Below are 57,671 nucleotides of genomic sequence, written 5' to 3' on the forward strand. Positions count from 1 at the left end.
GTGGTATTTTTTTTACGAGTTTAAGCATTCGCTGGCAAAGCTGACATTTATTACTTCCTCTATGTATCTTGCAAATATGTTAAAGTAATCTGGTAAGTTTAAAAACAAGAAGCGCAGGTGAATGGGAAAGTGAAACACAGTGCAAAGCATGTTTACGAAAAAATGGTCGATTTTAAAAGGTTCGGAACGATTCTGCTCTCTGTAGGCGCTTTTTTCTATTTAGGAGCAATTATCCCGTCAGCGGCAAATACGATCGGGGATTTATATATGATGATGGCTGCCTCAACAGGTTTCCTGGCCGGATCGATTTTTTTCTTTACCGTTTCAAAGCAGTATCGAAGCAAGCTGTCTGAAATGGACGAAGGCGAAGAATATTTAATGAAGAAGTAAACGTCCTTGGCGGGCGTTTTTTTATGCTTTTTTTTAATCGAGATACGGCTCCGGGCTTTTTAACTATTTTTAAGAAAAGGGTTTACAACAGGTTGAAGTGTGGATATAATTACCACTGTAAGCAAAAATTCGCAAAGGAGGTCGATTACAGTGATCAGAACAGGCAAAGGTATTCATAAAAACTTCATACAGAAAATCACACATTCGACCGCCGGGGATTGGACTGCTTAATTTATTCTATAATGTCTATCATGCCGCAGGGAGAATTGTGCCCTGCGGCATTTTTATGCCTGTTAAACATAGAAAAGGCCGCAGAGTCTGTACTTCTCTGCGGCTTTTTTGCGCGATTGGATAGATAAAGGAGGTGAACATCACTATGACTCTGAACATCCTTTTTTTAACGATAACAATCAAGAGACGAAAATTATCAGCCGAACAAATGCTTCAAGAAGAACTGGTTCAAAACCTTATGGAAAAAAACAAAGATCGCCAATATTCCATGTATCGTACGTTTTAATCCAATCATCAAAAATTTGAAAAGAAAGGTGGTTTTTTAGATGATATTTTTCATGCAAAATCGTCAAGCTTGCTTATGGGTGGAGAAGGATACCACCTAACAGAATAATTTGCAGGAGGTATTTTTATGTATCTCAACATTTTATTGCTGACGCTTATATTTCGGAAAAAGAAAAATCGCAAGTTAAACAGCTAGTCAATATTGGTAACAAAATGTTCACAACCCCGAACAGTATGCGCTATGAAAATATGGTACATTCTAAATAAATCATAAGCTTACTAAAGGGGCGGGGAACATGTTCATGATCGTTATCGCATTTTGTATTACCGGGGCAATTGGCTGTATTATTGCAGCCGAGGTAAGTGTGGAAGCTTAATTGTAAACGTAAAAAAACGAAGGCACCAGCCAATCTTATGGCCGGTGCCTGTATTATTATCAGGGATAAACTGAATTTACCGAGAATATATTGCTATTTTCACTGATATTTATTAATGATTGGCAAATCATTTGGTGCAGGAAACATTTTTAAGTCAAAATAAATATTCTGGACAGACACAAACATCCCGCTCTTTTCATAGGAATTAATTATAGGCAAAAGACTATAAGCGGGGGTGGAAAAAATGTCCGGAATTTTGACAGCGCTTGGTTATTTAGTCAAGGAAATTATTTTTCTGGTTTCCTATGTTAAAAACAACGCATTTCCCCAACCGTTATCGTCCGCTGAAGAACGAAAATACTTGAGATTAATGGCCAAAGGGGATGCACATGCCCGCAACATGCTGATTGAACATAATTTACGCTTAGTTGCCCATATCGTCAAAAAATTTGAAAATACCGGCGAAGATGCGGAGGATCTTATTTCCATCGGGACAATCGGTTTAATTAAAGCAATCGAGAGCTACTCAGAGGGAAAAGGGACGAAGCTGGCAACTTATGCGGCCCGCTGTATAGAGAATGAAATACTGATGCACTTACGCGCTTTGAAGAAGACGAAAAAGGATGTCTCGCTGCACGATCCGATTGGCCAGGATAAAGAAGGCAATGAAATATCCTTGATTGACGTTTTAAAATCCGAGTCCGAGGACGTTATTGATACGATTCAATTAAATATGGAGCTTGAAAAGGTAAAGGAATATATTGATGTCCTCGATGATCGTGAAAAAGAAGTGATTGTCGGCCGTTTTGGCCTTGATTTGCAAAAAGAAAAAACGCAGCGGGAAATCGCCAAAGAACTCGGTATTTCCCGGAGCTATGTATCAAGAATTGAAAAACGGGCCTTAATGAAGATGTTCCACGAATTTTACCGGGCAGAGAAAGAAAAGCGAAAAAACAGCAGCTAACATCGAATATAACTTTCGTGCGTACAATAAGCTTATCACTATAACGAAGCTTTCCATGCGAAAATGGGAGGCTTCTTATGGTTGATTTCATAGAATTTTTAAAAAAATAAGCCTATAATAGTTACGTATATATTTAAGGGGGTAACCGGATGACGACATCGAAGTATTCAGAAGTATGGGATTTGGATGTATTTTTTAAAGGCGGGAGCGACTCGGACGAATTTACAGCCCACCTCGGGAAGACTGCTGAACATATTAGCCATTTCCACGAGCGTGTGAAGCTGTGGAGCCCGGTAACGAGCTCAGCGGACAGCAAGGAGCTAACAGAATTAATTGGCGAGTTTGAGAATGTGGCAAAAATGATCCGCCAGGAAGGGGCTTTCGTCAGCTGTCTCCAGGCGCAAAATACGGAGGATCAAAAAGTAAACGCACTGCGTGTCAAGGTTACAGAATTGAGCGCCTCGTTCCAGACAGCTTTAACAGTGTTCGACCAGAAATTGACTTCGTATAATCAGGATACATGGGAAGAAATCGTGCAGAGCGAAGGTTTGCAGGACCTTGCCTTTGTGCTTTCAGAGCGCAGGGAAAGGGCAGCCGAAAAGCTGTCAAAGGAAGAGGAAACGATCATTAATCTTCTTGGTATCGACGGATATCACGGCTGGAGCCAGATGTATGATTTAATCGTCAGCAATACAAAGATTCCATATACGGAAAACGGTGAAGAAAAGCTTCTTTCAGTCGGACAGGCCGCCAATAAATTTTCAAATCCAGACCGTTCGATTAGAAAAGAAGTGTTCCGAAATTGGGAGAAAGCGTGGAATGCGAATTCCGATTATCTTGCGAAAACGCTTAACCATCTTGCCGGTTTCCGGTTAAATGTATATAAAGCGCGTGGCTGGGAAGACGTCCTGAAAGAACCGCTTGATTTAAACAGGATGAAAAAAGAAACACTTGAAACGATGTGGGCGGTTATTTCCGACAATAAAGAGCCGCTCGTTAAATTTCTAAACCGCAAAGCAAAGCTGCTCGGGCTTGAAAAACTAGGCTGGTATGACCTGGATGCCCCGCTTGGCAAAACCAAATCAAAAATGCCGTATCAGCAAGGTGCGGAGTTTATTACAGAACAATTTGGCCTGTTCGGAGCGGAAATGGCTGATTATGCAAAAATGGCATTTGAACAGCGCTGGATTGAAGCTGAAGACCGGGCCGGCAAAGCACCGGGAGGCTTTCATACCTTTTTCCCTGAAAGCAGCCAGTCACGGATTTTTATGACATACTCCGGAACACCTTCGAACGTTTCGACATTGGCCCACGAGCTTGGCCATGGATTCCATACGTATGCGATGCGGGACCAGCATTTATTAAACCGCAATTATGCGATGAATGTCGCTGAAACAGCTTCAACCTTTGCTGAAATGATCGTCTCGGATGCTTCTGTAAAAAATGCAAAAACAGCAGAAGAAAAGCTGGCGCTGCTTGAAGATAAAATCCAGCGTTCCGTCGCCCTGTTAATGAATATTCATGCACGATTCCTGTTTGAGACAAGATTTTACAAGGAAAGAAAGAACGGAATAGTCAGTGCGGAAAGGCTGAATGAATTAATGGTGCAGGCCCAAAAAGAAGCTTACGGGGATGTATTGGAAGAATATCATCCGTCTTTCTGGGGTTCGAAGCTGCATTTTTATATTACCGGGATTCCTTTTTACAATTTCCCGTATACATTTGGCTATTTATTCTCACTGGGAATATATGCGAGGGCGTTGGAAGAAGGAAGAGGCTATGAACAGAAATATATCGATTTGCTTAAAGATACTGCTTCAATGACGGTAGAAGAACTGGCGCAAAAGCATTTAAACGAGGATTTAACAAAAAGGGGCTTCTGGGAACAGGCTGTCAAACTGTGCATCGATGATGTCGAGGAATTCCTTGCGCTTACAGAAAATAAATAACACGTTTTAATCAGCGGCTATTGACAAAATGGGTAAGAAAGAATCATTTTTCTTACCCATTTATTTTCTATTGTATTTGGTGTGAACCGTTATCGAAAAGAGGCCAGTGTCCATTGTTTTTATGATGATCCTCTTAACGGTGGACCTTAACTATTAAGCTCTGCCCATTCCGGATGCATATGTTTTCCATCCGCCATCCAAATTCTTCACTGCAAAGCCGTTGGCTGCCAAAATCCTTGAGGCAAGATAGCCTCTCAGCCCAACCTGGCATGAAACATAAATCGTTTCATCTTTAGGAAACTCATTAAGATGTTGGCGAATATCTCCAAGCGGGATATTTACAGATCCGTTTACGTAACCCATTTTTCTTTCATGAGGTTCACGCACATCGATTAATATCCCGCCATTTGCGACGATCCCGTCGATTTCATGCCACTGGACAGTCTCAACGCTTCCTTCCATCATGTTGGATGCAATGTAACCAGCCATGTTTACGGGGTCCTTTGCAGATGAAAATGGCGGAGCATAGGAAAGCTCCAACTCAGCAAGGTCATTCACCGATAAATTCCCCTTAATCGCTGTTGCGATCACATCTATTCGCTTATCAACCCCATCGGTTCCAACCGCCTGTGCACCGTAAATTTGTCCGGTTTTTTTGTCAAAAACAAGCTTTAAGGCAATGGGTGAAGCATCTGGATAATATCCGGCGTGGGAGCTTGGGTGGATATGGACAACTGAATATTCGATACCCAGCTGCTTTAATCTTTTTTCGTTATTGCCTGTAACTGCAACGCTTAAATCAAACACCTTGGCTATCGAAGTGCCCAGCGTCCCTTTATAGGGTATTTTTTTTCCATAAATATTATCGGCGACAATCCGGCCTTGCCGATTTGCAGGTCCTGCAAGAGGAATCATGGCCGGATTTCGATTGATATAATCCGTAACCTCTATTACATCACCAATGGCATAAATATTTTCGTCATTGGTTTGCAGGTAATTGTTTACTTGAATCCCGCCCCGTTCCCCAATATTTAATCCTGCATCCAACGCCAGCTGATTTTCCGGTCTTACACCAATTGATAAGATTGTCATATCTGTTGCGACCTCGGTGCCACTGGTTAGTTCTATTGCGTTTCCTTTATCGTTAAAAGCTTTCACTCCGTCTCCTAAAACGAGTGTTACGCCCTTTTCCTTTAGATGACTATGAACGATGGCGGCCATTTCATAATCCAATGGTGCCATTACCTGGTTTGCCATCTCCACTATTGTTACTTTTATTCCTCGTTCAGCAAGATTTTCTGCCATTTCCAGGCCAATAAAACCACCGCCAACTACGACTGCCCGCTCAGGTTTTTGCCTGTCAACAAACTCCTTGATCTTGTCGGTATCCGGAATATTTCTCAACGTGAATACATTCCGGCTTTCGGATAAGCCGGGGATTTGAGGAATGATAGGCCTGGCACCGGGTGATAGAACAAGCACATCGTAACTTTCCTCGTAATGTTCATCAGTCTGAAGATTTCTGATTAAAATGGATTTCTCGTTCCGATTAATTTTTACTGCTTCACTTAATGTTCTTATATCCAAATTGAATCTCTTTCTCATTCCTTCAGGTGTTTGGACAAGGAGCTTTTGCCGGTCCTTGATCTTTTCACCGATGTAATATGGCAAGCCGCAATTCGCAAATGAGATATGTTCCCCGCGTTCAATCAGTATGATCGTTGATTCTTCATCCAATCTCCGCAATCTCGCTGCTGCCGAAGCACCCCCGGCAACGCCGCCTACAATAACAATTTTTTTAGACATGCTGAATCCCCCGAATAAATTATTTTAATACCTATAGGGGTATTGTAGCATGATTTGAGAAAAACATATATGACAGAAATCCAAACTTAATTTTAATTCATTTCTTTGCATGCAGAGATTGGCATACTTAAATAAATAGTAAAGAATTGTGACATTATTCATATAGCTCCATAAATGGCTGAAAATTGTGATATTGTTCATATGGATGGACTGGAAAAGTGATTTATATTGGATTTAAAAGAGCGGGCAGACTTTATACCGGCAAATATAGGAAAGAGGGAGTGGGATGAATTCAGGAGATTGGTTAAAACATAGATCCTATTATGTGTTTTTATTGAAAAATGGGTTTATTAGTGTGGCAGTTTCATTGATTATCGTCTATTCCTTAATATCGATGCTCCAAGTTGACCTCCATTATTTAGACACACTTCCATTGTTTTTTTTCGTATTAATTATCATCACTGTTTTTTTTATGGTTATTTTTATTCAGGAGAGAAAATTGCGGTCTCACCAAGAACAACTTGTAGCAGTCATCAAAACAAGTACCCAGAGTATTTTCGTTCTGGACAAAGATAAAAATATTATCGGTTTAAATGAAGCAGGGAGAAAGCTTCTCAGCTTACCTATTGGCGCTGTAGCCAATTTCTGTGATATTTGTTCCACCTACCCGGGGGCAAATAAAATTTGCGATGTCTCCAATTGTTTTTTGATGAATGACCAGGAAAACCCGGTTGAGTTATATATTAAAAATCATAATCATACACTTGTTCCTGTACTGGCCACAATTTCTTACTACATCACTCCTGAAAAAGAAAAAGGGACGGTCATAGGCCTGCAAAAAGTTAGCGAAAAGCGAAAAGAGGAGCATAAGAAGATTGAAAAAATGATCACTCATTCGATTTTTCAGGCCCAGGAAAAAGAAAGAAAACTTATTTCCAGAGAACTTCACGACGGAATTGGGCAATCTTTATTTGGAATTCTTCTGCAAACAGATGTCATCAAATCAATTCTTGAAAATGGAGAAGAGCACAAATTGCATCTGGAAAAACTGCAAGCGATGATCACCCAAACGATCGAAGATGTCCGAAACTTATCATCGGAATTGCGCCCCTCGACTCTCGACGATCACGGCCTGATTGCTACTTTAAAAAATTTTATCCTGGATTTTGGCAACCGGTTCGGCATTCAAATTAACTTCACCTATAAAGGCAACAATGAGCGGCTTCCGCCATCAATTGAAACAGCTTTGTACCGAATAGCACAGGAAGCATTGATTAACGCTGCAAAGTATGCCTGTACTGAGCGTATTGACATTGTTGTTGATAAGCTTAACGAAAGTGTATCTCTCTCAATTGTGGATTTTGGAAAAGGATTCGAACTCACCCCGTCTAACCGGCGGGGAGTAGGAATTTACAGCATGGAAGAACGGGCCTCAATATTAGGAGGGAATTTTTCTATAGTGTCAGAGATTGGGAAGGGTACACATATTCAAGTAAATATTCCTATTTAACAGGTGATGAAAATGAACAAAATTCGGATTTTTTTAGTGGATGACCATGCCGTGGTCCGGGACGGACTTCAAATGCTATTGAATGCTCAGTCCGATATGGTTGTAGTCGGAGAAGCAGCAGAAGGGAATGAAGCGTTATTGAAAATTTCCCATGTTCAGCCAGATGTGGTCATTATGGATTTGAGTATGCCTAATGGAAGAGACGGTTTGCCAACAACCAGTGAAATTATCCAAAATTTCCCTGATATTAAGGTTTTAATCCTGTCGATGCATGATGACCAGCAATCCTTGTTCAGAGCATTAAAAGTTGGCGCATCTGGTTTTTTGTTAAAATCCTCACTGGGACAAGAGCTTGTTACGGCTATACGGCAAGTGAACTCGGGACAGGCGTATCTTCATCCAAATGCCCAAAAGAAAGTCATTGAACATGTTTTTCATGATTCAGGAGAAGAGTACAATGATTCGTTTGATCTTCTATCAGAGCGTGAAAAAGAAATCTTTAGTCTCGTCGCAAAAGGTTATACAAATAAAGAAACTGGAGAGCTTCTCAAGATAAGTCCCAGAACCGTAGAAACGCATAAATCAAAAATAATGGAGAAGCTCCAGCTTTCGACAAGACGGGATTTAGTCCGTTTCGCATTAAAAAGAGGGCTCCTCGATAATTAGGTGTATACTATGACAAATCAAAAAGTAAGTTTAAAAGAATTATTAACCTTACAGCTTGAATCTTTAATTTCTGGACTCGGAGTTGATTTCTCTGCTATTGCTTTTTATGATCCTATTAATCTCGAGTTCCGCTGGCGTTTGGCAATTGGGTCATTAAATAACCGTTATACAAGCATTGTTGTGAGAAGCGGAAAAGGGATTTGCGGCCGGGCGTTAAAAACCAGGCGGGAAGTGATCATCACACATTTCCCGGAAGAGCTTCAGGATGAATTTCTTGAATTCCCAATCTTAATTGTCGAAGATTTAAAATCAGCAGCCGCAGTACCTTTGTTTTTCCAAACTCAGCTGATTGGCGTACTGCTAATCGGTCAGCGGACATGCAGACAGTTTGATTTTACAGAGATCGAGTATATGAAAAAAGTTTCTGACGAGATCGTCCAATCTTATACTCAAGAACGAAGAGCGGAAAGAACAAATCTTGAAGAAAAGAAGGAAATACAGAAGTCGGCCCTTTCCCTCTATTTTATCCAAGAAAAGGCAAACAGAGGAGAAAAGCTCGAGATCATCTTACTGGATCAGCGAATAACGCTGCTTTCAGAAGAAGCTCAACAAAAGCTTATTTCTATATTTGAATTTCTGCTTGATTGTGCTTTCTTAACGGAGAATGATGCAATTGTAAAAGTGATTATTGAACGAAAGTCTGAACAACAGTTCTCAATTGAAATCGAAACTGACACTCATCTTATACTGAGCAATGAATTGTTCTCCAAGCTTGCAGATGATGTTAGAGCACTAAAAGGGAGTATCGAAATGGTTTATGACCATGATAAAACGATTCTTACAATGAACTTCTTCTTAAGCATGTTAATAAGCGACCATCTGTGGACAATTTAGAAACCAAAAAGCGCTCAATTTGAGTGCTTTTTTATATGGTAATCAGTTTATCTTCATATTTTTTTGTGCCTTATCCCTGTTCGATACAAATTTGCTTGGTGATACAATTTGTGAACAATTGAGTAATCCCTTTATGACATTAGGTATTTTCTCAAGTGGCTTAGCGGTGTTTCCCTGATACTCGCGATTTCCGCAAACCCTTACAATTAAACCATCAAGAAGAAAGGGTGAAAGGAATTGGAAAGAATTACTGGTTGGGACCCGGAAAATATCGTTTTTTGGAAAACGGAAGGGAAGCGGCATGCCCAGCGCAACTTATGGATTTCAGTGCCATCTCTGTTCCTCGCTTTTGTGGTTTGGCAAATCTGGTCAGCGGTGGCCGTAAAACTGAATGAAATAGGCTTTAATTTTACCTCGAGTGAACTTTTTACGCTTGCCGCGCTTCCCGGACTTGTTGGGGCGACACTGAGGATATTTTTCACGTTTATGCCAGGCGTTTTTGGCGGGAAAAACTGGACGATTATTAGTACGGCAGCACTTCTTCTGCCCGCAATCGGAATTGGCCTGGCCGTTCAAAATCCAGAAACATCTTTTACCACAATGGCGATTTTGGCAGCGCTGTGCGGGATTGGCGGAGGGAATTTTTCCTCTTCAATGGCAAACATCAGTTTTTTCTTCCCAAAGAAGCTGAAAGGAACAGCAAATGGAATAAATGCCGGAATAGGAAATCTAGGGGTTAGCGCAGTTCAGTTTATAACTCCCATTATCATTTCTACGGGTACTTTTGCGGGTGTAGCTGGCGGTTCCCAATTAATGGCGAATGGTGGCGAGGTATGGTTACAAAATGCTGCATTTATTTGGGTCATTCCAATCGTGATCGTAACGGTTCTCGCTTTTTTTGGAATGGATAATCTGCCGAACGCAAAGCAATCAGTTAAAGAACAGGCGGTCATTTTTAAAAACAAGCATACATGGATCATGACATGGCTTTATACAATGTGCTTTGGTTCCTTTATAGGGTACGCTGCGGCATTTCCGCTCTTGATTAAATCGGAATTTCCTGAAGTGAATGCCCTGCAGTTTGCTTTCCTCGGACCGCTTGTAGGGGCGCTCGTCAGACCGTTCGGCGGCTGGATTTCCGATAAGGTTGGTGGAGCTAAAGTAACATTTTGGGATATTATCGTGATGATTTTCGCAACAATTGGCGTCATTTACTTTTTAAATGATAAAAATTTCACCGGCTTCTTAACGATGTTTATTATCCTTTTCTTCACAACTGGCATCGCCAATGGTTCTACCTTTAGAATGATTCCAATTATATTTCAGGAGAAACAGGCTGCGCCTGTTCTGGGCTTTACAGCGGCGATTGCCGCGTATGGAGCGTTTTTTATTCCAAAAGTGTTCAGCTGGTCGCTTTCGACTACAGGCACTGCAAATATGGCACTTTATCTTTTTATCGCTTACTACGTTATCAGTCTGGGGGTTTGCTGGTATTACTATTCCAGGAAAAACGCTGAAGTAAAATGCTAGTTTATGGATAGGAGTGGAAATTAATGGGGAATTTAAAAGGCTTTTTTAAAAGCGGCCACCTGCCTACTTTAATATCATCGTTTCTCTATTTTGATATCAGTTTTATGATCTGGGTTATGCTTGGAGCAACATCGACATTTATCGTACAGGACTTTGGGCTGTCACCTGCGGAAAAAGGATTAATGGTGGGAATTCCTATACTGGGTGGATCGCTGCTTCGGATCCCAATGGGACTGCTTGCGGATCGATATGGTGGAAAACGAATGGGAACGATCGGAATGATCTTGACAATGATTCCACTGTTCTGGGGTTGGCTTTACGGCAATTCTCTGACTGAAATCCAAGCATTTGGTTTTTTACTTGGTATAGCGGGAGCCAGTTTTGCGGTGGCTCTGCCACTGGCAAGCCGATGGTATCCTCCCGAACACCAGGGTTTAGCTATGGGTATCGCTGGAGCCGGTAATAGCGGGACGGTGCTTGCCTCCATGTTTGCACCGCGAATTGCCGAAGTATTTGGATGGCATGGTGTATTTGGTTTTGCCCTAATTCCGCTTGCTGCAGCCTTTATCGTCTTTATCATTTTTGCAAAAGACAGTCCTGACGCTCCAAAGCCGCAAAAGCTTTCGGAATATATGGGAATTGTAAAAACGAAAGAGACGTGGATATTTAGTTTTTTTTACAGCTTATCATTCGGCGGTTTTGTAGGCTTAACAGGATACTTGGCGATTTTTTTTGTTGACCAATATGGCATTAGCAAAGTAACCGCCGGCGATATTGTCACGATCATTGTGTTTGCAGGCAGTTTTATCAGGCCAATAGGTGGATATATGGCGGACAGGTTAGGAGGAATCAACCTGCTGGTCATACTTTTTGGCATGTCAGCAGCAGTGCTTGGCTTCATTGGGTTTCTTCCATCACTTTATGTCATGATAACGCTCTTTATAGCTGTCATGCTGGTTTTTGGCATTGCAAATGGTGCACTGTTTCAGGTCATACCGACACGGTTTCCAAAGGAAGTTGGGATTTTTACAGGATTTGTCGGAGCAGCTGGTGGTCTCGGTGGATTTTTCTTACCCAATATTCTCGGAACGTTTAAGGAAATAACGGGTTCCTATTCCTTTGGTTTCTGGTGGATTGGTATCACGTATGCCGTTGCTCTTACCGTTCTGATTTGGTTGCAGAGTTCCTGGAAGAAGGGTGAAAAGAAGGAACAGGTATCTACCATCAATGCCGTGTAAAGTTTCGCAGTTCAAAATCGTATTCACTTAAAAAATTGAAGCCGCAGAATTTGGAAAGGAGAACCAAATGAAAACAAAGGCCGGAAGCTTATTTAAAAGGCTCCGCTACTTTAGGCCCGTCGAAACTTATTCAGAAGGCTGGAGCCAACTATCTGCAGAGGATCGGGACTGGGAGAGAGTTTACCGCCAGCGCTGGCAGCATGATAAGGTTGTCCGCACAACACATGGAGTTAACTGTACCGGTTCTTGCAGTTGGAAGGTATTTGTGAAAGATGGAATCATTACATGGGAAAACCAGCAGACCGACTACCCGAGCTGTGGACCGGATATGCCAGAGTTTGAACCGCGGGGCTGTCCGCGCGGAGCGAGCTTCTCCTGGTATGTATACAGTCCGCTTCGAGTCAAATACCCGTATGTTCGTGGCGTTCTTTTAAAATCATATCGGGAAGCAGTTAAACAGCAAAATGATCCGGTCAAAGCATGGGAAAGTATTGTAGAGAATCCTGACAAAGCAAAACAGTATAAGGCTGCCCGGGGGAAGGGCGGGTTCGTCCGGTCGACCTGGGAGGAAGTCAATGAAATCATTTCAGCTTCCCTCCTATATACCATCAAAAAATACGGGCCCGATCGCATCGCCGGATTTACTCCCATTCCGGCAATGTCAATGGTCAGCTATGCAGCGGGAGCCAGATTTTTATCGATGATTGGGGCACCAATGCTTAGTTTTTACGACTGGTATGCCGATCTGCCCCCTGCCTCCCCGCAAATATGGGGAGAGCAAACGGATGTTCCGGAGAGCAGTGATTGGTATAACGCGGGTTACATTATGATGTGGGGCTCAAATGTACCGATGACGAGAACACCCGACGCTCATTTTATGACTGAAGTGCGCTACAAAGGAACAAAGGTGGTAACTGTCAGTCCTGATTATGCGGAAAATGTAAAATTTGCTGATGACTGGCTCGCTGTTAACCCCGGTGAAGATGCCGCCCTTGCCCAGGCGATGACCCATGTCATTTTAAAAGAGTTTTATGTCGACAATAAAACCGATTATTTTTATCAGTATGCCCAAAAGTACACAGATCTCCCATACCTGATCACGTTGAAGCGGAATGGGGAAGCTTACGTTTCCGATCGCTTTTTAACCGCAAGTGATCTGGGAATGCCCTTCACGCATGCAGAATGGAAAACGGCAGTTATCGATAAAAAGACGAATAAAATAGTCATTCCAAATGGAAGTATCGGACATCGCTGGGAAAATAAAGGACAATGGAACCTTCTGCAAAGCGATGAGGAAGGAAATTCATTTGAACCGGAGTTAACCATACATGGAATTGAAGACGGTACAGTTCCCATCGAGTTTCCTTACTTTGGCCGGGATGGAAAGCGCACGATCTCCCGTTCCGTTCCGGTACGGAAAGTGATAACGGCCTCTGGGGAACAAACATACGCCACAACAGTATTTGATCTCATGCTTGCCCACTACGGAGTGAACAGGGAGTTTGAGGGGGACTACCCGTCAGGCTACGATGATGACAAGCCTTATACGCCAGCCTGGCAGGAAAAATATACAGGTATTGACCGGAAGCTGGTTGTGAAAATTGCAAGAGAATTTGCGCAAAATGCGAGTGATACAAAAGGCCGCTCGATGATTATCATGGGCGCCGGTGTCAATCATTGGTTTAACGGCGATACCATCTATCGAAGTATTTTAAACCTCGTTTTGCTTACTGGTTCACAGGGAGTGAACGGCGGGGGCTGGGCCCATTATGTTGGACAGGAGAAATGCCGGGTTCCTGAAGGCTGGGGAACGATCGCTTTTGGCCGCGATTGGTCAATGCCTCCCCGCCTGCAAAATGCCACTTCTTTCTATTATTTTGCAACGGACCAGTGGCGTTATGAAGAAATCTCACTGAACGAACTTGCCTCGCCGCTTGTGAAAAAGGCAAGATACCAGCATTCAGCTGATTATAATGTTCTCGCTGCCCGTTTAGGCTGGCTGCCATCCTATCCGCAATTTAATCGCAATTCTCTTCAATTATATGAAGATGCGAAAAAAGCAGGGGCGCAAACAGCAGAAGAAGTGGTCGATTACACCGTAAATGAATTAAAAACAGGTCAAATGGAATTCGCCATTGAAGATCCCGACAATCCTGTTAATTTTCCAAGAAATCTGTTTGTCTGGCGTTCTAATTTAATCTCAAGCTCTGGTAAAGGGCATGAATATTTCTTGAAGCATCTTCTTGGTACATCGAATGGGTTATTGTCCGACGAAAACAATTCGATGAAGCCGGAAGAAATAAAGTGGAACGAAAAGGCAGCTGAGGGGAAGCTTGACCTTCTTGTAAGTGTCGATTTCCGGATGGCGGGTAACGCCTTGTATTCTGATATCGTTTTACCGGCAGCAACCTGGTATGAAAAACACGATATTAGCAGTACCGATATGCATCCTTTTATTCATCCGTTTAATCCGGCTATTAATCCGCCATGGGAAGCAAAGTCTGACTGGGACACTTTTAAAGGAATTGCGAAGACTTTTTCGGGAATGGCCAGGGATTACTTTCCATCAGCCGTAACGGATTTAGTGGCCACCCCGCTGCTCCATGATTCAACGGATGAGATTGCCCAACCTTTCGGCAAAGTACGGGACTGGAAAACGGGGGAAGTTGAGCCTTTACCAGGAATCACGATGCCGCGTTTCACTCTTGTGGAGCGCGACTATCAACAAATATACGAAAAATTCATTGCCCTCGGACCACTTGCCGAGAAAAATCCTGTCGGTGCTCACGGGATTTCTTTCCCGGTTACAGAACAATACGAGCAGCTAAAAAAAATGAACGGAATTATAGCTGAAAAAGGAGTTTCTTGCAGTAGACCAAAACTTGAAACAGGACGGCAAGCAGCGGAAGCGATGATGACTTTATCCAGTGCGACAAATGGAAAAGTCGCCATGAAGGCATGGGCTGCAGAGGAGGCAAAAACGGGTTTAAATCTAAAAGATATTGCGGAAGACCGGGCTTCCGAACATCACACCTTCCAGGATATAACCGTTCAGCCGCGTCAAGTGATCTCAACACCAATCTTTACTGGCTCAAATAAAGGAAGCAGACGATACTCTGCTTTTACCACAAATATTGAACGGTTTGTTCCATTTCGGACACTAACCGGAAGGCAGCATTTCTATCTTGACCATGAGATTATCATCGAATACGGAGAAAGCTTTCCTATCTATAAGCCAACTTTACCGGAAATGGTTTTTTCAGCGCGCGACAGATTGCCAAATCGGCAAGAGAAGGAAATCACGCTTCGTTATTTAACCCCTCATGGAAAATGGAATATGCACAGTACTTATCAGGATAACTTGATGATGTTGACCCTTTTTCGAGGTGGTCCACATGTATGGTTGAGTGATAAGGATGCCAAAAAGGCTGGAATAAATGATAATGACTGGGTTGAAGTATATAACAGGAATGGAGTAGTAGCCGCAAGAGCCGTTACAAGCCATAAGATGCCAACCGGGACACTGTATATGTACCATGCACAGGATAAACACATTAACACACCGGGTACAACGATTACCGGTGAACGCGGCGGATCTCATAACAGCCCAACGAAAATTCATGTGAAGCCGACACAAATAATCGGCGGCTACGCTCAGCTCAGCTATGGATTTAATTACTATGGGCCGATCGGAAACCAGCGTGACATTTACGTATCCGTTCGCAAGATGAAGGAGGTGCCTTGGCTTGAAGATTAAAGCACAGGTAGCGATGGTGATGAATCTGGACAAATGCATTGGCTGTCACACATGCAGTGTTACGTGCAAAAATACATGGACGAACCGTTCCGGCGCGGAGTATATGTGGTTTAATAATGTTGAAACAAAGCCTGGGGTCGGATATCCAATCCAGTGGGAAGATCAGGAAAAATATAAAGGCGGCTGGACAGTGAGTAATAACCAGCTGGAATTGAAATCCGGAAGCAAGCTGAATAAGCTTGCTCTTGGAAAAATTTTTTATAACCCCGATCTGCCAACGATTGATGAATATTATGAACCGTGGACATACGATTATGAAAAGCTGACAAATAGTCCCGAGAAGAAGCACCAGCCTGTTGCCCGGCCAAAATCACTTTTAACCGGTGAACGAATCGAGCTTGAATGGGGGCCGAATTGGGAAGACGATTTGGCCGGAGCCCCCGTTACAGGACCGAAGGATCCCAATCTCGGCACATTGGAGAAATTGGTAAAGTTTGAATTTGAGCAAGCGTTTATGATGTATTTGCCCCGAATTTGTGAACACTGCTTAAACCCTGGCTGCGTTGCATCGTGTCCATCGGGTGCAATTTATAAAAGGGATGAAGACGGAATTGTATTAGTAGACCAGGAGCAGTGCCGCGGCTGGCGCTATTGTATGACCGGCTGTCCTTATAAGAAAGTTTATTTCAATTGGGAGACGCAAAAAGCAGAGAAATGCACATTCTGTTTCCCAAGAATTGAAGCTGGACTCCCAACTGTTTGCTCAGAAACCTGCACGGGGCGTCTTCGTTATATCGGTGTTCTGCTTTATGACGCAGATCGGGTTAAAGAAGCTGCCTCGGTTCATGATGAGAAAGAGCTATACAGACAGCAGTTAAGTTTATTCCTTAATCCTGATGATCCAAAAGTGGTTGAACAGGCAAAGAAGGACGGAATTTCTGATGATTGGTTAGACGCAGCACGTATCTCGCCGATTTATAAATTGGCGATCAAATATAAGATCGCATTACCACTCCATCCTGAATATCGGACGCTGCCGATGGTTTGGTACGTACCGCCACTTAGTCCGTTTACAAACCTTTTTGAAGGGAAAGATAGCAACGGTTCATTGGAAGCGATGTTCCCGGAAATTAGCCAAATGAGAATCCCGCTTGAATACCTGGCAAACTTATTGAGTGCCGGGGATACAGAAGTGATAAAAAAAGTGTTCGAAAAAATGGTTGTTATGCGTCACTATATGAGAGCCAAAACAGTCGGTAAGGTTCCAAACGATACGCTTGTAAAAAATATTGGCATGACAGCGGATATAGTGGAAGAAATGTATCGATTGCTTGCAGTTGCCAAGTATGAAGACAGGTTTGTTATTCCTACTGCCCATAAAGAACATTTTTCAAATCTTTACAAAGAGCAAGGTTCAACTGGTTATGACTTTGACTGTAATACTTGTAAAGAAGGTGGCTATGTTGGAGAAAACGAGGAACTCCATATCTTCAAGTGACGAAACAGAAGTTCGCGAGGCATTTCGAATGATTTCTTATTTGTTGCAGTATCCGGTAAAAAGATGGCTGCAATGGATGGAATTAATGGAAGTAGCTAATTTGTATGAAAACCTTAAAATAAAAGAGCCTTTAATCGCTTTTCTTAACATGATTGGTGAATCATCATTAGATGATTTAAAGGAACAATATGTCAGCCTGTTTGATTTTAATTCAGCTTGCAGCCTTTATTTAACCTACTTAAAAATAGGTGATCAGCGAGAGCGGGGGCAGATTCTCGCTGAGCTAAAGGAATTGTACCGGAATCATGGGTTTTTGATGACGGATGAAGAGCTCTCTGATTATCTTCCTCTGGTGTTAGAGTTTTCTGCCGTCGCTCCTTTGCAAGTATCCGTCAACTTATTAACCAGTATGCGGGAGCCAATCGAAAAATTGAAAAGTGAGTTAAATAATCTGAATTCACCATATGTCTACTTGATTGATGCTTGTTTGTCCGGATGTGATGTATTGAAAAAAATCACTTTAATAGGAAAGGGGTGATAGAATATGGATCAATTCCTGTGGGTGATATTCCCTTATCTAATGTTGGCGGTTTCGGTAATAGGCCATCTATACCGTTTTAATGCAGACCAACTTGCATGGACTGCCAAGTCCAGTGAATTCCTGGAGAAAAAAAGTTTAAAGTGGGGAAGCATGCTATTCCATTTCGGGATCTTGCTGGTAATTGTCGGGCATGTGGTTGGACTTCTGGTTCCAAAAACCTTATTGGAGAATTATGGTATAAATGATGCTTTATATCATACCGGAGCCGTATATGGAGGGGGTTTTGCCGGGGTTTTGACGCTTCTCGGGGTCATCATACTGTTGAACCGCCGCCTCTTGAATAAACGGGTACGTATAACAAGTGACATAAGCGATATTGTGACGTCCATCTTAATATTTCTGATTGTCGTGATCGGAATCTATAATACGGTAATCGGAAATCGTCTTTATGCTGATTTTGATTATCGGGAAACAATCAGTCCGTGGGTTAGAGGCTTGCTTACCTTTACTCCTGATCCTTCTCGGATGAATGGGGTACCGATGGGATTCCAGCTTCATATTCTTATCTCGTTTGTCCTAATCGGAATCTGGCCTTTTACCCGTCTTGTCCATGTCTGGAGCGTTCCACTTGCATACTTTAAACGAAACTATATCATCTACCGGAAAAGAGGGGGAGGATTAAAGCTTTCCAAATAAAATAAATGTAAAAAACTTTTCCGTTTTATTAAAAACTTGGAATGAGGGAAAAGTGTTCCTGCGCTGTCCGCTGTTTTTTAATTGTATCGAAAAAACTGTATAGATAAATCTATACAGTCATTCGAAAATCCTAGTATGTTTTGCAGGGCTCCGTTCAGGAGCCTTTTTTCTGTTTACACTTTTCTCAGCCTGAAGGAACTGACCATTAAAAACGACAGAATTATAATGATGATGATAAATGCGTGCGGCGGCCAATACGGAATCGCCAAAAAGCTTAAGGTAATCAGGCACCCTGCCGCTGTGATCGGCAGCCCGGTAAAAAAGCCGTTGTTTTCTGATATATTAAACCTGGCGAGGCGGAATGCCCCGCAGCCGATGAAGAAAACAGTAAAGAAAGCACCGGGAGCACCAAATTCAAATAAGATTCCCTGGTATAATAATAGTGCCGGGGCCACACCGAATGATATAATATCACTCATGGAGTCCAGCTGCTTGCCGAGCTCTGATTCGATATTGAATCTTCTTGCAGCGGCGCCGTCAAAGCGGTCTGCTAAAGCAGCAATAAAGATCAGCAGCAAGCTCAACTTTAAGTTACCATTTATACCGACGATAATTGCAAAACCGCCTAAAGATAAGTTCACTAAAGTTAATACGTTAGCCGTTTGGGCCTTGAGTTTTTTCACTGTCTGGTCAACAACATCCAACAAAAACATGCTCCTCACTCCTTAAACGGAAGGGAATAAACTTGTTTACTAAGCAATGCACCGGGAACAAGCGGGTTTAAGCCTGTTTCCAACCGCCCGCTTTTCGTCATATATTTTATAATAATATTTTATTTTAAGCTGTGTTATGCCTGTACGTAAAGAGAATTTCAGCACTTCAGGAGGTAAGCCCATTGATCCAAAATATGTACCGCATCTTGATTGATCTCACCAATGGCCGGGTAACTTCGGGAATTTTGAAACGCTTTGCCCGTTCAAAGGCGAGCCGTCTTCTTGTGCCTTCATTCGCCAGAGTTTACCGGTTGAATGAGCATGAAATGGATAAGCCGGTAAAAGAGTATCCGACTTTGCATGAGCTTTTTATAAGAAAGCTGAAAGAGGGCAGCCGGGTGACAGATCCCGGGGCAGCGTCAATCACAAGCCCGGTTGATGCCGTGATTGAAGAAATTGGGGTCATCAGTCCTGAAAATGAAATTGAGGTGAAGGGAAAGGTCTATTCAACCAGAGAAATGCTTGGCAATGATCAAGCATTATTGAAATACAACGGTGGACCCTATGCGATCTTTTATTTAAGCCCGAGCCATTATCACCGCATCCACAGTCCTGTTTCCGGAAAGATTACCGGGCAATGGACATTGGGGAAAAAATCGTATCCGGTTAACCGTCTTGGCCTGAAATACGGGAAAAATCCATTATCGAAAAACTACCGGACGATTACAGAGGTGCAACATGGCGGCGGCCATCTCGCCATTATCAAAGTTGGCGCGATGTTTGTCAATTCGATTGAACCGGTCCATAAAGGCGATTTTTTAACAAAAGGGCAAGAGATGGCCTATTTTACTTTTGGTTCAACCGTTGTTTTATTATTTGAAAAAGGCTCCGTCAAGCTTGATCCTTCATTAAAAACGCCTGTTGAGATCAAGGTTGGTGAAAAAATCGGCATTGTCGCGGATTCCCTGTAAGCCGGAAGCAAATTAGCGGGCTTTCGATTTAAAAACCAGAGCGATCCGGCAGACAGAGCCATAAAAGAAAAAAGCCCTGACCAGGGCAGTTATACGGAAACTTTGACTTTATTGGAGAGGGAACGCCGGTGAATTTCTGTTTCAATGAGAGAAATAAAATCTTGGCTTAAGTTTAATTCTCTTGCTTTATAGTAGGATTCAATCAATAATTCATCTGACAGCTTTCTCATATAGTCATTCACCTCCATTTCAATTTTTTGTTCTAAATTCAAATATATAAACATATACTGATAGGCTCTAGTGTTGTACCCTTACTTTATCAAAATAAAACGGTCAGAACAACTGTTCCTGTTATCCACAGATCTTAGTGGATAACCTGTGATTATCTTGTTTATAAATGGGAAAGTAGTAAATATACCAATGTGTAAATTGTGAATAAAGTTATCCACAATTGTTGAAACAGCCGGATGTTGTCGAAAAATTTCTTTTTTTTGTCACATTTACCGAATAATCTCCTCCGTAAAAGGATTTATGGTAAAGGCCGCTTACGCAACAATAAAACAAGCCTGGTGCTTATCGGTCTTTTTAAAACAACTTGCTTGCCTGATAAGATCGTCCTTTACAATCGTACATCAAACATGTTTCTGGAGAAACGACAGGAATGTTTTGAAAGAGCGGGTAAAATTGGTTATGATGATAACATTATAAAGCAGCTACCGTCCAAGCGGGATAGAAGCATAAACATTAAGAGGTGGAACAAGCGTGTTAAAGCATTTCTTGCCAGATCAGCATGTAAAAAATATTTTTGAAGTTACTCCTGAAAGTTTGAAAGAGAAGGGTATCAAAGGAATTATTACAGACCTTGATAACACTCTCGTTGAGTGGGACCGGCCCCATGCCACCCCTAAATTAATCGAATGGTTTGAAGGGATGAGGAGAAGTGGGATTCTCGTGACGATCGTGTCCAATAATATTGAATTGAGGGTAAAGTCTTTTTCAGAGCCGCTCGGGATTCCGTTTATATTTCAAGCGCGAAAACCGATGGGACGGGCTTTTAAAAAGGCGCTCGTGCAAATGGGGCTTGAGAAATACGAAACCGTTGTGATTGGCGACCAGCTCTTAACTGATGTTCTCGGTGGAAACAGGAACGGATTTCATACGATTTTGGTTGTACCTGTTGCAAAAACAGACGGTTTTATGACAAGGTTTAACCGGCAGATAGAACGGAGAATCCTGAAATGGTTTCGAAAAAAAGGAATGCTTAATTGGGAGGATTAATGAGTGAATGACCAATATTTTACCTGCATTGGCTGCGGGATAAAAATCCAGACTGACAATCCCGGGGAATTAGGGTACGCCCCGCAGTCGGCGTTAGAAAAGGAAACGATTATCTGTCAGCGCTGCTTTCGCTTAAAACACTATAACGAGGTCCAGGACGTCAGCTTAACGGATGATGATTTCCTCAAGATTCTCAATGAAATCGGCAAAACCGATGCGCTGATTGTTAAAATTGTCGATATTTTCGACTTTAACGGCAGCTGGCTCCCGGGCCTGCACCGTTTTGTCGGTCAAAATAAGATTTTGCTCGTCGGAAATAAGGCTGATCTCCTTCCAAAATCGGTTAAGCGCGGCAAGCTTGTGCATTGGATGAAGCATGAGGCGAAGCAGCTGGGTTTAAAGGCGGAAGAAGTATTTTTAGTAAGCGCCGCAAAAGGGCATTTTATTAAAGAAACCGCAGCTGCGATTGAGGAATTTAGACAGGGTAAGGATGTCTATGTTGTCGGCTGTACCAATGTTGGCAAATCAACATTTATTAACCGGATTATCAAGGAGGTTACAGGCGAGGGGGATGTCATTACGACTTCCCATTTTCCGGGAACCACTCTTGATATCATTAAAATACCGCTGTCAGACGAAAAGGCAATCATTGATACACCCGGGATCATCAACCATCATCAAATGGCGCATTTTGTAGATAAACGCGATTTAAAACTCATCACCCCGAAGAAGGAAATAAAAGCAAAGATTTATCAGTTAAATGAAGGGCAAACACTGTTCTTCGGCGGACTGGCCCGATTTGATTATATTAGCGGGGGCCGGAGGTCAATCGTTTGTTACTTGTCCAACGATCTAAATATCCACCGCACGAAAACGGAAAAAGCTGACGCCCTCTACGAAGATCACGCCGGGGAAATGCTGTTCCCGCCGCGCAAGGAGCAGCTGGATACTTTTCCGGAACTCGTCAGGCATGAATTTACAATAAAAGAAGCGAAAACGGATATCGTTTTTTCCGGGCTCGGCTGGGTAACAGTGAATGATCCCGGCGCAAAGGTGGCTGCCTATGTTCCACGCGGAGTTCATGTTATGCTGCGGAAGTCGTTAATATAGTAAACACTTATGCTTTTCATGATTCGTCTTATAAAAAGAAGCTTGCCGTTACCATAGGGCCCAAAACAGGTATTTTCCTTTGTACTTGGTAATGTGGCCAAGGAGTTAACGTGTTTCTGGGGGGAGAGAGGATTTGAAGAAATTGTACGGGGTAATTGGTGATCCGATTGCCCATTCGATGTCACCGATTATGCACAATGATTTATTTCAATTTTACCAGATTGATGCTCATTACCATCCTTTCCATATTCAAAAGGAGCAATTGGAGGATGCTGTAAACGCGTTGAAGACGATCGGCGTTGCGGGGTTTAATGTGACGGTTCCCCATAAAGGTGAAATCATGAAATGGCTGGATGAAATTGACCCCCTTGCTGAAGCGATCGGGGCCGTAAATACGGTCGTCAACCGCAATGGGAAGTTAACAGGCTATAATACGGATGGACCCGGCTTTGTCAAAGGATTAAGAATGCTTGTGCAGCCGCTTCCGGGCCAAAGAGTCCTGATTGTCGGAGCTGGCGGGGCAGCAAAAGCGATTTATTACGCGCTTGCAAAGGAAGGCATCAACATGATCGATATATGCAACCGGACTGTTGAAAAAGCCGTTGAGCTAAAAAAAAGCTGTCCCTTCTCCGTGAACACGGAGATATTGTCGATAAAGGAAGCGGAGGAAAAGCTCAATCAATATACTCTGCTTATTCAAACAACGCTGATCGGAATGGAACCGGCAACCGATTTTTCGCCCCTTTCGCTTGAAAACCTTAATCGGGACGCTTTAGTCAGTGATATTATTTATAATCCGCTTGAAACAAAGCTTTTGCGGGAAGCTAAAGAGAAAGGCGCCATTATCCAGAACGGGATCGACATGTTCGTCTACCAGGGGGCGCTTGCCTTTCAAAAATGGACCGGCATCATGCCGGATACTGCAAGAATGAAAATCAATGTAACGAAACAATTGGGAGGAAATCCATGCTAACCGGGAAACAAAAACGTTTTTTAAGGTCGAAAGCCCATCATTTAAACCCGATCTTTCAAGTAGGCAAAGGCGGCGTAAACGAAAACATGGTCAAACAAATTGCCGAAGCGCTTGAAGCCAGGGAATTGATTAAAATAAGTATTTTGCAAAACAGTGAAGAAGACAGGGATACTGTCGCGGAAAAGCTAGTATCAGGGACCGGGGCAGAACTGGTCCAAATCATCGGGAATATAATTGTTCTCTATAAGGAATCAATGGAAAACAAGCAGCTAACCCTTCCATAAGAAGGACGGCTTTAGGTAATGCGATCAAAGGGAGGTTCTCATTTTGCGAAAAATCGGTATTCTTGGCGGTACATTTGATCCGCCCCATTACGGTCATTTGCTGATAGCAAATGAGGTGCTGGAAGCTTTGAATCTGGAAGAGATCTGGTTTATGCCTAATCAGGATCCACCCCACAAGGATAAAGCCAAAGTCCAGAGTGGGCACCGTTTCAGAATGCTGGAGCTGGCAATTGAGGACCATCCCCGATTTCGGATCGAACCGCTGGAATTAACAAGGGAAGGCCGGTCTTATACGATTGAGACGATGCAATTATTAAAAAATAAATATAACAACATAAGCTTTTATTTTCTGATTGGGGCAGATATGATTGAATATTTGCCGAACTGGCATCGAATCGATGAGTTGATGGAAATGGTCGAGTTTGTCGGAGTTAAGCGTCCTTCCTATAGCCATCACACCCCGTTTCCGATCACCTATGTTGAAGTACCTGAAATGGGTGTTTCATCCAGCATGTTGAGAGAGCGGCTGCGGGAAGGCAAAACAGTCAGGTATTTATTGCCTGACCCGGTAAGGAATTATATTGAGGAGAATAACTTATATGGAACGTAATAAAGCTCTTGAGCTTGTGAAAATACAATTGACCGAGCACCGCTATAAGCATACGATCGGTGTGATGGAAACGGCAGTCCAGTTGGCATGGAAGTATGGTGCCGATCTGAAAAAGGCCGAACTGGCCGCGATCTTCCATGATTATGCAAAGTTCCGGCCAAAGGATGAGATGAAACAAATTATTATCGCCGAAAAAATGCCCGCTGACTTATTGGAATACAGCAGTGAGCTTTGGCACGCCCCCGTTGGTGCTTTTCTTGTCGAGAAGGAAGCCGGCATAACCGATCCCGAAATTCTCGATGCCATTCGCTACCATACATCAGGACGGGCGGGAATGACGCTGCTCGAAAAGATTATCTATTTAGCTGACTATATCGAACCAGGACGGCAATTTCCCGGAGTTGATGAGGTCAGGGAGCTGGCAGAAACAGATCTTGAACAAGCGCTTGTCCGCTCTGTGCAAAATTCGATTGTTTTTTTACTCAAAAAAAACCAGCCTGTATACCCGCAAACATTAATCACTTATAACGATTTAGTAACAAAGAGGAGGATTAATCTGAATGAATGAACGGGAAGTTTTAGTAACAGCCGTAAAGGCAGCGGACGATAAAGGGGCGGAAGATATTGTGGTCCTGAACATGAAGGGAGTTTCGCTTGTCGCCGACTATTTTATCATTTGCCACGGAAATTCTGATAAGCAGGTTCAGGCGATTGCCCGGGAGATGAAGGAGAAGGTTGAAGAACTGGGCCATTCCGTCAAGAGGATGGAGGGCTTTGATGAAGCAAAATGGGTGCTCGTTGACCTCGGCGATGTGGTCGCCCATATTTTCCATCGCGATGAGCGAAGCTATTACAATTTGGAACGGCTATGGGGCGACGCACCGCTTGAAAACGTGCAAAGCGAGCTCAATTTATGACATACGGGAAATTCGCTTATTTGTACGATGAACTGATGAAGGATGTTCCTTACGATAAATGGGTTGATCTCTTAAAGGAAAAAACGGAAAAGTACGCTGTCGATGGGAAGCAGCTGCTTGATCTGGCCTGTGGAACGGGTCAGCTTTCCATTCGGTTGGCGAAGGCAGGGTTTAGCGTTTCGGGTGTGGATTTGTCAGCGGATATGCTCGCGGTTGCTGAAGCAAAAGCAGCGGAAAACCGGCTCGCTATTGGTTTTTATCAGCAAAACATGACGGAGGTGACCGGTTTTAATGAAGTGGACGTTGCCGGCATCTTCTGTGATTCGTTGAATTACCTGGAAACGGAGCAGGATGTAAAAGACACTTTCAGGAGCGTGCATAGCCAGCTGAAAAAAGGCGGGCTTTTTCTTTTTGATGTCCATTCTGTCTATAAAGTGACGCAAATTTTTATAAATCAAACGTTTGCTGTCGATGAAGAAAAAATTTCGTATATTTGGAACTGTTTTCCCGGCGGCTTCCCAAACAGTGTCGAGCATGATTTAACTTTTTTCGTGCTTGATGAACGGAGCGGCAAGTATGACCGCTTTCAGGAATACCACAAACAGCGCACTTTCCTGATTTCTGAATATGAGCGGTGGCTGCAGGAGGCGGGCTTTGATGTGCTTGAAATACTCGCTGATTTTGAAGATGAAGAGCCGAACGATCATTCGGAAAGAATTTTTTTTATGGCACGTAAACAATAAAAAAGCTGGCGTTTTCGCCAGCAAGCCAGCTTGTAAAGAATATGATTTCTTTGCAAGCTTTTTTTAGATTTAGGAAGGATTTTTTTCACGGAAAAGAGAATTAATTTATTTGCGAAGGAAATTGCTTTTCGATCCCCTTTAAATCCTCACGGAATTTTTCATGAGTAGCCTCGAAAACGTGTTCGAAGACATCCCCAAGCTCGCTCTCAAGGATTTTAATCCCCTCGCCGGTTATTCCGCCTTTCACGCACACTTTTTCCTGGAGCGCAGGCAGCGTAAAAATGTCCTTTTTTAACAGTTCCCCCAGACCGATCAGCATCTCACTGGCCAGCTTTGTCGCTGTCTCCCTGTCAATCTCTGTCTCTTTTTCCGCCGCGTTGATAAACCTTTGAACGAGATAGCTGAAAAAAGCCGGGCCGCAGCTGACGATATCGGATGCTACCCTTGTGATGTTTTCTTCGATTTCGACCGGGACAGAAATGGAACAAAACAAATTCCAGATCTCGTCCTTCCATCTGTTGTCACACCGCTCACCGAAAGTAACAAGCGATACTCCTGCAAGAGCCCGGTTTGTAATACTTGGAATAACTCTCGCCACCGAACAGGAAACAGCCTGTTCCAATTGTTCCGTGCTGATCGGGCTGGTGATTGAAACGACGCACTTGTCAGCAGTCAAGTGCGGGTCAATCTCGCTCAGAACCGGACGGATATCATGGGGCTTTACACAGATGAAGATTAAATCGGACATATGTGCAGTCTCGCCCGGTTGATCTGTGACGGTTATATCTTTAAATTTCGCTTGAATGTCCAAAGCTTTTGATTTTGTTCGATTTGTAATCGTCATGGAAGCAGGGGCAACGGCTTTTCCTTCAATCATAGCCTCTGCAAGAATTCTCCCCATATTTCCAGTACCAATGATGCCAACCCTCATAGCTGCATTCCTCCTATTAAGCCGGATTTCTCATAAAAGGATATGAAGCAACTGACCGTTTATTCCAAAAAGAAAGGAATGATTTATCGTGAAGGAAATTCTTAACAGGTACAAATATGTGATAATCGCACTGGCAGTTTTTTCAGCAGCGGCTATTTTTTATTTTAACGAACCGGCAAAAGAAGAGGGCGCAGTAACCGATTTAGAGCAGTGGGACACAGGGGAAAAGCCGGCTCCTGAACAGGCGGAGGAAGAACCGAAAACGATCATGGCAGACATAAAAGGGCAAGTCATCCATCCAGGAGTATATGAAACCGAAGCGGGTGAGCGGGTCATTGATTTAATCGAAAAGGCGGGTGGACTTACCCCGGAAGCCGATCAGGCTGCTGTCAATTTTGCCAAGCAGGTAACAGACGAGATGATGGTTTATATACCGGCCATCGGCGAGGAAGCGCGTGCCGTTGGAGGAGCTTCTCCAGCTGACGAAGCAACCGGGAATGATACTGAACTGGTAAATATTAATACGGCTGATCCGGCCGCGCTCGAAACGTTGCCGGGGATCGGCCCCTCGAAGTCGGCCGCAATCATTGAATACCGGGAAACGAATGGAGCTTTCAAAACGGTGGATGACTTAAAATCAATCAGCGGGATTGGCGAAAAAACGTTTGAAAAGTTAAAGGACAAAATTATCGTGAAATAGCAGAATGTCATTGACCAACTTTCATGAAACGATTTAAACTTATGGAGACCAAGCCCGAAACTGACATGACTATTTAAAAGCGAGGGGAACATGAAGATGGAGCGTATTTCCTGGAACGAATATTTTTTGGCGCAAAGCCATTTGCTGGCACTTAGAAGCACATGTACACGACTGACCGTCGGTGCGACGATTGTCAGGGATAAGCGGATTATCGCGGGAGGATATAACGGTTCGATTGCCGGCGGGGACCATTGCATCGATGAAGGATGCTATGTGATTGATAACCATTGCGTCAGGACTATACATGCGGAAATGAACGCTCTTTTGCAATGCGCAAAGTTCGGGGTTCCGACTGCCGGTGCAGATATTTATGTCACCCATTTTCCATGCCTGCAATGCTGTAAAGCGATCATCCAGGCGGGAATTAAAACGGTATTTTATGCGGAGGATTATAAAAACCACCCTTATGCGGTCGAACTCTTTGCGAAAGCAGGCGTCAAAGTTGAGAAGGTGGAATATAAGAGCAGACAATCGGTTGATAACGACCTGATCGATCAGTTATTGCGGGAGCTTGAAGAGAGCGGAGCCGATCAGGATGTTGTCCGGAATTTTTATGAACGCGCCAGAAATCTTATCAAAGACCGGACATAACCAGACATTTTTTCCAATGGTATCACAGCCTTGCCTGTGTACAGCAAGGTTGTTTTGCCTGCATCAGGGTGATAGTTAAAAGAAAGGAAATGCGAATGAAAGGTAAACTTATTTATTTGAGCCCGGCTTCTTTACTTGGCCTTCTTGCTGCATTTGAAAACCTTTTTCTGTTTACTTCGCTGATGGCAGCTTTTAGCTTGTTTTTAGTTAAACGGAAAAACTTTCGTCCTCCCCAGATTAGTGCCGCTTGTCTTCTGTTTGTTATATTCATCGCAGCCGGCAAGATGGCCGTTCTCCAAACTGAAACATCGATAAATGGACATGAAAAACGGTTCCAGTTCATTTTTAACCAGGAAACGAAGGTGGATGGCGATCTATTTCAGGCGAATGCTGAAGTAAGCGGGCGTCAGGAAAAAATCGCCCTCAGGTATTATATTGCTGCAGAACAGGAGCAGAAATTCATTCTGGCGAACATCACGCCCGGCACGAAATGCACCGCTTATGGAGAGCTCAGCGAACCCCCATTGCCAACCAATTTAAATGCCTTTAATTATCGCGATTTTCTCAACAGAAAAGGCATCTTCTGGACGTTTGAAGCAGAAAAAATCGATTTTCAATCGTGTGTGAGATTAAAACCGACCCCTCTTTCATTCCTGCAAAGGATCCGCCAGAAAGGAACCGCTTATATAGAAAAGCATTTTCCTGAAGCCACTGCACAAGTGTCCGCAGCCCTCATTTTTGGAGATCGCAATTTATACAATCCGGACACGTTGAACAATTACCAGGAAGCAGGGGTTATTCACCTGCTCGCCATTTCAGGCCTCCATGTCGCACTTTTAACCGGGATGATTTTTATTTGCGGCTTGCGTGCTGGTATTACGAGGGAAAAGATGATAACTGCTTTATTTGTGTTTTTGCCTGTTTACGCGGTTTTGACCGGCGCTTCGCCATCTGTCAATCGCTCATGTTTAATGCTTTTGATAGTCCTTGCCACCATGAAAATGAAGGGCAACTACAAAGTCGCTCCCGCAGACGCCATCAGCCTCGCGTTTATAATCTACTTGGCTATTTCCCCCTTTACCATTTATAATGCCGGATTTCAGCTTTCCTTTTTTGTCAGTTTTTTTCTTGTTGCTTCATCCCGCATTTTGAGCCGATTTCGCGATCCGATCACCCAGCTTGTCGCTGTCTCTTTTGTCGCGCAGCTTGGGTCTTTGCCGATTTTGCTCTATCATTTTTATGAGTTTTCACTTATTTCACTGTTCGCAAATGTGCTGTTTGTCCCGTTTTTTTCAGCGATCATGCTCCCGCTAACGTTGATTGTCTTCATCCTTCATTTGCTGTCGGCAAAACTGGCCGCTCCGCTATTGTTCCTTTTGAACCTGTTGATTGAAACTGCCGACCAGCTCGCCAATTTCCTCTCATCCATTCCTTTAGCCACTTTTACATTGGGGAGGCCATCCTTGTTGCTGTTGCTTTTTTATCTGGTTGCGATTTTCACATTCTTTTTTCTGTGGGAAAAATTATCGGACAGAAGGCAGCTAAGCAGGATTATATGGCTTATCATCATTCCATTAACGGTTCATGGCCTGTATCACTATCTCTCCCCAACCGGGGAAGTTACCTTTATTGATGTCGGCCAGGGAGACAGTACATTAATCATTTTGCCCAACGACCGCGGAACGTACTTGATTGATACCGGCGGGACAGTCCGGTTCGGGGAAACGGAAAAGTGGCGGCGAAGGAAAGAACCTTTTGAAGTTGGCCGCGATGTTCTTGTTCCGTTTTTAAAAAGCAAAGGAATCCGCCAAATTGACAAGCTGGTCCTCACTCACGGAGATGCAGATCATATTGGCGGGGTGCTGTCGCTTATTGAAGACATAAAGGTAGCGGAGATTTTAATGCCGCGGGCGCCGGATCGAGCCGAATTGGAGAGGCAAGTGATCGCCGCTGCTGTGAAAAAGAAAGTGTCCATCAAGATGGCAACAGAGGGGATGGGCTGGAGCAAGGGGACTGCGGCTTTTCAGATTATTTCCCCCGACCCGGCCGCGCCATTTGAGAGAAACAACTCATCAATTGTGATCCGGGCGCATATTGGCGGATTGGACTGGCTTTTTACAGGCGATTTGGAAGCGGAGGGGGAAGAATTGCTTTTAAGAAAGTATCCTGATTTGCATGCCGACGTGTTAAAAGCCGGACATCATGGCAGCAAAACCTCAACATCGGCCCCCTTCATTAACCAATTGCAGCCAAAGGCTGCGATCATTTCAGCAGGAAGGAAGAACCGCTTCGGGCATCCCCATGCTGAAGTAGTATCAAGACTGGAGGGCAGGAACATTAAAATTTTCCGGACAGATCAACAAGGAGCGATCACCTATACTTTTAGAGGAAATTCGGGAACCTTTTCAAGCGTACTTCCATAGAATATATCAATAACAGTCACCCTGATTAAACGAAAAGAGACTGCATAACATGCAGTCTCCATAATTTTTCATTATGTAATGTAGCATCCGAAACTTAAGAACCGATCAATTTTATGACTGTTGCAATAATAAACATCGTTGCAAAAAATCCGAAAGAAACAACGAATCCTACGCCGGAGTCAACGGCATCATTACGCTTGCTTTGGACGTTTTTTTCAAATTCATTCACAGTCTACCCCTCCTATTTCCTTTCTAGTATACGCGAACTATAAAAAAAAATCCAGCACCCGGAACGCGCTTTTCCTTTAATGACAAGAGTTGACACAAATAGTTCTCTTTTTATGAGCCAAAATAATGATACCCACAAAGAAATACCGCCATTTTATAAGTATCCTAGGCCTTATAAAATGGCGTTGATTATAGATGGGGAATTGGCGCAGGCAAGAGACGTCAATTCCCTTTATCCACTTGCCAAATTGTCCAGGCTTCTTTACCATAAGAGTAGTTACATGATTGAATGGAGCGAAGGACATTGATTAACGATTTATGGCGACAAATTAAAAACAAGCAAATTGCCCCGCTTTATTTATTATATGGCAATGAATCATTTATTATTAATGAAACGAAACAGCTGCTGTTGAAAAATGTTTTAAATGAAGAAGAGGCTGATTTTAACTTTTCTTCTTATGATCTGGAGGAAACACCAATCGAAGCCGTCCTCGAAGATGCCGAAACCTTTCCATTTATCGGCGAAAAAAGACTGATTATTGTACATAATCCTGTGTTTCTTACCTCGGAAAAAACAAAGGAAAAAGTGGAGCATGACCTTGGAAAGCTCGAGGCTTACTTGAAAGAACCAGCCCCATATTCCGTTGTGGTGTTTGCCGCTCCTTATGAAAAACTGGATGAACGCAAAAAAATTACGAAAGAACTAAAAAACAAGGCAGTTACACTTGAAGCGAAAAAACAAAACGAACAAGAGCTGAAAGTATGGATTAGAGAGAGAGCCGCGCTAAATGGCATTCAGATTGATGAGAATGCAGTCGAAATGATGCTTGCCCTCGCCGGGACAAATTTGTTTATGCTGACAAGTGAGCTCGATAAGCTTTCGCTGTACGCCGATGCAGAAAAAAGAATCGATCCTGCAACGGTCGAAAAGCTTGTATCAAGATCATTGGAGCAAAATATATTCGCCCTCGTCGACAAAGTGGTCAACCGAAAAATCGATGAAGCGCTGAGAATATATTATGATCTGCTGAAGCAAAATGAAGAGCCGATCAAAATTTTAGCAATTATAACCGGGCAGTTCCGGCTCATTTATCAAGTGAAGGACCTGGCGCGGCGGGGATACGGGCAGCAGCAAATGGCGAGCTATTTAAAAATCCACCCGTTTCGAATCAAGCTCGCGGCCGGGCAAGCGAGCATGTTTACAGACGAGGATCTCTCGAAAATCATCAGTATGCTCGCCGAAGCAGATTATCAGATGAAGACAGGCGGCATGGCAAAAGAACTGTTGATTGAAATGTTCCTGCTTCGCTTGCATGACTACAGCCTGCAAGCTTAACCGAAACGCAATCGCAGATGTGGGCATTTCGCGGATAAAATATATGCAGGTTAATCGCGGAAAACCGGAACCTATTTACCATTTATAATGCTAAAAACAAAAAAACGACCCGAAAGGTCGTTTTTTCATCATTAAGCGTTCAAAGAGTTCATTTTTTTCATTAAGCGGGATTTTTTACGTGCCGCAGCTTTTTTGTGGATTAGCCCTTTAGCCGCTGCTTTATCAAGTTTACTTGCAGCTGAAGAGAAAGAAGCAGTTGCAGCAGCAGCGTCGTTGTTACCGATTGCTGATTCAACTTTCTTTACAGCAGTACGCATGGTTGATTTCACAGTAGAATTACGAGCATTGCTTGCCTCACTTGTTTTTACACGCTTAATAGCAGATTTAATGTTTGGCATTCCGTTCACCTCCCCTAAAACTTTCGAGGTTATATTAACTCGATTTTCCCATCTCAGGTAACAATAATTAAGAACAAAAGATATTTTATCAAACCGTTGCTCATAATGCAATACCCTGCTTTTTTGCCGGCGCTTCATGTGAATGTTTTTATGAAAATGAGGAAAAGATAGTGATAGTTGGAAAAATGAAGGAGAGTAATCTTACATAGACGATTCGGCCATCAAGAATCGCGGACAGACATGATGGGAAAAGCCTTAACAGGAGGGATAGCGTGAAGGAAGAGCTTGATTTAAGCCAGTATAGTGTTCGCACAGATTTAGCTGTAGAGGCCCGGGAAATGGTTCTTGAGGCTCAGAATAAGACTGTCCGCCAGCAGGCGGATATTTCGCAAATTAAAGGAGTCGTCATTAAAGAAAAAGAAGAAAACGGGATAAAAGTTTCACTCGTTGAAGTTAATGATGCAGGAGCGCAAACGATTGGCAAAAAACCAGGCCGTTATTTAACGCTTGAAGTGATGGGCATCAGGCAAAAGGATACAGGATTGCAAATGCAGGTAGAGAGAGTATTTGCCGATGAATTTTCCCATTTTTTACGGGAGAGCGGGGTTGGCGATCAAGCATCCTGCCTGATCGTCGGCCTCGGAAATTGGAATGTCACACCTGATGCTCTCGGGCCGTTGGTGTGCGAGAACCTCCTTGTTACAAGGCATTTATATGAGCTGCAGCCCGAAAATGTCGAAGCTGGCTACAGGCCTGTCAGCGCCCTGTCTCCCGGCGTCATGGGGCTGACCGGCATCGAGACGAGCGATATCATTGTCGGGGTTGTTGAAAAGACAAAACCCGATTTTGTGATTGCGATTGATGCCCTGGCTTCAAGATCGATTGAAAGAGTAAATTCAACGATTCAAATTTCCGATACGGGAATCCATCCCGGCTCGGGAGTAGGGAATAAACGAAAGGAATTAAGCAAAGATACGCTGGGAATTCCCGTTTTTGCGATTGGAGTTCCAACGGTCGTCGATGCTGTATCAATCACAAGCGATACGATTGATTATATCCTTAAACATTTTGGCAAAGAAATGACAGAAGGCGGGCGGCCTTCCCGTTCGCTTACGCCGGCTGGAATGAACTTTGGGCAACCAAGAAAACTGACTGAAGACGACATGCCGGGGGAGCAGCATCGAAAAACCTTTTTGGGAATAGTCGGAACTCTGCCTGATGAAGAAAAAAGGCAATTAATACACGAGGTATTGTCACCGCTCGGCCATAATTTGATGGTCACGCCGAAAGAGGTTGATGTCTTTGTCGAGGACATGGCCAACCTGATCGCAAACGGATTGAATGCGGCTCTCCATAAGGCAGTGAACCAGGACAACACAGGCTACTATACGAAATAATAGATATTTGCGGTTCTATCTTCTCTAGCAATGTCATAGAATTTACTAGACTTGCCAAGAGAGGTGGAACGATGAAACATTATAAGCAATCAGGAATCATTATGGCTGTACAGGGGACAAGCATCATAAAGGCTGTTCTTGCGATATTGCTTTTACTGCTGATGTCTTTTTCAATCAGCGGTACGTTAACCGCTCTGAAGCCGGAGTATCGAATTACCTCTGCATCGGTTTACAATACAGCGGCAAACGTCACCGGGGAAATGCTCTATCAATTAATCGGCTTTGAAAACCATCATTTCCTGCAAGCCATTCCTGAAAGCGGCTCGCCGGCACTGTCAAGCTTCATATTCAAATTGTCAACCAATGTCAATCTCGATGATCCGCGCAGCTTTTTAGGGAGAGAACTTCCGGGTTTCTCAATATTTGACGGAAAAATTCTTGTTGCCGGCGAAGGTACCAACTATACAAATATGCCGATAGAATCAGCCCCGCCAATCGACGTATTAAGGGATGAACAGGAAGCAGCCTTGAAGAATACAGAGGATATCGAACCGCCGGCAGATGATGGTAAACACGAAACTCCGCCTATCACGACAGGCGGTAAACAGGTTGTCTATGTTTATTTTTCGCATAACCGCGAATCATTTCTTCCGTATTTAGAGGGGGTCACAGACCCCGACCTGGCCCAGCACTCGGAAATCAATGTTACAAAAATTGGCGATAAGCTCAAGGAAGAACTGGAGAGCAGAGGAATCGGAACATTGGTGGACAAAACCGATATTCAGCAATTATTGAAGCAAAAAGGTTTGGGCTACCCGAAATCGTATCAAGAATCAAGAGCTGTTGTCGAGGCAGCGGTTACTGCCAACCGCGATCTTACTTATTTGATTGATATCCATCGCGATTCTCGAAGGAGAGAGCATACGACTAAAGAAATTAATGGGCAATCATATGCGAAGCTTGCTTTTGTGATCGGTGAAAGAAACCCGAATTACGAAAAAAATCTTAAGCTTGCAAATGAGCTTCATAAGCTGCTCGACCAGAAGTACGGGCCGGGCTTGAGCCGGGGAATTATTGCGCACAAGGATGAGGGGAATAATAGCTTGTATAACCAGGACTTATCAGAAAACGCCATGCTGATCGAGTTCGGCGGTGTCGACAATACATTTGATGAACTGAACCGCTCGGCTGCCGCGCTTGCTGATGTATTCAGTGAATATTATTGGCAGGCCGAACAAGTCAACAAGACGCTCGAAGAAAATAAACAAGAGAATTAATAAAATTGGGTGATCCGTTATGAAAATGTTCATGCTTAAGGTGTCATTGATAGCATCGTTAATGTTTGTGTCCGTGCTTGTCGGGATGCAGCATGCCAACGGCGGGATCCACAAAATGAAAGGGTATGAGGATTCCGGCTTCCGCGGCGCGTTTATCGTCAATGAAGCCGATCAAGGTGAATATCAGGCAACCGTTCTTGGCAATGATATTTCAAGCCATGACCTTGAAGAAAAAAAAGCCAAGCTTGAAAAAATGAAAGCATACAACTTTTTTTCGGATATGGGTAAAAAGGCGGCTGATGGGATAACAGCAGCGGCGAAAAAACTGTTCGAATCGATAACGGGGTTAATCGAATCATCTTAAGCGGGCCAGCATGGCCCGTTTTTTCTCTGTTTTCCTAAACCTTTTTGCTGCTCCAATTACAGCGCCGGGACTTTTCGTTGAATCTTGCCAACCCTGCTGATATAATCAAAAATAGTGTACATGTGCGAGTATAGTAGGAGTGAACCTAATGAACAGAGAAGAAAGACTGAAAAGACAATCGAAAATCCGGAACTTTTCCATTATCGCGCATATCGACCATGGAAAATCGACTTTGGCAGACCGCATCCTGGAAAAAACGAATGCTCTTACATCAAGAGAAATGAAGGATCAGCTCCTTGATTCAATGGACCTTGAACGAGAACGTGGAATTACGATCAAGCTGAATTCCGTTCAGTTAAAATACCGCGCAAAAGATGGAGAGGAATATACTTTCCATTTAATCGATACGCCGGGACACGTCGATTTTACCTATGAGGTGTCGCGGAGCCTTGCTGCCTGTGAAGGAGCGATTCTTGTCGTTGATGCCGCACAGGGAATCGAAGCCCAAACATTGGCAAATGTTTATTTAGCGCTTGACAACGATCTGGAGATCCTTCCGGTTATCAATAAAATCGATTTGCCGAGTGCCGATCCGGAACGGGTCCGCGCTGAAATTGAAGAGGTGATCGGCCTGGACGCTTCCGAAGCCGTGCTTGCCTCCGCAAAAGCCGGGATTGGAATTGAAGAAATTCTCGAACAAATCGTTGAAAAAGTGCCCGCACCAAAGGGTGACCCGGATGCCCCTTTAAAGGCGCTTATCTTTGATTCACTATATGATGCTTACCGCGGTGTTGTCGCATACATCCGCGTCGTCGAAGGGACCGTAAAAGTAGGCGACAAGATCAGAATGATGGCGACCGGCAAAGAGTTTGAAGTAACGGAAGTGGGCGTGTTCACGCCAAAAGCCGTTTCCCGTGATGAGTTATCTGTCGGTGATGTCGGCTTTTTAACAGCCGCCATCAAAAATGTCGGCGACACACGCGTTGGCGACACGATTACAAACGCGAAGAACGGCGCGACCGAAGCACTGCCAGGATACCGGAGACTCAATCCAATGGTATACTGCGGCCTGTATCCGATCGACAGCGCGAAATTCAATGATCTTCGCGAAGCGCTTGAAAAGCTGGAACTGAACGATTCTGCTCTCCAATTTGAACCGGAAACGTCACAGGCATTGGGATTTGGATTCCGCTGCGGATTTTTAGGCCTGCTTCATATGGAAATCATCCAGGAGCGGATCGAGCGGGAGTTTAAAATTGATCTGATCACTACGGCACCAAGCGTTATCTATCATGTAATCATGACAGACGGCACTGAGGTCAAGGTCGATAACCCTGCCGCTATGCCGGATCCGCAAAAGATTGACCGGATTGAAGAACCGTATGTGAAAGCAACGATGATGGCGCCAAACGACTATGTTGGAGCAATTATGGAGATTTGCCAGGACAAGCGCGGCATCTTCATTGACATGCAATACATGGATGAAACGCGCGTCAGCATCGTGTATGAAATCCCATTATCGGAAATCGTTTATGATTTCTTCGATCAGCTAAAATCTTCGACTAAGGGCTATGCTTCGTTTGATTATGAATTGATCGGCTATAAGGAGTCAAAGCTTGTTAAAATGGATATTCTCTTAAATGGCGAACAGGTCGATGCATTAAGCTTTATTGTGCATAAAGATTTTGCCTATGAACGCGGCAAAGTCATTGTTGAGAAATTAAAAGACCTAATCCCGCGCCAGCAGTTTGAGGTGCCGATCCAGGCGGCAATCGGGCAAAAGATTATCGCCCGCTCGACGATCAAAGCGATGCGGAAAAACGTACTCGCCAAGTGCTACGGCGGCGATATTTCCCGAAAGCGGAAGCTGCTCGAGAAGCAAAAGGAAGGGAAAAAACGCATGAAGCAGGTTGGCTCGGTTGAAGTGCCGCAGGAAGCCTTCATGGCTGTTTTAAAAATGGACGACAGCAACAACACGAAGAAATAATTTTTAAAGAGGGTAGACTGAGGCACATGCCTGCTCTAGCCTCTTTTCCTATTAAATGAACAAAAGGTTGTGAAGCAGATGATAAAAGCAGCTTATATCCACATCCCATTTTGTGAACATATATGCCATTATTGCGATTTTAATAAAGTATTTTTGAAGGGCCAGCCGGTTGACGCCTACCTGGAAGCATTGGCAAAGGAAATCGGGCTTACCCTGGAAAAATATCCGGCCAAACCGCTGAATTCGATCTTTGTAGGCGGGGGAACGCCGACAGCCTTAAATGAACAGCAGCTTTACAGGCTTTGTGAAATTATCAAAGACAAGCTGCCATTCAATCAAGATACTGAATTCACTTTTGAAGCAAATCCGGGTGATCTGTCTAAAGTAAAGCTGCAGATTTTGGCATCAGCGGGTGTAAATCGGCTCAGCTTTGGGGTGCAAACTTTTAACGATCAACTTTTAGAGAGAATTGGCCGTACCCATCGCCGCGAAGATGTGTTTAAGTCGATTGACCTTGCCAAGCAGACGGGCTTTAAAAATATAAGTGTCGATTTGATCTACAGCCTTCCCGGCCAAACGCTCGACGATTTCCGTGACACCCTCGAGACAGCTTTTTCTCTCGATATCCAGCATTATTCAGGCTACTCATTAATCATTGAACCAAAAACGGTTTTTTATAATTTGATGAGAAAAGGGCAGCTGCCGAGACCCGGAGAGGAAACGGAAGCAGCCATGTTTGAACTGCTGATGGAACAAATGGATCAGCACGGATTTAAGCAGTACGAAATCAGCAATTTTGCGCGTCCCGGCTTTGAAAGCAGGCATAATATCACATACTGGGCGAACGCGCCGTACTACGGTTTCGGGGCTGGCGCACACAGCTACACAGACGGATACAGAATTTCCAACTACGGTCCTTTGAAAAAATACATGGACCCACTGGCAGAAAACCGTTTGCCTGCTATGGACCTACACAAAGTGACCGATGCAGAGCGGAAAGAGGAAGAAATGTTCCTCGGTTTAAGAATGACGGAAGGAGTTTCGATTCGACAATTTTCCGAGAAGTTCGGCGTTGATCCACGCGTCGTTTTTGCCGACGGGATTAAAGAAATGCAGGGCAGGGGATTGCTCGAGGTGAACAACGGACATATTTATCTCACAAAGAATGGCAGGCTGCTCGGCAATGAAGTGTTTCAATCCTTTATTGGAGTAAGCTAATCGTTGACAGCTTCCCCTGTTGTTTGATAATTTATTATTAAGATTTAGCACTCATTCAATAAGAGTGCTAACAGGGGTGATGAACTTGTTAACAGATCGTCAATTATTAATATTTCAAGTGATCGTTGATGATTTTATTCGTTCTGCCCAGCCTGTCGGTTCTCGGAGCTTGTCGAAAAAACACGATATTTCATTTAGTTCGGCTACGATTCGCAATGAAATGGCTGACTTGGAAGAATTGGGTTTTATTGAAAAAACACACACCTCATCAGGAAGAATTCCGTCTGAGAAAGGTTACCGCTACTACGTTGACCATTTGTTGTCTCCGCAAAAACTGAACAGGACCGAGGTTCACAAAATTAAATCGATTTTTGCAGAGCGAATATACGAGCTTGAAAAAATTGTCCAAAAGTCGGCAAAGATTCTGTCGGAAATGACGAATTACACTTCGATTGTTTTAGGGCCTGATGTGATGGAGCACAAATTAAAGAGAATTCAAATTGTCCCTTTAAATCAGGAAGCCGCAATCGCAGTTATTGTCACCGATACGGGCCATGTCGAAAACCGGATGTTTCAGCTGCCGGAATCGATCGATGGCGGCGATCTTGAAAAAATGGTCAATATATTGAATGATCGGCTTGTAGGCGTTCCGCTTGTCCGCCTGAACGAAAAAATTCATAAAGAGGTGGCTGCGCTCCTCAGGCAGCACATTCAAAACTATGACTTTATGCTGCAATCATTTGCGGAAACGTTAAAGCTGCCGACAAACGAGAAGTTATTCGTTGGCGGTAAAACCAACATGCTCAGCCAGCCCGAATTTCATGACATTGAAAAGATCCGCTCACTGCTGGCAATGATTGAGCAGGAGGATGGCATCTACGAGTTGGTCCGCGAAAACCCGCATGGGATCAATATTAAAATCGGCCGTGAAAACAACAATTCGGCGATGGAAAACTGCAGTCTCATTACAGCAACTTATTCAATGGGTGCGGAAAAGATCGGGACAATTGCGATAATTGGGCCAACACGTATGGAATATTCAAGAGTTGTCAGCATCCTGCAGTTGATCAGCAAAGATTTAACGACCGTTTTATCAAAACTGTATCAAAGTAATTAGCGCTGGAAATATTGAATAAGGGTGGAAAAACTCACCCTTTTCTTTCCATGCCCCTGCCCGCAAACACGATTTCGACTTGAAACCGATCGGGCGGGTAATCGTATATCTTTAAGGGAGGTGAGCAATTTGGCAGAAGAAAAAAATAACAACGAATTTGAACAAACAGCCAGCCAAACGGAAGAAAACCAGCGGGAAGAAATAATCGAACCGGTATTCGCAGAAGGCGATTCACCGGAGGACGCTGAAATTAAAACGGAAGCGACAGATGAGGTAAGCGAGGCCGATGCCAAAATAGCCGAGCTCGAAGCCAAGCTGGAGGAAGCGGACAACCGCTATTTACGTTTGCAAGCCGATCTCGATAATTTCCGCCGGCGTTCAAGACTCGATCTTGAAGCCCGTGAAAAATATAGAGCACAAAGCTTAATCACAGACCTGCTGCCTGCTATCGACAATTTTGAAAGAGCGTTAAAAATGGAAGTGGAAAATGAACAAGCCAAATCCGTGCTGCAAGGAATGGAAATGGTATTTCGCAGCTTGCTTGATGCTCTTAAAAAAGAAGGGGTTGAGCCGATTGAGGCAGTCGGCAAAGAATTTGATCCCCGTCTTCACCAGGCGGTCATGCAAGTTGAAGACGAAAATTATGGACCGAACATAGTGGTTGAAGAATTTCAAAAAGGGTACAAGCTGAAGGACAGGGTCATTCGTCCGTCAATGGTAAAGGTAAGCCAATAGATATAACTACATATTAGATATGGGAGGAAAACACGATGAGCAAAATAATCGGTATTGACCTGGGTACGACCAACTCTTGTGTAGCCGTGCTGGAAGGCGGCGAACCGAAGGTAATTCCCAATCCGGAAGGAAACCGGACAACACCTTCTGTCGTAGCTTTTAAAAACGGTGAACGCCAGGTTGGGGAAGTAGCCAAACGCCAGGCGATTACAAACCCTAATACGATCATCTCGATTAAGCGCCACATGGGAACCGCTTATAAAGTGGAAGCAGAGGGAAAAGAATATACTCCACAGGAAGTTTCAGCGATTATTCTTCAATATCTTAAATCTTATGCTGAAGAATATTTAGGAGAAAAAGTTACAAAAGCCGTCATTACAGTGCCCGCTTATTTCAACGATGCACAGCGCCAGGCGACAAAGGATGCCGGTAAGGTTGCCGGTCTTGAAGTAGAGCGGATCATCAATGAGCCGACTGCTGCTGCCCTCGCTTATGGACTTGATAAAATGGATGAAGACCAAACCATTCTCGTGTATGACCTTGGCGGCGGTACTTTTGACGTATCAATCCTTGAGCTGGGCGATGGAGTATTTGAAGTAAAATCAACAGCAGGTGACAACCGCCTTGGCGGTGATGACTTTGACCAGGTGATCATCGACTATCTTGTTGACCAGTTCAAAAAAGACAATGGCATTGACCTTTCAAAAGACAAAATGGCGCTGCAGCGCTTAAAGGATGCCGCTGAAAAAGCGAAAAAAGACCTGTCAGGTGTTAGCTCAACACAAATTTCACTGCCGTTTATTACTGCAGGGGAAGCTGGGCCGCTTCACCTGGAAGTAACGATGACAAGAGCAAAATTTGATGAGCTTTCAGCAGACCTTGTTGAAAGAACAATGGGTCCTACACGCCAGGCGCTAAAAGATGCAGGCATATCTCCAGCAGAGATCGATAAAGTCATTCTTGTCGGAGGATCGACGAGAATTCCGGCTGTTCAGGAAGCGATTAAAAAGGAGATTGGCAAGGAGCCGCATAAAGGCGTGAATCCGGATGAAGTCGTAGCGATGGGAGCTGCGATTCAGGGCGGGGTCATCTCCGGGGACGTTAAAGACGTTGTCCTGCTTGATGTTACCCCGCTTTCATTGGGTATTGAAACAATGGGCGGTGTGTTTACAAAGCTGATCGAGCGCAATACGACGATTCCGACTTCGAAATCGCAAGTATTCTCAACAGCTGCAGACAATCAAACAGCGGTTGACATTCACGTTTTACAAGGGGAGCGGCCAATGGCGGCAGACAATAAAACGCTTGGCCGTTTCCAATTGACCGATATTCCGCCGGCACCAAGAGGAGTTCCGCAAATCGAAGTTTCTTTTGATATCGATAAAAACGGAATTGTCAATGTGCGCGCAAAAGATTTAGGTACAAACAAAGAGCAGGCAATCACGATTAAATCATCTACCGGTTTATCGGATGAAGAAATCGAACGCATGGTTAAAGAAGCAGAAGAAAATGCCGAAGCAGATAAAAAGCGGAAAGAAGAAGTGGAACTGCGCAACGAAGCAGACCAGCTTGTCTTCACAACCGAGAAAACTTTGAAGGATCTTGAAGGAAAAGTGGACGAAGCTGAGGTTGCGAAAGCAAATGAAGCGAAGGATGCTCTAAAACAGGCAATTGAAAAGAATGAGCTCGAAGAAATTCGCGCCAAGAAGGATGCCTTGCAGGAAATCGTCCAAAACTTGACAGTCAAGCTTTATGAAGAAGCGGCGAAACAGGCCCAGGCTGCTCAAGGCTCTGAAGGACAGGAAGCCGGCAAAGCAGACAATGTAGTTGATGCAGAATTTGAAGAGGTTAAGGACGATAAGGACAATAAATAATCCTTTCAGCTTCTTAAGGAAAGTCAAAGTCAGGTCATCCTTGGCTTTGGCTTTTTCTTTGGCGAAGGATAAGCGCTTTTTGCTTTGGTAAAACCACACTGCCGGCGCGCCATGGGAATGTTGCACAAATTTAGTCTGAAATGATACAATAACCTTTATGTGACAGGAAATCGGGGAGTGGTTTCATGAGTAAACGGGATTACTACGAAGTGCTTGGAGTTGGCAAAAATGCCTCGAAGGATGAAATAAAAAAAGCTTATCGAAAGCTTTCTAAAAAATATCATCCCGATATTAACAAAGAAAAAGATGCAGATGAAAAATTTAAAGAAGTAAAAGAAGCATATGAAGTGTTGAGCGACGACCAAAAGCGCGCCCACTATGACCAGTTCGGCCATACTGATCCGAATCAGGGCTTTGGCGGCGGAGATTTTGGAGGCTTTGGCGGCTTTGAGGATATTTTCAATACATTTTTCGGCGGTGGCACCCGGCGCAGGGATCCAAACGCGCCGAGACAGGGTGCAGATTTACAATACACAATGACGCTATCGTTTGAAGAGGCTGTATTTGGCAAACAAACAAATATTGAAATTCCCCGTGAAGAGACTTGTGATACATGTAATGGGTCCGGGGCGAAACCGGGAACAAAACCGGAAACGTGCCGGCACTGTCACGGTACCGGCCAGCTGAATGTGGAGCAACATACTCCGTTTGGCAGAATTGTCAACCGCAGGGTATGTAACCACTGTAACGGAACAGGCAAAGAAATTAAGGAAAAATGTCCAACATGCCGTGGAACCGGCAAGGTGACAAAACGCCGCAAGATTAACGTGAAAATTCCTGCCGGTATTGATGACGGGCAGCAGCTGCGCGTTTCCGGCCAGGGAGAGCCGGGTATTAATGGTGGACCTCCAGGTGATTTATATGTCGTCTTCCATGTCCGTTCCCACGAGTTTTTCGAACGGGATGGCGATGATATTTATTGTGAAATGCCTCTTACTTTTGTCCAAGCTGCGCTGGGAGACGAAATAGAAGTGCCGACCCTGCACGGAAAAGTCAAACTAAAGATCCCTGCAGGAACACAAACGGGCACGCGATTCCGCTTAAAAGGGAAGGGTGTGCCTAATGTCAGGGGTTATGGTACGGGCGACCAGCATGTAGTAGTCAAGATCGTTACTCCGACAAAGCTTTCAGAGAAACAGAAACAGCTTTTGAATGAATTTGCTGAAGTGAGCGGGTCGGTTCCCCAGGGGGAGCACGAGGAGAGCTTTTTTGAAAAAGTGAAGCGTGCCTTTAAGGGAGAATAAAGGAAACGGAGCTGGCAGGAAATGAAATGGTCAGAAATCAGCATTCAGACTACGAATGAGGCGATTGAACCGATTTCAAATATATTGCATGAAGCCGGAGCGAGCGGAGTAGTTATTGAAGATCCGGCCGACCTTGTGAAGGAGCGGGAAGACCAGTTCGGGGAAATCTACCAACTTAATCCTGATGACTATCCGGAAGAAGGCGTTATTGTAAAAGCGTATCTCCCGGTTAACAGCTTTCTTGGTGAAACTGTAGACGAAATCAAAGAAGCCATTAACAACCTGATCATTCACAACATTGATATCGGCCTGAACGAAGTAACAATTAGTGAAGTCAACGAAGAAGAATGGGCAACAGCCTGGAAGAAATATTATAATCCAGTGAAGATTTCCGAGAAATTCACGATCGTTCCTACCTGGGAAGACTACACCCCGGTGAACAGTGATGAACTAATCATTGAACTCGATCCGGGAATGGCTTTTGGCACGGGAACCCATCCTACAACAGTTATGTGCATTCAGGCTTTGGAGCGAACGGTGAAGCAAGGGGACCGCGTGATTGATGTCGGAACAGGCTCGGGGGTTTTGAGCATTGCCGCTGCCTTATTGGGGGCGGACCAGGTTCAGGCTCTTGATCTCGATGATATTGCAGTAAAAGCGGCCCGGCTCAATATTAAGCTCAATAAAGTCCAGGATCGCTGTACCGTTTCACAAAACAATTTGCTGGATGGCATTCGAGAAGGTGCAGATGTCGTTGTAGCCAATATACTGGCTGAGGTCATTCTTCGTTTTACCGATGATGTGTCACGGGTCGTAAAGCAGGGCGGGTATTTCATCGCTTCCGGAATTATCGCCCAGAAAAAGCAGCAAGTAAGGGAAGCAATCGTTCAGGCCGGCTTTGAGATCGAAGAAACGATTCAAATGGAAGATTGGGTTGCGATCATCGCGAAAAGGCGCTGATTCACCAAAAGGGGCACATAAATTGTTTTTGCCCCCTTTTTTTGCGGAATTGCACGATAAACGGCTTGCTTTTATTAGCAATGAGAATATAGTAAAATCTGCGGTATGGGTCCCCTGGTTAAAAAATTCGTGAATGAAAGGTTAAAGGTAGGTGCACGGCTTGCAAAGGTATTTTGTTAACGCTCCTGCTTCAGAAGGGCGCTTTTATATTTCCGGTGAAGACAGGCACCATATTGTCCGGGTCATGAGGGGAAAAATAGGTGACCGAATTATTTGTTCCGCATCCGACGGCAAGAGTGCGGTCTGCACAATTGCAGAAATTACCGATGACCTTGTAATCGCAACCGTTGTAAAATGGGAAGAAGGATCATCCGAGCTGCCAGTTCGGGTAGCGATCGCGAGCGGCCTGCCTAAAGGGGATAAACTCGAAACGATTATCCAAAAGGGAACCGAGCTTGGAGCCTATGAATTTATCCCTTTTACTGCAGCCCGCTCGATTGTTAAATGGGACGATAAAAAGGCCGGCAAAAAAGTGGAACGGTGGCAAAAGATTGCCAAGGAAGCTGCGGAACAGTCGCACCGCAGCCGGCTCCCAAAAGTGGCAGCACCGGTCATGTTCAAGGAGCTCCTGGCTTTAAGCCGCGGTTATGATTTCAAGCTTGTCGCCTATGAAGAAGATGCCAAAGCCGGTGAGTCATCGATGCTTTCGAGAACATTCGCATCTGTTGAAAAAGGCCAGTCAATACTGATTGTGTTCGGACCTGAAGGCGGCCTGGCCGACCAGGAAATTGCACAACTGAAAGAAGCCGGGTTTATCTCATGCGGATTTGGACCAAGAATATTAAGAACAGAAACGGCCCCGCTCTATGCGCTCGCCGCCGTTTCCTATCATTTTGAATTGATGAGGTGAAATAGATGCCTTCAGTAGCTTTCCATACACTTGGTTGCAAAGTGAACCATTATGAAACAGAGGCAATCTGGCAGCTGTTTAAGCAGGAAGGATATGACCGTGTCGACTTTGAATCCACGGCAGACGTGTATATTATTAATACCTGTACTGTAACGAACACCGGAGACAAAAAGAGCCGCCAGGTCATCCGCCGGGCAATCAGAAAAAATCCTGATGCTGTTATCTGCGTGACCGGATGCTATGCGCAAACATCTCCTGCCGAAATTATGGCCATTCCCGGAGTTGATATTGTGGTCGGCACACAGGACCGGGTTAAAATGCTTGAGTATATCGAACAGTTTAAAGTAGAGCGGCAGCCGATCAATGGTGTCGGCAATATCATGAAGAATCGGGTTTATGAGGAGCTTGATGTGCCCGCATTTACCGATCGCACAAGGGCGTCGCTTAAAATCCAGGAAGGCTGCAACAATTTTTGCACGTTTTGCATCATTCCATGGGCGCGCGGCTTAATGAGATCACGCGATCCGAAGGAAGTTATCCGCCAGGCGCAGCAGCTTGTCGATGCCGGCTATAAGGAAATCGTCCTGACCGGAATTCATACCGGCGGCTATGGCGAAGACATGAAGGATTACAATCTGGCGATGCTGCTCAGAGATTTAGAAGCGCAGGTAAAAGGCTTAAAACGATTAAGAATTTCGTCGATTGAAGCAAGCCAAATTACCAATGAAGTGATTGAAGTGCTGGGCCAGTCAAAAATGGTTGTCCGCCATTTGCATATTCCTCTTCAATCAGGATCAAACACAGTGTTAAAACGAATGCGCAGAAAATACTCGATGGAGTTCTTCGCTGAACGCCTGAACCGCCTCAAAGAAGCATTGCCGGGCTTGGCCATCACATCCGATGTCATCGTCGGTTTCCCTGGAGAAACAGAGGAAGAATTCATGGAGACTTATCATTTCATTAAAGAACATCAATTCTCCGAACTCCATGTCTTTCCTTACTCAAAGCGGACCGGAACACCGGCAGCAAGAATGGAAGACCAGGTAGACGAAGAGGTTAAAAACGAACGCGTTCACGGCCTGATCGCCCTGTCCGATCAATTGGCGAAAGAATATGCATCAAAATATGAAAACGAAGTCCTTGAAGTCATTCCGGAAGAAATCTTTAAAGACGAGCCTGACAGCGGTCTTTACGTTGGCTACACCGATAATTATTTAAAGGTTGTTTTCCCGGCTGATGAAACAATGATCGGCCAAATTGTAAAAGTGAAAATTGCCAAAGCCGGCTATCCATTCAACGAAGGACAATTCGTCCGCGTCATCGAAGACACGGAAATGAAGGAAGAAGCGGCAGTATAATAAAAAGGGATTGCTATTGTAAATGATAGCAATCCCTTTTTTAGTGGAATTATCAACAAACGTGGTATTAATAAATATTTACTAAAAGAAAGGAGAGAAGGAAGCATTCGGGTTTCTTCAAATTTACTGAATGTATATTTTCTGAGTATAAAGAAATGTAGCAACCATTAGTAGAAGGGACTTATCTCCCAAAAACTGTGAATTATTTGTAAACAATAACCATAAATTCAGTATTTGGTTTATAGTTGTAAATAAGGAGGGGATATATGGTAAAAAATTTCTATATATTGTAACCCTGTTGGTGTTAATGATGCTTAAGACAAAGTAACTCATCAGGAGAATAACATAAAGAAAAAATATATTTCAGTGAACAAAAGATGAACTTCCTCGTTTTTTAGAGGAAGTTCTATTTTAAATGAAAGGAAATCGTAAGGATGCTTAAAAAAATTATAATCCTGTTGATAGTTTCTTTACTCTTAATTAGTTGTGAATCCGCCAAGAAAAGTCATTATTTGTTAAATGATTCATCCTTTTACGATACTAATTTTAATAATTACTGGGAAACGTTATCTAATCAAGAAAACCTGCCCACAAATACAAAAATAGAAAATTTTCGTATTGAACTAGATAAAAATAATGTAATAAGCGTCATTGAGTATGACTTGATAAATTTTCAAGAGAAACAAGAAAGGTATAAAATTACTCATTTTAAACAATGTGTCCGTAATTGCTCACAACAGGAAACCATATTAAATGTCAGTTATGCAGACGAATGGCTGCAGTATGAAAATTTAACAACCGCAAAAAGGCTTTTTAACAACCTGGGCAAACTTGATCTAAGAAATTTAATTCAGGGAAATATTTCTGTGGATAGTCAAGGAGAAAATCAGAACATCTCCATGAAAGGGCAATATTACAATTTGCAAAAGGGAAAATTGGTTTTGTTAAATTCATCTAGCACACAAGGATTTACGTTCATTATTTCTAAAAATGGCAATGATGACGATGTACACATTATTAATTATGGTCATTGAAATAATTGAGTAAATTTCAATGGTTAAAAAAAGAGATTGAATATAACAGGATGTGTTTTGGAACAAGTAATTAGATAAATATAGATGTGTAAATGAGGTAAGGGTTATTAGCCTAAAAAGATAAGAAATGAAAGCCGATACTACATCAGCTTCTATAAGTATTTAAAAATAGGCTTTCCGTTAATGATCCTGTCGATTGTTATTTCAACTGTTTATATTTATTTGCGCTATTTGATCTGAATTTTACTCTTTTTCCTTTTGCGGGTTTCACGTCCGCATAACGATCGAACTGAATGGTTAATGACTGCTGCAAAGAGCAAGTCTGAAACCGATTGCATTTTTATAATTTATTCTCGAAATTTCAACCATACAATGATATGATTAGAGAGGTACGGACAACCTTCCATTTTAAAAGGAGAGTTCAAGATGAGTAAAAATGTAGCAAGCATGATTGATCATACACTATTGAAAGCAGATGCGACAAAAGAACAAATAAAGAACCTGTGCGAGGAAGCAAAGCAGCATCATTTTGCCTCCGTTTGTATCAACCCGGCATGGGTTAAATACGCAAGCGAACTTTTGAGCGGCACGGAAGTTAAGGTATGTACGGTAATTGGCTTTCCGCTTGGGGCAACAACATCCGCAACAAAGGCTTTCGAAACGAAAAATGCGATTGAAAACGGTGCTGGTGAAGTCGATATGGTAATCAACATTGGCGCTTTAAAAGATCGAAATTATGACATAGTTGAAAGTGATATCCGTGCGGTTGCCGAAGCAGCAAAAAACAAGGCATTGCTAAAAGTGATTATTGAGACATCCCTGTTAACTGAAGAAGAAAAAGTTCGCGCATGCGAACTTGCAGTCAAGGCTGGAGCCGATTTTGTAAAAACATCAACAGGCTTTTCAACCGGCGGCGCTACAAAAGAAGATATTGCTTTAATGAGAAAAACGGTTGGCCCCGACATCGGCGTAAAAGCATCCGGCGGAATTAGAAGCGCGGATGATGCGAAAACGATGATCTCGGCAGGTGCAACAAGAATCGGTGCAAGCTCAGGTGTTTCGATCGTAAAAGGTTTAACCGGTGACTCAGACTATTAATTAATAAAAACGAATAAACGCTCTTAAACCTAGTCCAGTTTAAGGGTGTTTATTATTTCTAAAAGGAAAAAAATCATTTTCGGTCATGAATCCATAGTATTATTTGCCCAAACCTTTCTGCAAAAGGGAGGATAATTATTGACGAAACGACATTAAAGATAACGCTGATATGGGCAAGCTGTACGTCAATAGCGTCCGCAGTTAATGGAGCAGCATCCGCAAGTATTTTGATAAAAGGAAAAAAAGCGGCAACACCGAGAACATTGAGCCATATATGGGCGTAGGCAGCGAGCTTCGCTTCTCTGCCTGCAGTGATCGAGGCAATATATGCGGTTATGCATGTGCCGATATTGGCGCCAAACATAATCGCAACCGCAGACTCGAGGCTTAAATGCTCCGCTGTTAAAAAGCCCATCAGCATTCCAATTACGGCAGTGCTTGACTGGATAATCGCCGTGATGACTGTTCCTGCCATGATGCTAAACAGATGGCTGTCATTCAAAAATGTTAACAAATTATCAAAGTAAGGCATGGCTGACAAAGGCGCTGCCATGTATTTAAAGCCTCTCATCGCAGTGAATACCGTAGCGATCCCAAAGATGATCATGCCAGCACTCTGCACTTTTTTATGATTGAATGCGATCAGAATGGCACCGGTAACGGACAGCGGAAGCAGGCTGGAATCAAGATCAAATGTGATAAACTCCGCTGTCAATGTCGTACCGATGTTGGTGCCAAGGATGATGCCAATCGATTGCGGAAAGGTCAGCAGCCGGGCCGAAATCATTCCGATTGTGATCACCATAACAGCTGAGCTGCTCTGAAGTATGGCCGTGACCAATATTCCAATCAGGAACCCTTTTATTGGGTAAGCTGTAAGGCGGGCCATCCACAATTTAAGCGAGCCGGCTGATAAATTAAACAAGCCTGTTCTTAAAATCGTCATGCCAAAAATAAACATCCCGATGAACAGGATAAAAAATAGCATCAAAAGCATGTCCTTCACTCCCTTCCTAAATCATATGGGACGAATGGAAATGACATGCCTTGAAATAGACAGACAATTGAATAATTGCATGAGACCACAGGTGAAGGCTAATTTCAGTTGACCTTGCACGGGCATTATATTATAATTGCAAAGTACATGAATTTCATGTAGGAATGTTAGTGGGTTGTGCTCGGAGGGAGGGAAAGAGAATGTCTAAAACTGTCGTTCGCAAAAACGAATCGCTTGAAGATGCTCTTCGTCGTTTCAAACGCACTGTATCTAAAACTGGTACTTTACAGGAAGCCAGAAAGCGCGAGTTCTACGAAAAGCCTAGCGTAAGGCGCAAGAAAAAGTCTGAAGCTGCAAGAAAACGTAAATGGTAAGAGAGGGTGTAATTTTACTTGAGTCTTCTCGAGCGTTTAAATAGTGATATGATACAGGCGATGAAAAACAAGGAAAAAGACAAACTCACTGTGATTCGGATGATCAAAGCTTCGATGCAAAACGAAGCGATTAAGCTTGGCAAACAAGAGCTATCCGAAGAAGAAGAGTTAACAGTCCTTTCTCGCGAAGTAAAACAACGTAAGGATTCCCTCCAGGAATTTGAAAAAGCAGGTCGTGAAGACCTTGTTGAAAAGATTCGCACTGAATTACAGTACGTCGATCTATATATGCCAAAACAGCTTTCCGAAGAGGAAGTTACGGAAATCGTGAAAGAAACGATTTCGGAAACAGGTGCATCGTCAAAAGCTGATATGGGCAAAGTGATGGCTGCGATTATGCCAAAGGTTAAAGGCAAAGCAGACGGATCGCTTGTAAATAAACTTGTACAACAACACCTTTCATAATTTGAATGAAACAGGATCGCAGGCTTTTGCCTGCGGTCCGTTTTGTATTTTCGGCGTTCCTTTACATATGTTCAGGATCAAATAAGGAAATGATAAAAATTAACATTAATATTTTTGGCTCAAAATGAATCTTTCTTTATCGGAAAACGTAAATAGATAAACAATATAAATGGAGAAAGGGGGGAAGGGTGTGACAATACGCCGCTATTTTATAGTCATAGCTCTTTTACTTGCTTTCTTGGCAATCGTGTTTCCATCCAAAGGTTCTGCAAAGGATGAAAGTGTTTATGTTGTTCCGCTTGAGGAAACGGTTGAAAAGGGCCTTTTGGGTTTCCTGACCCGGGCCGTACAGACCGCCGAAGAGGAGGGCGCCGCTGCTATTATTTTTGAAATAAATACTCCCGGAGGCACTGTTGATGCAGCAGCGGAAATAGGCAAGCTGCTGGCGGCAACAGACGTTAGAACGGTCAGCTTCGTCAACAAGCAGGCTTTATCAGCCGGAGCATATATTTCTTTGTATACGGACGAAATCTATATGGCTCCCGGTTCGACGATGGGCGCTGCAGCGATCATTGACCAGCAGGGAAATACAGCCGGTAAAAAGGCGGAATCCTACTGGCTGAAGGAAATGGAAAACGCCGCAAAGCATGCTGGCAGGGACCCGCAATTTGCGATTGCGATGGCCAGCGAAGACAATGATTTGTCTGAATACGGGGCCGGCCAGGGGAAATTGCTGACGTTAACAAGTGATGAGGCACTGGAAGTCGGATATTCAGAAGGAACCGTGAACAATCTCGATGAACTCATTGCAAAGCTGGGCTTTTCCGATGCTGAAGTCCGGACTGTTGAAGAAAGTTTTGCGGAAAAGGTTGCCCGCTTTATCACCAACCCGATCGTTGTGCCGATCTTATTAACAATCGGAAGTCTCGGGCTTGTTCTGGAGCTGTACTCACCCGGCTTTGGAGTTCCTGGCTTCATGGGCTTGTCGGCGCTTTTATTATTCTTTTACGGCCACCTCGTCGCCGGGCTGGCTGGATACGAAACCTTCATTCTCTTCGTGATCGGAATCGGCCTGCTCATCCTCGAGCTTTTTGTTCCGGGCGGAATTGCCGGTATACTTGGATTTGCAGCGATCCTGGGCAGCTTGTTTTTAGCTGCGGATAATGTCGTTCATATGGGTATATCGCTGTTGATTGCAATCGGAGTGTCCATTTTGGCATCTATTTTATTAGTAAAGGTGTTTGGTAAAAAAATGAGACTGTTTAAAAAGATGATCTTAACCGATTCAACAAGCACTGAAAGCGGCTATGTGTCCAATAAAAACCGCCTGGAACTGGTCGGCCTTGAAGGCTATGCCTTAACCGCCCTGCGCCCGGCAGGCACGGTAGTGATTGAGGATGAGCGCATTGACGTAGTCAGTGAAGGCGGTTTTATATTGCAGGGAGCCAAAGTAAGAGTCATTAAAGCAGAGGGCTCGCGGATCGTGGTCAGGGAAATTCCTGATTTGGATAAAAACGATTAACCAGGAGGAAGATTGAATGGAAGCAACCATGTTATTTATGTTAGTAGCCATCGTACTCGGCATCATTTTGCTGTCAATATTATTGACATTTGTGCCGGTCATGCTGTGGATTTCGGCCCTTGCCGCCGGAGTAAGAGTAAGTATTTTCACACTGATTGGAATGAGGCTGCGCCGGGTTATCCCCAGCCGCGTCATTAATCCGTTAATCAAGGCGCATAAAGCCGGATTAAATGTAACGACAAACCAGCTTGAAAGCCATTATCTTGCCGGCGGCAACGTTGACAGGGTGGTCAATGCATTGATCGCCGCCCACCGTGCCAATATCGACCTATCGTTTGAGCGCAGTGCGGCAATTGATCTGGCAGGACGCGACGTATTGGAAGCAGTGCAAATGAGCGTTAATCCAAAAGTAATCGAAACACCGTTTATTTCCGGCGTGGCAATGAATGGAATCGAAGTAAAAGCAAAAGCGAGAATTACCGTCCGTGCCAACATCGACCGCCTGGTCGGGGGAGCCGGTGAAGAAACGATTGTTGCCCGTGTTGGTGAAGGGATCGTTTCAACAATCGGTTCTTCAGACAACCATAAGAAGGTGCTCGAAAACCCGGATATGATTTCGAAAACCGTCCTTTCAAAGGGCCTGGATGCAGGTACCGCATTTGAAATCCTCTCGATTGATATTGCGGACGTTGACATCGGTAAAAACATCGGTGCCGAGCTTCAAACAGAACAGGCTGAAGCAGATAAAAATATTGCCCAGGCAAAGGCGGAAGAACGCCGGGCCATGGCTGTGGCGCAGGAGCAGGAGATGAAAGCGCGCGTCCAGGAAATGAGGGCAAAGGTTGTCGAAGCGGAAGCGACTGTGCCGCTTGCAATGGCAGAAGCCTTAAGGGAAGGCAATATCGGTGTCATGGATTATATGAATATCCAAAATATCTCGGCTGATACCGATATGAGGGGCTCAATCGGCAAAATGACAGGCGAGAAAAAAGATGACGGCAAGAAATCATAAGAGGAAAGCCCGGAATTATGAAGGGAGGAGCCTCTGATGGAGTTTATTTTTGAAAATCCCATTTTCATTGTGATTGTACTCGGGATCATTTCCAGCTTGTTCAACCGTTTAAAAGACTCAGGCAAAGACCAAAAGCAGAAACGGCCTGCGCGGCCCCAGGCACCGAAGCAGTCCGCGCCTGCCCCTGCTCCGGCACCGGTGGTTGTGCACCGTGAAACACGTGATGATAAGGAGATGGCGGCTGAAAGACTGGAGAATAAGTATGCAGAACTGAAAAAACAGGCTGAAACCAAGCTGCAATCTTTAAAGGAAAAGCAGCAAGCGTCAGCTGAACGAATTTTTCCGGAAAAAGAAGAAAAAGGCGTTAAAGCGCTTGATATTGATCGGCAGAATCTCTTAAACGGAGTGATCCTGGCGGAGGTGCTTGGACCGCCAAGGGCAAAACGCCCTCATCATCCATTTAAAAGATAGCCGGGAGATCAGCGTAACCATGTGGACATCCGGGAAAAAGGTGTGCTAGAACCCCCATTCACCTCATAAATATGAGATGAAAGGGGGTTCTTTTTTTATGTCAAAAAAGTGGAGCCATTCGATATGGAATTGGATGACTAAGAAAATGGATCTTCCGCACGATGTCATGCTCGACTTACCGCGCATCACGATGATCGGGCAATTACATATATACATTGAGAACCACCGTGGTTTACTTGTTTTTACCGATAAAGAGATCCGGCTGCTTCTTAAAACGGGGCAGCTGTTAATTAAAGGAAATCAATTTGTCATAAAAACCATTTTGCCTGAAGAAATATTGGTCGAAGGGAAAATTGATCAGGTCATTTATATACAGTAAAACGGAAGGCAGAGCATTAACGTTTGGAGATTACGGCCTTTCATCCATTATTAAGAATATTCCAGGAGGAAGATATGAAGAATCAGTGGATTGAATTTTATAAAGGGATTGTGACGGTGAAAATAACGGGAAATGGAATTGAGCGCTTCTTAAATCAATTAACCAAAAAAGGCTTGCTTATCTGGCAGGTTAAAAGGCATGGAACGGAAACAGTGACGATTAAAATTCGCCTCGATGACGTTCATAAGCTCAGAGCCGCTGCAAGGGGGAGCGAGTGTAAACTTCACTTCTTAAATGGGACAGGCGCCCCATTTTTGCTGAAAAGGTTGTTGAAAAACAGCGGCTTTTTAGCAGGAGCTTTCATCTTTTTTGCGGTCATTCTGCTTTTATCGAATATGATTTGGGATATTGAAATAAAAGGAGCCAATCCGGCAACAGAGCATCAGATTCGCAAAGAATTGGACAAGATGGGTGTGAAAATTGGCAAGCTCCAGTTTTTTGTTGATGATGTGAGCACAATCCAGCGGGAGCTTACGAACAATATTGAAGCGCTCACCTGGGTTGGTGTTGAATTAAAGGGGACAACCTACCGGATGCAAGTCGTCGAAAAAAACGAACCTGAGCAGCCGGAATACACATCACCGAGAAATTTAGTTGCTAAAAAGAAGGCCGTCATTGTTGATATATTTGTCGAACAGGGTGATCCGGTTGTGGACATCCACGATCACGTGACGCCAGGGCAGCTATTGGTATCGGGCGTAATCGGCAGAGAAGGACAAAGCATCGTTGTGCCGGCAAAAGGGGAAATTCTCGGCGAAACCTGGTATTGGTGTCAAGTTGAGCTTCCTTTAGAAAGTACTTTCCAAACTTTCAGCGGCAATGAGAAGCGAAAACATTATGTGAAAATAGGCAGCTTCGCAGTGCCGGTCTGGGGATTTGGAAAGCCTGAATTCAGCAAATTCGAAACAGAGACAACTGAGAAAAAAATCCGTTTTCTCAAGTGGGAGCTGCCGGTTTCATATGTGACAAGCACACATCGTGAAAGTGAAGAGGTTACGAGAACTTACTCCAATAAACAGGCAATTCAGGCAGCAAAGGAGATCGCGAGAAATGAAATAAAAAGCAAGTTGCCTGAGGATGCTACCATTAAGGGTGAAAAAGTTTTGCACCAGTCTATCGAGAATGGTAAAGTAAATTTATCAATGCACTTCCAAATTATTGAGAATATCGCAGAAGGACAACCAATAATCCAAGGAGACGACGAATGACAGAAGATTTAAAAACAATCGATATCCAGCTTGAGAATGCCAATGAAGCGATTGCTTTATTCGGGAATTCCGATGCAAACTTAAAAATGATCGAACAAGAATTGGACGTTTCAATCGTGACGAGGGGCGAAACCATCTACGTATCAGGAGATGCGGATCAAATAAATCTTGCAGCAAGAATATTGGTGAAACTGCTCGCCGTGATCAGAAAAGGAATGAACATCGGCCAGAGAGACGTCATCTATGCCATAGAACTGGCAAAAAAAGGGACGCTCGAATATTTCCAGGATATTTTTGATGAGGAAATTGCCAAAAAGGCAAACGGAAAATCGATTCGCGTTAAAACTCTTGGACAGAGTCAGTATATTAACGCCATCAAAAAGCATGACCTTGTTTTTGGAATCGGCCCTGCCGGTACAGGGAAGACATATTTAGCGGTCGTCATGGCTGTCAACGCGTTAAAAAACGGCCATGTAAAACGGATTATCCTAACCCGTCCTGCTGTTGAAGCAGGGGAAAGCCTCGGCTTTCTCCCGGGAGACCTGAAAGAAAAGGTCGATCCGTATTTGCGGCCTTTATATGATGCCCTTAATGATATTTTTGGAACAGAGCATACACAACGGTTGATTGAACGGGGCACGATTGAAATTGCCCCGCTTGCCTATATGAGAGGGAGAACACTTGATGATGCATTTGTGATTCTCGATGAAGCTCAGAACACAACCCAGGCGCAAATGAAAATGTTTTTGACCAGGCTCGGGTTCGGTTCAAAAATGGTCATTACCGGTGATACCTCACAGGTTGATCTTCCTAAAGGGGTAAGATCCGGTTTACTTGCCGCGGAAGACATTTTAGGCAATGTGAGAGGGATAAGCTTTACCCATCTTGACGAGACTGATGTTGTACGCCACCCGCTCGTCGGAAAAATTATTCATGCATATGATTTGAGTGAAAGACAATAACTGTCCGGGCTGCCGGGCAGTTTTTTATCATAAATAAGCACGCTAATCGACCTGGAATTGCATACAATATCGTGGGTTTACACCATAATTTTGCCGCTAGTCCGATTTGAGGGTGAAACTTGGCCGAAAAACTGTTATGATTTTACATAATTAGAGTCGAACAAATTAAACTGCTTATCTGGCCATGATTACCGGCCGTGATAGGAGGGGCTGAAGATGGAAAAGCTTCAAAAACAATTAGCGAAAATCCGCAATCTGCTTGATGTTACTTTTTTTAGAGTGCTGTTATTTGTTACGATCGGAATCATCTTATTTGCTGTTATGTACAGCAATGTAAAACCGGAAAAGCTGAACCTGACTCTTTTCTCTGTAGCGGAACAAACGATCCGCTCGCCGATTACCCTTGAAGACCGGGCCAGTACGGAAAGGAAGCGGACTGAAGCAAGCGAACAGGTTCAGGACGTATACACTATGAAAAGAGAGTATACGCAAAACAGGGTCGATTTAATTTCGTCCATATTTGATTCGGTATCCGAGGTGGAAGAAGAAATCAAAATGGAGCAGGATGAGCTCATGAAACAGGCGCAGACAGCGGCAGATGGGACAGGGGCTGCGCCGATAACAGCGCCGACTGCAGCTGACAAGCTTCCGATGCTGAAGGATAAACTGACGGAAAATGTGACGAAAGATATTCCCGATCAGGTTTTCAATTCGCTTCTATCGGCGGACAAGGACGAAATATCAATTGCGAAGGATTTAACGGTTACAGCAATAAACCATGTCATGAACGAGCGCATTCCGGCTGATGAAGTCGAAAATGCGAAGAAGCGGCTTGAGGAAGAGCTCAAATACACAAGCTTGTCTTCTAATATAAAGGACGCTGCGATTGCTCTCGGCAGGTACGCGGTCGTCCAAAATGAATTTTATGATCCGGTTGCCACCGAAGAACTGAGGCAACAGGCGCAGGAGGATGTTGAGCCGGTTAAAATTCTT

General features: G+C 43.8%; 56 protein-coding genes (1 of these 56 only partly in view). 49 read left to right on the forward strand and 7 right to left on the reverse strand.

What is annotated here, in order from left to right:
* The first annotated feature begins 129 nt into the window (after positions 1–129).
* The 4 genes from CU633_RS07335 to CU633_RS07350 all read left to right on the forward strand — a co-directional run bounded on the left by CU633_RS07335 (position 130) and on the right by CU633_RS07350 (position 4,196).
* The gene (locus CU633_RS07335; RefSeq protein ID WP_101659074.1) at positions 130–390 is read left to right on the forward strand and encodes a YrhC family protein; all 261 of its coding nucleotides are present in this window, start codon (positions 130–132) and stop codon (positions 388–390) included.
* A gap of 376 nt (positions 391–766) precedes the next feature.
* Positions 767–907 carry a YrzI family small protein gene (locus CU633_RS07340; protein ID WP_101659075.1) on the forward strand — a complete coding sequence of 47 codons (141 nt, stop codon included), beginning with the start codon at positions 767–769 and terminating at the stop codon, positions 905–907.
* A 620-nt stretch (positions 908–1,527) separates the two neighbouring features.
* Positions 1,528–2,247, forward strand: a complete 720-nt coding sequence (gene sigK, locus CU633_RS07345; protein WP_101659076.1) for an RNA polymerase sporulation sigma factor SigK — start codon at positions 1,528–1,530, stop codon at positions 2,245–2,247.
* Between the two features lie 149 nt (positions 2,248–2,396).
* Positions 2,397–4,196, forward strand: coding sequence for a M3 family oligoendopeptidase (locus tag CU633_RS07350; protein ID WP_101659077.1), 1,800 nt, complete (start codon positions 2,397–2,399; stop codon positions 4,194–4,196).
* A gap of 153 nt (positions 4,197–4,349) precedes the next feature.
* On the opposite strand, the gene CU633_RS07355 is transcribed toward CU633_RS07350, so the two are convergent.
* Complete coding sequence (locus tag CU633_RS07355) at positions 4,350–6,002, reverse strand: CoA-disulfide reductase (protein WP_101659078.1); 1,653 nt, start codon at positions 6,000–6,002, stop codon at positions 4,350–4,352.
* A gap of 286 nt (positions 6,003–6,288) precedes the next feature.
* Here CU633_RS07355 and CU633_RS07360 point away from each other — a divergent pair, with 286 nt between their 5' ends.
* The 9 genes from CU633_RS07360 (at position 6,289) to narI (ending at position 18,332) form a co-directional block, all read left to right on the forward strand.
* Positions 6,289–7,512, forward strand: coding sequence for a sensor histidine kinase (locus CU633_RS07360; protein WP_101659079.1), 1,224 nt, complete (start codon positions 6,289–6,291; stop codon positions 7,510–7,512).
* Between the two features lie 12 nt (positions 7,513–7,524).
* Positions 7,525–8,178, forward strand: a complete 654-nt coding sequence (locus tag CU633_RS07365; RefSeq protein ID WP_101659080.1) for a response regulator transcription factor — start codon at positions 7,525–7,527, stop codon at positions 8,176–8,178.
* A gap of 9 nt (positions 8,179–8,187) precedes the next feature.
* Entirely contained in the window at positions 8,188–9,072 is an 885-nt protein-coding gene (locus CU633_RS07370) for a GAF domain-containing protein (protein WP_101659081.1), read from the forward strand.
* 237 nt (positions 9,073–9,309) lie between these two features.
* Entirely contained in the window at positions 9,310–10,602 is a 1,293-nt protein-coding gene (locus CU633_RS07375) for a NarK family nitrate/nitrite MFS transporter (RefSeq protein ID WP_101659082.1), read from the forward strand.
* A gap of 23 nt (positions 10,603–10,625) precedes the next feature.
* Positions 10,626–11,840 carry a nitrate/nitrite transporter gene (locus tag CU633_RS07380; protein WP_101659083.1) on the forward strand — a complete coding sequence of 405 codons (1,215 nt, stop codon included), beginning with the start codon at positions 10,626–10,628 and terminating at the stop codon, positions 11,838–11,840.
* A gap of 67 nt (positions 11,841–11,907) precedes the next feature.
* Positions 11,908–15,597 (forward strand): nitrate reductase subunit alpha, encoded by a 3,690-nt coding sequence (locus CU633_RS07385; protein WP_101659084.1) that lies wholly within the window; start codon positions 11,908–11,910, stop codon positions 15,595–15,597.
* On the forward strand, positions 15,587–17,095 hold the full coding sequence (gene narH / locus CU633_RS07390) for a nitrate reductase subunit beta (protein WP_101659085.1): 1,509 nt from the start codon (positions 15,587–15,589) through the stop codon (positions 17,093–17,095). The genes CU633_RS07385 and narH overlap by 11 nt, the downstream gene beginning before the upstream one ends.
* Positions 17,061–17,633 carry a nitrate reductase molybdenum cofactor assembly chaperone gene (narJ, locus tag CU633_RS07395; RefSeq protein WP_180954907.1) on the forward strand — a complete coding sequence of 191 codons (573 nt, stop codon included), beginning with the start codon at positions 17,061–17,063 and terminating at the stop codon, positions 17,631–17,633. The genes narH and narJ overlap by 35 nt, the downstream gene beginning before the upstream one ends.
* 6 nt (positions 17,634–17,639) lie before the next feature.
* Complete coding sequence (gene narI / locus CU633_RS07400) at positions 17,640–18,332, forward strand: respiratory nitrate reductase subunit gamma (RefSeq protein ID WP_101659087.1); 693 nt, start codon at positions 17,640–17,642, stop codon at positions 18,330–18,332.
* Positions 18,333–18,505: 173 nt separating this feature from the next.
* Here the strand turns inward: narI and pssA are convergent, their stop codons facing one another.
* A complete protein-coding gene (gene pssA, locus CU633_RS07405; RefSeq protein WP_101659088.1) occupies positions 18,506–19,045 on the reverse strand; it encodes a CDP-diacylglycerol--serine O-phosphatidyltransferase in 540 nt (179 codons plus the stop codon).
* 182 nt (positions 19,046–19,227) lie between these two features.
* Between pssA and CU633_RS07410 the strand changes: the two genes are divergently transcribed.
* The gene (locus CU633_RS07410) at positions 19,228–20,016 is read left to right on the forward strand and encodes a phosphatidylserine decarboxylase (RefSeq protein ID WP_101659089.1); all 789 of its coding nucleotides are present in this window, start codon (positions 19,228–19,230) and stop codon (positions 20,014–20,016) included.
* 89 nt (positions 20,017–20,105) lie between these two features.
* Here the strand turns inward: CU633_RS07410 and CU633_RS07415 are convergent, their stop codons facing one another.
* Positions 20,106–20,246 (reverse strand): sporulation histidine kinase inhibitor Sda, encoded by a 141-nt coding sequence (locus tag CU633_RS07415; RefSeq protein WP_101659132.1) that lies wholly within the window; start codon positions 20,244–20,246, stop codon positions 20,106–20,108.
* 532 nt (positions 20,247–20,778) lie between these two features.
* On the opposite strand from CU633_RS07415, the gene CU633_RS07420 reads away from it, so the two are divergent.
* The 8 genes from CU633_RS07420 to CU633_RS07455 all read left to right on the forward strand — a co-directional run bounded on the left by CU633_RS07420 (position 20,779) and on the right by CU633_RS07455 (position 25,931).
* Positions 20,779–21,294 (forward strand): YqeG family HAD IIIA-type phosphatase, encoded by a 516-nt coding sequence (locus CU633_RS07420; RefSeq protein WP_101659090.1) that lies wholly within the window; start codon positions 20,779–20,781, stop codon positions 21,292–21,294.
* 3 nt (positions 21,295–21,297) lie between these two features.
* A complete protein-coding gene (yqeH, locus tag CU633_RS07425) occupies positions 21,298–22,404 on the forward strand; it encodes a ribosome biogenesis GTPase YqeH (RefSeq protein ID WP_101659091.1) in 1,107 nt (368 codons plus the stop codon).
* Between the two features lie 133 nt (positions 22,405–22,537).
* Positions 22,538–23,377 carry a shikimate dehydrogenase gene (aroE, locus tag CU633_RS07430; protein ID WP_101659092.1) on the forward strand — a complete coding sequence of 280 codons (840 nt, stop codon included), beginning with the start codon at positions 22,538–22,540 and terminating at the stop codon, positions 23,375–23,377.
* Positions 23,371–23,661: a ribosome assembly RNA-binding protein YhbY gene (gene yhbY / locus CU633_RS07435; protein ID WP_101659093.1), complete on the forward strand. Its 291-nt coding sequence runs from the start codon at positions 23,371–23,373 to the stop codon at positions 23,659–23,661. The genes aroE and yhbY overlap by 7 nt, the downstream gene beginning before the upstream one ends.
* A gap of 43 nt (positions 23,662–23,704) precedes the next feature.
* Complete coding sequence (locus tag CU633_RS07440) at positions 23,705–24,271, forward strand: nicotinate-nucleotide adenylyltransferase (RefSeq protein WP_101659094.1); 567 nt, start codon at positions 23,705–23,707, stop codon at positions 24,269–24,271.
* Positions 24,261–24,839 (forward strand): bis(5'-nucleosyl)-tetraphosphatase (symmetrical) YqeK, encoded by a 579-nt coding sequence (gene yqeK, locus CU633_RS07445; RefSeq protein WP_101659095.1) that lies wholly within the window; start codon positions 24,261–24,263, stop codon positions 24,837–24,839. The genes CU633_RS07440 and yqeK overlap by 11 nt, the downstream gene beginning before the upstream one ends.
* Positions 24,832–25,188 carry a ribosome silencing factor gene (rsfS, locus tag CU633_RS07450; protein ID WP_101659096.1) on the forward strand — a complete coding sequence of 119 codons (357 nt, stop codon included), beginning with the start codon at positions 24,832–24,834 and terminating at the stop codon, positions 25,186–25,188. Before yqeK ends, rsfS begins: the two co-directional genes overlap by 8 nt.
* Positions 25,185–25,931, forward strand: coding sequence for a class I SAM-dependent DNA methyltransferase (locus CU633_RS07455; protein ID WP_101659097.1), 747 nt, complete (start codon positions 25,185–25,187; stop codon positions 25,929–25,931). Before rsfS ends, CU633_RS07455 begins: the two co-directional genes overlap by 4 nt.
* Before the next feature lie 100 nt (positions 25,932–26,031).
* Here CU633_RS07455 and comER read toward each other — a convergent pair whose 3' ends face one another.
* Entirely contained in the window at positions 26,032–26,862 is an 831-nt protein-coding gene (gene comER, locus CU633_RS07460; protein ID WP_101659098.1) for a late competence protein ComER, read from the reverse strand.
* 88 nt (positions 26,863–26,950) lie between these two features.
* Here comER and CU633_RS07465 point away from each other — a divergent pair, with 88 nt between their 5' ends.
* The 3 genes from CU633_RS07465 to CU633_RS07475 all read left to right on the forward strand — a co-directional run bounded on the left by CU633_RS07465 (position 26,951) and on the right by CU633_RS07475 (position 30,636).
* Positions 26,951–27,562: a helix-hairpin-helix domain-containing protein gene (locus CU633_RS07465; protein ID WP_101659099.1), complete on the forward strand. Its 612-nt coding sequence runs from the start codon at positions 26,951–26,953 to the stop codon at positions 27,560–27,562.
* Between the two features lie 96 nt (positions 27,563–27,658).
* Positions 27,659–28,213, forward strand: a complete 555-nt coding sequence (locus CU633_RS07470) for a ComE operon protein 2 (RefSeq protein ID WP_101659100.1) — start codon at positions 27,659–27,661, stop codon at positions 28,211–28,213.
* Between the two features lie 95 nt (positions 28,214–28,308).
* Positions 28,309–30,636, forward strand: coding sequence for a DNA internalization-related competence protein ComEC/Rec2 (locus CU633_RS07475; RefSeq protein ID WP_101659101.1), 2,328 nt, complete (start codon positions 28,309–28,311; stop codon positions 30,634–30,636).
* 94 nt (positions 30,637–30,730) lie between these two features.
* Here CU633_RS07475 and CU633_RS07480 read toward each other — a convergent pair whose 3' ends face one another.
* Complete coding sequence (locus tag CU633_RS07480) at positions 30,731–30,865, reverse strand: YqzM family protein (protein WP_101659102.1); 135 nt, start codon at positions 30,863–30,865, stop codon at positions 30,731–30,733.
* Between the two features lie 288 nt (positions 30,866–31,153).
* On the opposite strand from CU633_RS07480, the gene holA reads away from it, so the two are divergent.
* The gene (gene holA, locus CU633_RS07485) at positions 31,154–32,200 is read left to right on the forward strand and encodes a DNA polymerase III subunit delta (RefSeq protein WP_374703352.1); all 1,047 of its coding nucleotides are present in this window, start codon (positions 31,154–31,156) and stop codon (positions 32,198–32,200) included.
* A gap of 131 nt (positions 32,201–32,331) precedes the next feature.
* On the opposite strand, the gene rpsT is transcribed toward holA, so the two are convergent.
* Positions 32,332–32,598, reverse strand: coding sequence for a 30S ribosomal protein S20 (gene rpsT, locus CU633_RS07490; RefSeq protein ID WP_101659104.1), 267 nt, complete (start codon positions 32,596–32,598; stop codon positions 32,332–32,334).
* A gap of 272 nt (positions 32,599–32,870) precedes the next feature.
* On the opposite strand from rpsT, the gene gpr reads away from it, so the two are divergent.
* The 14 genes from gpr (at position 32,871) to deoC (ending at position 49,228) form a co-directional block, all read left to right on the forward strand.
* Positions 32,871–33,995 (forward strand): GPR endopeptidase, encoded by a 1,125-nt coding sequence (gene gpr, locus CU633_RS07495; protein WP_101659105.1) that lies wholly within the window; start codon positions 32,871–32,873, stop codon positions 33,993–33,995.
* A 71-nt stretch (positions 33,996–34,066) separates the two neighbouring features.
* Positions 34,067–35,272, forward strand: a complete 1,206-nt coding sequence (gene spoIIP / locus CU633_RS07500; RefSeq protein ID WP_101659106.1) for a stage II sporulation protein P — start codon at positions 34,067–34,069, stop codon at positions 35,270–35,272.
* Between the two features lie 19 nt (positions 35,273–35,291).
* Positions 35,292–35,636 carry a DUF3679 domain-containing protein gene (locus CU633_RS07505; RefSeq protein ID WP_101659107.1) on the forward strand — a complete coding sequence of 115 codons (345 nt, stop codon included), beginning with the start codon at positions 35,292–35,294 and terminating at the stop codon, positions 35,634–35,636.
* A 148-nt stretch (positions 35,637–35,784) separates the two neighbouring features.
* Entirely contained in the window at positions 35,785–37,623 is a 1,839-nt protein-coding gene (gene lepA / locus CU633_RS07510; protein WP_101659108.1) for a translation elongation factor 4, read from the forward strand.
* Positions 37,624–37,701: 78 nt separating this feature from the next.
* Complete coding sequence (gene hemW / locus CU633_RS07515; protein WP_101659109.1) at positions 37,702–38,841, forward strand: radical SAM family heme chaperone HemW; 1,140 nt, start codon at positions 37,702–37,704, stop codon at positions 38,839–38,841.
* Positions 38,842–38,926: 85 nt separating this feature from the next.
* The gene (gene hrcA / locus CU633_RS07520; RefSeq protein ID WP_101659110.1) at positions 38,927–39,958 is read left to right on the forward strand and encodes a heat-inducible transcriptional repressor HrcA; all 1,032 of its coding nucleotides are present in this window, start codon (positions 38,927–38,929) and stop codon (positions 39,956–39,958) included.
* Positions 39,959–40,084: 126 nt separating this feature from the next.
* On the forward strand, positions 40,085–40,690 hold the full coding sequence (gene grpE / locus CU633_RS07525; protein ID WP_101659111.1) for a nucleotide exchange factor GrpE: 606 nt from the start codon (positions 40,085–40,087) through the stop codon (positions 40,688–40,690).
* A gap of 35 nt (positions 40,691–40,725) precedes the next feature.
* Positions 40,726–42,564 (forward strand): molecular chaperone DnaK, encoded by a 1,839-nt coding sequence (gene dnaK / locus CU633_RS07530; RefSeq protein ID WP_101659112.1) that lies wholly within the window; start codon positions 40,726–40,728, stop codon positions 42,562–42,564.
* 185 nt (positions 42,565–42,749) lie between these two features.
* Positions 42,750–43,868 carry a molecular chaperone DnaJ gene (gene dnaJ / locus CU633_RS07535; RefSeq protein WP_101659113.1) on the forward strand — a complete coding sequence of 373 codons (1,119 nt, stop codon included), beginning with the start codon at positions 42,750–42,752 and terminating at the stop codon, positions 43,866–43,868.
* Between the two features lie 21 nt (positions 43,869–43,889).
* Positions 43,890–44,828 carry a 50S ribosomal protein L11 methyltransferase gene (gene prmA / locus CU633_RS07540; protein WP_101659114.1) on the forward strand — a complete coding sequence of 313 codons (939 nt, stop codon included), beginning with the start codon at positions 43,890–43,892 and terminating at the stop codon, positions 44,826–44,828.
* A 160-nt stretch (positions 44,829–44,988) separates the two neighbouring features.
* Positions 44,989–45,738: a 16S rRNA (uracil(1498)-N(3))-methyltransferase gene (locus tag CU633_RS07545; protein WP_101659115.1), complete on the forward strand. Its 750-nt coding sequence runs from the start codon at positions 44,989–44,991 to the stop codon at positions 45,736–45,738.
* A gap of 5 nt (positions 45,739–45,743) precedes the next feature.
* On the forward strand, positions 45,744–47,096 hold the full coding sequence (gene mtaB, locus CU633_RS07550; RefSeq protein WP_101659116.1) for a tRNA (N(6)-L-threonylcarbamoyladenosine(37)-C(2))-methylthiotransferase MtaB: 1,353 nt from the start codon (positions 45,744–45,746) through the stop codon (positions 47,094–47,096).
* A 434-nt stretch (positions 47,097–47,530) separates the two neighbouring features.
* Entirely contained in the window at positions 47,531–48,130 is a 600-nt protein-coding gene (locus tag CU633_RS07555) for a hypothetical protein (protein WP_101659117.1), read from the forward strand.
* A gap of 426 nt (positions 48,131–48,556) precedes the next feature.
* Positions 48,557–49,228, forward strand: a complete 672-nt coding sequence (gene deoC, locus CU633_RS07560) for a deoxyribose-phosphate aldolase (protein ID WP_101659118.1) — start codon at positions 48,557–48,559, stop codon at positions 49,226–49,228.
* A gap of 73 nt (positions 49,229–49,301) precedes the next feature.
* Here deoC and CU633_RS07565 read toward each other — a convergent pair whose 3' ends face one another.
* Positions 49,302–50,225: a Na/Pi symporter gene (locus tag CU633_RS07565; protein WP_101659119.1), complete on the reverse strand. Its 924-nt coding sequence runs from the start codon at positions 50,223–50,225 to the stop codon at positions 49,302–49,304.
* Between the two features lie 200 nt (positions 50,226–50,425).
* Here CU633_RS07565 and rpsU point away from each other — a divergent pair, with 200 nt between their 5' ends.
* From rpsU to CU633_RS07610, 9 genes are all read left to right on the forward strand, one after another.
* The gene (rpsU, locus tag CU633_RS07570) at positions 50,426–50,599 is read left to right on the forward strand and encodes a 30S ribosomal protein S21 (protein ID WP_101659120.1); all 174 of its coding nucleotides are present in this window, start codon (positions 50,426–50,428) and stop codon (positions 50,597–50,599) included.
* 18 nt (positions 50,600–50,617) lie between these two features.
* Positions 50,618–51,064, forward strand: coding sequence for a GatB/YqeY domain-containing protein (locus tag CU633_RS07575; RefSeq protein WP_101659121.1), 447 nt, complete (start codon positions 50,618–50,620; stop codon positions 51,062–51,064).
* A gap of 190 nt (positions 51,065–51,254) precedes the next feature.
* Positions 51,255–52,586, forward strand: a complete 1,332-nt coding sequence (locus tag CU633_RS07580) for an NfeD family protein (RefSeq protein ID WP_374703353.1) — start codon at positions 51,255–51,257, stop codon at positions 52,584–52,586.
* 28 nt (positions 52,587–52,614) lie between these two features.
* Positions 52,615–53,598 (forward strand): flotillin-like protein FloA, encoded by a 984-nt coding sequence (floA, locus tag CU633_RS07585; RefSeq protein WP_374703354.1) that lies wholly within the window; start codon positions 52,615–52,617, stop codon positions 53,596–53,598.
* Between the two features lie 36 nt (positions 53,599–53,634).
* Entirely contained in the window at positions 53,635–54,069 is a 435-nt protein-coding gene (locus CU633_RS07590) for a hypothetical protein (RefSeq protein ID WP_101659124.1), read from the forward strand.
* A 97-nt stretch (positions 54,070–54,166) separates the two neighbouring features.
* On the forward strand, positions 54,167–54,448 hold the full coding sequence (yqfC, locus tag CU633_RS07595; protein ID WP_101659125.1) for a sporulation protein YqfC: 282 nt from the start codon (positions 54,167–54,169) through the stop codon (positions 54,446–54,448).
* Positions 54,449–54,522: 74 nt separating this feature from the next.
* Positions 54,523–55,716: a sporulation protein YqfD gene (yqfD, locus tag CU633_RS07600; RefSeq protein WP_101659126.1), complete on the forward strand. Its 1,194-nt coding sequence runs from the start codon at positions 54,523–54,525 to the stop codon at positions 55,714–55,716.
* A complete protein-coding gene (locus tag CU633_RS07605) occupies positions 55,713–56,678 on the forward strand; it encodes a PhoH family protein (RefSeq protein ID WP_101659127.1) in 966 nt (321 codons plus the stop codon). Before yqfD ends, CU633_RS07605 begins: the two co-directional genes overlap by 4 nt.
* A gap of 216 nt (positions 56,679–56,894) precedes the next feature.
* On the forward strand, positions 56,895–57,671 hold the 5' portion of the coding sequence (locus CU633_RS07610; RefSeq protein ID WP_101659128.1) for an HD family phosphohydrolase. Its footprint extends 1,410 nt past the window's final position; only the first 777 of its 2,187 coding nucleotides appear in the window; the start codon lies at positions 56,895–56,897; its stop codon lies off the right edge, out of view.

It is taken from the genome of Bacillus sp. V3-13, assembly GCF_002860165.1.
Taxonomy (GTDB): Bacteria; Bacillota; Bacilli; order Bacillales; family Cytobacillaceae; genus Bacillus_BJ.

Excerpts from the sequence above, each read along its gene's own strand:
- CU633_RS07590 (WP_101659124.1), top strand. The coding sequence starts at position 53,635 with ATGGAGTTTATTTTTGAAAATCCCATTTTCATTGTGATTGTACTCGGG.
- mtaB (WP_101659116.1), top strand. The coding sequence starts at position 45,744 with ATGCCTTCAGTAGCTTTCCATACACTTGGTTGCAAAGTGAACCATTAT.
- rsfS (WP_101659096.1), top strand. The coding sequence starts at position 24,832 with ATGAATGAACGGGAAGTTTTAGTAACAGCCGTAAAGGCAGCGGACGAT.
- sigK (WP_101659076.1), top strand. The coding sequence starts at position 1,528 with ATGTCCGGAATTTTGACAGCGCTTGGTTATTTAGTCAAGGAAATTATT.
- CU633_RS07555 (WP_101659117.1), top strand. The coding sequence starts at position 47,531 with ATGCTTAAAAAAATTATAATCCTGTTGATAGTTTCTTTACTCTTAATT.
- hemW (WP_101659109.1), top strand. The coding sequence starts at position 37,702 with ATGATAAAAGCAGCTTATATCCACATCCCATTTTGTGAACATATATGC.
- yqfC (WP_101659125.1), top strand. The coding sequence starts at position 54,167 with ATGTCAAAAAAGTGGAGCCATTCGATATGGAATTGGATGACTAAGAAA.
- CU633_RS07370 (WP_101659081.1), top strand. The coding sequence starts at position 8,188 with ATGACAAATCAAAAAGTAAGTTTAAAAGAATTATTAACCTTACAGCTT.
- yhbY (WP_101659093.1), top strand. The coding sequence starts at position 23,371 with ATGCTAACCGGGAAACAAAAACGTTTTTTAAGGTCGAAAGCCCATCAT.
- yqfD (WP_101659126.1), top strand. The coding sequence starts at position 54,523 with ATGAAGAATCAGTGGATTGAATTTTATAAAGGGATTGTGACGGTGAAA.
- spoIIP (WP_101659106.1), top strand. The coding sequence starts at position 34,067 with ATGAAACATTATAAGCAATCAGGAATCATTATGGCTGTACAGGGGACA.
- CU633_RS07565 (WP_101659119.1), bottom strand. The coding sequence starts at position 50,225 with ATGCTTTTGATGCTATTTTTTATCCTGTTCATCGGGATGTTTATTTTT.
- CU633_RS07350 (WP_101659077.1), top strand. The coding sequence starts at position 2,397 with ATGACGACATCGAAGTATTCAGAAGTATGGGATTTGGATGTATTTTTT.
- CU633_RS07340 (WP_101659075.1), top strand. The coding sequence starts at position 767 with ATGACTCTGAACATCCTTTTTTTAACGATAACAATCAAGAGACGAAAA.
- CU633_RS07415 (WP_101659132.1), bottom strand. The coding sequence starts at position 20,246 with ATGAGAAAGCTGTCAGATGAATTATTGATTGAATCCTACTATAAAGCA.
- CU633_RS07470 (WP_101659100.1), top strand. The coding sequence starts at position 27,659 with ATGGAGCGTATTTCCTGGAACGAATATTTTTTGGCGCAAAGCCATTTG.
- CU633_RS07360 (WP_101659079.1), top strand. The coding sequence starts at position 6,289 with ATGAATTCAGGAGATTGGTTAAAACATAGATCCTATTATGTGTTTTTA.
- CU633_RS07380 (WP_101659083.1), top strand. The coding sequence starts at position 10,626 with ATGGGGAATTTAAAAGGCTTTTTTAAAAGCGGCCACCTGCCTACTTTA.
- CU633_RS07505 (WP_101659107.1), top strand. The coding sequence starts at position 35,292 with ATGAAAATGTTCATGCTTAAGGTGTCATTGATAGCATCGTTAATGTTT.
- holA (WP_374703352.1), top strand. The coding sequence starts at position 31,154 with ATGGAGCGAAGGACATTGATTAACGATTTATGGCGACAAATTAAAAAC.
- CU633_RS07365 (WP_101659080.1), top strand. The coding sequence starts at position 7,525 with ATGAACAAAATTCGGATTTTTTTAGTGGATGACCATGCCGTGGTCCGG.
- lepA (WP_101659108.1), top strand. The coding sequence starts at position 35,785 with ATGAACAGAGAAGAAAGACTGAAAAGACAATCGAAAATCCGGAACTTT.
- CU633_RS07605 (WP_101659127.1), top strand. The coding sequence starts at position 55,713 with ATGACAGAAGATTTAAAAACAATCGATATCCAGCTTGAGAATGCCAAT.
- CU633_RS07475 (WP_101659101.1), top strand. The coding sequence starts at position 28,309 with ATGAAAGGTAAACTTATTTATTTGAGCCCGGCTTCTTTACTTGGCCTT.
- comER (WP_101659098.1), bottom strand. The coding sequence starts at position 26,862 with ATGAGGGTTGGCATCATTGGTACTGGAAATATGGGGAGAATTCTTGCA.
- rpsT (WP_101659104.1), bottom strand. The coding sequence starts at position 32,598 with ATGCCAAACATTAAATCTGCTATTAAGCGTGTAAAAACAAGTGAGGCA.
- rpsU (WP_101659120.1), top strand. The coding sequence starts at position 50,426 with ATGTCTAAAACTGTCGTTCGCAAAAACGAATCGCTTGAAGATGCTCTT.
- CU633_RS07355 (WP_101659078.1), bottom strand. The coding sequence starts at position 6,002 with ATGTCTAAAAAAATTGTTATTGTAGGCGGCGTTGCCGGGGGTGCTTCG.
- CU633_RS07455 (WP_101659097.1), top strand. The coding sequence starts at position 25,185 with ATGACATACGGGAAATTCGCTTATTTGTACGATGAACTGATGAAGGAT.
- dnaK (WP_101659112.1), top strand. The coding sequence starts at position 40,726 with ATGAGCAAAATAATCGGTATTGACCTGGGTACGACCAACTCTTGTGTA.
- CU633_RS07385 (WP_101659084.1), top strand. The coding sequence starts at position 11,908 with ATGAAAACAAAGGCCGGAAGCTTATTTAAAAGGCTCCGCTACTTTAGG.
- dnaJ (WP_101659113.1), top strand. The coding sequence starts at position 42,750 with ATGAGTAAACGGGATTACTACGAAGTGCTTGGAGTTGGCAAAAATGCC.
- yqeK (WP_101659095.1), top strand. The coding sequence starts at position 24,261 with ATGGAACGTAATAAAGCTCTTGAGCTTGTGAAAATACAATTGACCGAG.
- prmA (WP_101659114.1), top strand. The coding sequence starts at position 43,890 with ATGAAATGGTCAGAAATCAGCATTCAGACTACGAATGAGGCGATTGAA.
- floA (WP_374703354.1), top strand. The coding sequence starts at position 52,615 with ATGTTATTTATGTTAGTAGCCATCGTACTCGGCATCATTTTGCTGTCA.
- pssA (WP_101659088.1), bottom strand. The coding sequence starts at position 19,045 with ATGTTTTTGTTGGATGTTGTTGACCAGACAGTGAAAAAACTCAAGGCC.
- deoC (WP_101659118.1), top strand. The coding sequence starts at position 48,557 with ATGAGTAAAAATGTAGCAAGCATGATTGATCATACACTATTGAAAGCA.
- narI (WP_101659087.1), top strand. The coding sequence starts at position 17,640 with ATGGATCAATTCCTGTGGGTGATATTCCCTTATCTAATGTTGGCGGTT.